General features: G+C 46.7%; 48 protein-coding genes (1 of these 48 running past the window's edge). 18 read left to right on the top strand and 30 right to left on the bottom strand.

Annotated elements, in window-relative coordinates:
- Window positions 1-222: 222 nt before the first annotated feature.
- The 23 genes from IRJ16_RS21305 to IRJ16_RS21415 all read right to left on the bottom strand — a co-directional run bounded on the left by IRJ16_RS21305 (window position 223) and on the right by IRJ16_RS21415 (window position 24,907).
- Window positions 223-2,130 (bottom strand): amidophosphoribosyltransferase, encoded by a 1,908-nt coding sequence (locus IRJ16_RS21305; protein WP_194113704.1) that lies wholly within the window; start codon window positions 2,128-2,130, stop codon window positions 223-225.
- Between the two features lie 323 nt (window positions 2,131-2,453).
- Entirely contained in the window at window positions 2,454-3,305 is an 852-nt protein-coding gene (locus IRJ16_RS21310) for an OmpA family protein (protein ID WP_194113706.1), read from the bottom strand.
- A 16-nt stretch (window positions 3,306-3,321) separates the two neighbouring features.
- Window positions 3,322-3,981, bottom strand: a complete 660-nt coding sequence (locus IRJ16_RS21315) for a DUF2461 domain-containing protein (protein WP_194113708.1) — start codon at window positions 3,979-3,981, stop codon at window positions 3,322-3,324.
- Window positions 3,959-4,366 (bottom strand): DUF983 domain-containing protein, encoded by a 408-nt coding sequence (locus tag IRJ16_RS21320; RefSeq protein WP_194113710.1) that lies wholly within the window; start codon window positions 4,364-4,366, stop codon window positions 3,959-3,961. Before IRJ16_RS21320 ends, IRJ16_RS21315 begins: the two co-directional genes overlap by 23 nt.
- A gap of 57 nt (window positions 4,367-4,423) precedes the next feature.
- Window positions 4,424-4,702 carry a hypothetical protein gene (locus tag IRJ16_RS21325; protein WP_194113711.1) on the bottom strand — a complete coding sequence of 93 codons (279 nt, stop codon included), beginning with the start codon at window positions 4,700-4,702 and terminating at the stop codon, window positions 4,424-4,426.
- A 47-nt stretch (window positions 4,703-4,749) separates the two neighbouring features.
- Window positions 4,750-5,316 (bottom strand): DUF420 domain-containing protein, encoded by a 567-nt coding sequence (locus IRJ16_RS21330; protein ID WP_194113712.1) that lies wholly within the window; start codon window positions 5,314-5,316, stop codon window positions 4,750-4,752.
- Between the two features lie 179 nt (window positions 5,317-5,495).
- Window positions 5,496-6,194 (bottom strand): SCO family protein, encoded by a 699-nt coding sequence (locus IRJ16_RS21335; protein ID WP_194113714.1) that lies wholly within the window; start codon window positions 6,192-6,194, stop codon window positions 5,496-5,498.
- Window position 6,195: 1 nt separating this feature from the next.
- Window positions 6,196-6,543: a cytochrome C oxidase subunit IV family protein gene (locus IRJ16_RS21340; RefSeq protein WP_194113716.1), complete on the bottom strand. Its 348-nt coding sequence runs from the start codon at window positions 6,541-6,543 to the stop codon at window positions 6,196-6,198.
- A 26-nt stretch (window positions 6,544-6,569) separates the two neighbouring features.
- Window positions 6,570-7,289 (bottom strand): cytochrome c oxidase subunit 3, encoded by a 720-nt coding sequence (locus tag IRJ16_RS21345; RefSeq protein WP_194113718.1) that lies wholly within the window; start codon window positions 7,287-7,289, stop codon window positions 6,570-6,572.
- Between the two features lie 21 nt (window positions 7,290-7,310).
- Window positions 7,311-7,895, bottom strand: coding sequence for a cytochrome c oxidase subunit 3 (locus IRJ16_RS21350; protein ID WP_228080401.1), 585 nt, complete (start codon window positions 7,893-7,895; stop codon window positions 7,311-7,313).
- The gene (cyoE, locus tag IRJ16_RS21355) at window positions 7,895-8,764 is read right to left on the bottom strand and encodes a heme o synthase (RefSeq protein WP_194113721.1); all 870 of its coding nucleotides are present in this window, start codon (window positions 8,762-8,764) and stop codon (window positions 7,895-7,897) included. The genes IRJ16_RS21350 and cyoE overlap by 1 nt, the downstream gene beginning before the upstream one ends.
- A complete protein-coding gene (locus tag IRJ16_RS21360; RefSeq protein WP_194113723.1) occupies window positions 8,761-9,822 on the bottom strand; it encodes a COX15/CtaA family protein in 1,062 nt (353 codons plus the stop codon). The genes cyoE and IRJ16_RS21360 overlap by 4 nt, the downstream gene beginning before the upstream one ends.
- A gap of 139 nt (window positions 9,823-9,961) precedes the next feature.
- Window positions 9,962-11,857, bottom strand: coding sequence for a cytochrome c oxidase subunit I (locus IRJ16_RS21365; protein WP_194113725.1), 1,896 nt, complete (start codon window positions 11,855-11,857; stop codon window positions 9,962-9,964).
- A gap of 18 nt (window positions 11,858-11,875) precedes the next feature.
- A complete protein-coding gene (locus IRJ16_RS21370) occupies window positions 11,876-13,060 on the bottom strand; it encodes a cytochrome c oxidase subunit II (protein ID WP_194113726.1) in 1,185 nt (394 codons plus the stop codon).
- 47 nt (window positions 13,061-13,107) lie between these two features.
- Window positions 13,108-14,397 (bottom strand): quinol:cytochrome C oxidoreductase, encoded by a 1,290-nt coding sequence (locus tag IRJ16_RS21375; protein WP_194113728.1) that lies wholly within the window; start codon window positions 14,395-14,397, stop codon window positions 13,108-13,110.
- A gap of 13 nt (window positions 14,398-14,410) precedes the next feature.
- A complete protein-coding gene (locus IRJ16_RS21380; RefSeq protein WP_317174020.1) occupies window positions 14,411-14,989 on the bottom strand; it encodes a c-type cytochrome in 579 nt (192 codons plus the stop codon).
- On the bottom strand, window positions 14,982-15,518 hold the full coding sequence (locus tag IRJ16_RS21385) for a DUF3341 domain-containing protein (protein WP_194113731.1): 537 nt from the start codon (window positions 15,516-15,518) through the stop codon (window positions 14,982-14,984). The genes IRJ16_RS21380 and IRJ16_RS21385 overlap by 8 nt, the downstream gene beginning before the upstream one ends.
- 5 nt (window positions 15,519-15,523) lie before the next feature.
- On the bottom strand, window positions 15,524-16,999 hold the full coding sequence (gene nrfD, locus IRJ16_RS21390; RefSeq protein ID WP_194113733.1) for an NrfD/PsrC family molybdoenzyme membrane anchor subunit: 1,476 nt from the start codon (window positions 16,997-16,999) through the stop codon (window positions 15,524-15,526).
- A gap of 26 nt (window positions 17,000-17,025) precedes the next feature.
- Entirely contained in the window at window positions 17,026-20,145 is a 3,120-nt protein-coding gene (locus tag IRJ16_RS21395; RefSeq protein ID WP_194113742.1) for a TAT-variant-translocated molybdopterin oxidoreductase, read from the bottom strand.
- Between the two features lie 40 nt (window positions 20,146-20,185).
- The gene (locus IRJ16_RS21400) at window positions 20,186-21,448 is read right to left on the bottom strand and encodes a c-type cytochrome (protein ID WP_194113744.1); all 1,263 of its coding nucleotides are present in this window, start codon (window positions 21,446-21,448) and stop codon (window positions 20,186-20,188) included.
- A 594-nt stretch (window positions 21,449-22,042) separates the two neighbouring features.
- Complete coding sequence (locus IRJ16_RS21405) at window positions 22,043-22,714, bottom strand: peptidoglycan-binding protein (RefSeq protein ID WP_194113754.1); 672 nt, start codon at window positions 22,712-22,714, stop codon at window positions 22,043-22,045.
- A 76-nt stretch (window positions 22,715-22,790) separates the two neighbouring features.
- The gene (locus tag IRJ16_RS21410) at window positions 22,791-23,684 is read right to left on the bottom strand and encodes a hypothetical protein (protein ID WP_194113756.1); all 894 of its coding nucleotides are present in this window, start codon (window positions 23,682-23,684) and stop codon (window positions 22,791-22,793) included.
- A 242-nt stretch (window positions 23,685-23,926) separates the two neighbouring features.
- Window positions 23,927-24,907 carry a deoxyhypusine synthase family protein gene (locus tag IRJ16_RS21415; RefSeq protein WP_194113758.1) on the bottom strand — a complete coding sequence of 327 codons (981 nt, stop codon included), beginning with the start codon at window positions 24,905-24,907 and terminating at the stop codon, window positions 23,927-23,929.
- A gap of 127 nt (window positions 24,908-25,034) precedes the next feature.
- Between IRJ16_RS21415 and IRJ16_RS21420 the strand changes: the two genes are divergently transcribed.
- Window positions 25,035-26,171, top strand: a complete 1,137-nt coding sequence (locus IRJ16_RS21420; RefSeq protein WP_194113760.1) for a BamA/TamA family outer membrane protein — start codon at window positions 25,035-25,037, stop codon at window positions 26,169-26,171.
- A 147-nt stretch (window positions 26,172-26,318) separates the two neighbouring features.
- Window positions 26,319-28,217, top strand: coding sequence for a glycoside hydrolase family 172 protein (locus IRJ16_RS21425; protein WP_194113762.1), 1,899 nt, complete (start codon window positions 26,319-26,321; stop codon window positions 28,215-28,217).
- 176 nt (window positions 28,218-28,393) lie between these two features.
- Here IRJ16_RS21425 and IRJ16_RS21430 read toward each other — a convergent pair whose 3' ends face one another.
- From IRJ16_RS21430 to IRJ16_RS21445, 4 genes are all read right to left on the bottom strand, one after another.
- Complete coding sequence (locus IRJ16_RS21430) at window positions 28,394-29,812, bottom strand: efflux transporter outer membrane subunit (protein ID WP_194113764.1); 1,419 nt, start codon at window positions 29,810-29,812, stop codon at window positions 28,394-28,396.
- A gap of 36 nt (window positions 29,813-29,848) precedes the next feature.
- Entirely contained in the window at window positions 29,849-33,055 is a 3,207-nt protein-coding gene (locus IRJ16_RS21435) for an efflux RND transporter permease subunit (protein ID WP_194113766.1), read from the bottom strand.
- Window positions 33,056-33,249: 194 nt separating this feature from the next.
- Window positions 33,250-34,395, bottom strand: a complete 1,146-nt coding sequence (locus IRJ16_RS21440) for an efflux RND transporter periplasmic adaptor subunit (protein WP_194113768.1) — start codon at window positions 34,393-34,395, stop codon at window positions 33,250-33,252.
- Window positions 34,396-34,731: 336 nt separating this feature from the next.
- Window positions 34,732-35,328 carry a TetR/AcrR family transcriptional regulator gene (locus IRJ16_RS21445; protein WP_194113937.1) on the bottom strand — a complete coding sequence of 199 codons (597 nt, stop codon included), beginning with the start codon at window positions 35,326-35,328 and terminating at the stop codon, window positions 34,732-34,734.
- A 102-nt stretch (window positions 35,329-35,430) separates the two neighbouring features.
- Between IRJ16_RS21445 and IRJ16_RS21450 the strand changes: the two genes are divergently transcribed.
- From IRJ16_RS21450 to IRJ16_RS21470, 5 genes are all read left to right on the top strand, one after another.
- On the top strand, window positions 35,431-36,849 hold the full coding sequence (locus IRJ16_RS21450; RefSeq protein ID WP_194113777.1) for an IPT/TIG domain-containing protein: 1,419 nt from the start codon (window positions 35,431-35,433) through the stop codon (window positions 36,847-36,849).
- Between the two features lie 199 nt (window positions 36,850-37,048).
- Window positions 37,049-38,398 carry a Kelch repeat-containing protein gene (locus IRJ16_RS21455; protein WP_194113780.1) on the top strand — a complete coding sequence of 450 codons (1,350 nt, stop codon included), beginning with the start codon at window positions 37,049-37,051 and terminating at the stop codon, window positions 38,396-38,398.
- A gap of 106 nt (window positions 38,399-38,504) precedes the next feature.
- Window positions 38,505-39,638, top strand: coding sequence for a sensor histidine kinase (locus tag IRJ16_RS21460; protein WP_194113782.1), 1,134 nt, complete (start codon window positions 38,505-38,507; stop codon window positions 39,636-39,638).
- Entirely contained in the window at window positions 39,638-40,336 is a 699-nt protein-coding gene (locus tag IRJ16_RS21465) for a LytR/AlgR family response regulator transcription factor (protein WP_194113783.1), read from the top strand. The genes IRJ16_RS21460 and IRJ16_RS21465 overlap by 1 nt, the downstream gene beginning before the upstream one ends.
- A 187-nt stretch (window positions 40,337-40,523) precedes the next feature.
- Complete coding sequence (locus tag IRJ16_RS21470) at window positions 40,524-41,600, top strand: alkaline phosphatase family protein (protein ID WP_194113785.1); 1,077 nt, start codon at window positions 40,524-40,526, stop codon at window positions 41,598-41,600.
- A 449-nt stretch (window positions 41,601-42,049) separates the two neighbouring features.
- Here IRJ16_RS21470 and IRJ16_RS21475 read toward each other — a convergent pair whose 3' ends face one another.
- On the bottom strand, window positions 42,050-44,248 hold the full coding sequence (locus IRJ16_RS21475) for a hypothetical protein (protein WP_194113788.1): 2,199 nt from the start codon (window positions 44,246-44,248) through the stop codon (window positions 42,050-42,052).
- The gene (locus IRJ16_RS21480) at window positions 44,245-44,913 is read right to left on the bottom strand and encodes a metallophosphoesterase (protein ID WP_194113790.1); all 669 of its coding nucleotides are present in this window, start codon (window positions 44,911-44,913) and stop codon (window positions 44,245-44,247) included. The genes IRJ16_RS21475 and IRJ16_RS21480 overlap by 4 nt, the downstream gene beginning before the upstream one ends.
- A gap of 146 nt (window positions 44,914-45,059) precedes the next feature.
- Between IRJ16_RS21480 and IRJ16_RS21485 the strand changes: the two genes are divergently transcribed.
- A complete protein-coding gene (locus tag IRJ16_RS21485) occupies window positions 45,060-46,493 on the top strand; it encodes a S41 family peptidase (RefSeq protein WP_194113792.1) in 1,434 nt (477 codons plus the stop codon).
- On the opposite strand, the gene IRJ16_RS21490 is transcribed toward IRJ16_RS21485, so the two are convergent.
- Window positions 46,486-48,279 carry a hypothetical protein gene (locus IRJ16_RS21490; RefSeq protein ID WP_194113794.1) on the bottom strand — a complete coding sequence of 598 codons (1,794 nt, stop codon included), beginning with the start codon at window positions 48,277-48,279 and terminating at the stop codon, window positions 46,486-46,488. The two genes, IRJ16_RS21485 and IRJ16_RS21490, sit on opposite strands and share 8 nt — an antisense overlap.
- 140 nt (window positions 48,280-48,419) lie before the next feature.
- Here IRJ16_RS21490 and IRJ16_RS21495 point away from each other — a divergent pair, with 140 nt between their 5' ends.
- The 10 genes from IRJ16_RS21495 to IRJ16_RS21540 all read left to right on the top strand — a co-directional run.
- Window positions 48,420-50,807, top strand: a complete 2,388-nt coding sequence (locus IRJ16_RS21495) for a heavy metal translocating P-type ATPase (protein WP_194113796.1) — start codon at window positions 48,420-48,422, stop codon at window positions 50,805-50,807.
- Window positions 50,804-50,974, top strand: coding sequence for a cbb3-type cytochrome oxidase assembly protein CcoS (ccoS, locus tag IRJ16_RS21500; RefSeq protein ID WP_194113798.1), 171 nt, complete (start codon window positions 50,804-50,806; stop codon window positions 50,972-50,974). The genes IRJ16_RS21495 and ccoS overlap by 4 nt, the downstream gene beginning before the upstream one ends.
- Window positions 50,975-51,058: 84 nt before the next feature.
- A complete protein-coding gene (ccoN, locus tag IRJ16_RS21505) occupies window positions 51,059-53,185 on the top strand; it encodes a cytochrome-c oxidase, cbb3-type subunit I (RefSeq protein ID WP_194113800.1) in 2,127 nt (708 codons plus the stop codon).
- An 8-nt stretch (window positions 53,186-53,193) separates the two neighbouring features.
- Window positions 53,194-53,382, top strand: a complete 189-nt coding sequence (locus tag IRJ16_RS21510; RefSeq protein WP_194113802.1) for a hypothetical protein — start codon at window positions 53,194-53,196, stop codon at window positions 53,380-53,382.
- 4 nt (window positions 53,383-53,386) lie between these two features.
- Window positions 53,387-54,286, top strand: a complete 900-nt coding sequence (locus IRJ16_RS21515; protein WP_228080403.1) for a cbb3-type cytochrome c oxidase N-terminal domain-containing protein — start codon at window positions 53,387-53,389, stop codon at window positions 54,284-54,286.
- Window positions 54,287-54,292: 6 nt separating this feature from the next.
- Complete coding sequence (gene ccoG / locus IRJ16_RS21520; RefSeq protein WP_194113804.1) at window positions 54,293-55,666, top strand: cytochrome c oxidase accessory protein CcoG; 1,374 nt, start codon at window positions 54,293-54,295, stop codon at window positions 55,664-55,666.
- 2 nt (window positions 55,667-55,668) lie between these two features.
- Entirely contained in the window at window positions 55,669-56,085 is a 417-nt protein-coding gene (locus tag IRJ16_RS21525; protein WP_194113806.1) for a FixH family protein, read from the top strand.
- The gene (locus IRJ16_RS21530) at window positions 56,082-56,768 is read left to right on the top strand and encodes a sulfite exporter TauE/SafE family protein (RefSeq protein WP_194113808.1); all 687 of its coding nucleotides are present in this window, start codon (window positions 56,082-56,084) and stop codon (window positions 56,766-56,768) included. Before IRJ16_RS21525 ends, IRJ16_RS21530 begins: the two co-directional genes overlap by 4 nt.
- Window positions 56,769-56,988: 220 nt before the next feature.
- Window positions 56,989-57,330, top strand: coding sequence for a hypothetical protein (locus tag IRJ16_RS21535; protein WP_194113809.1), 342 nt, complete (start codon window positions 56,989-56,991; stop codon window positions 57,328-57,330).
- A 164-nt stretch (window positions 57,331-57,494) separates the two neighbouring features.
- Window positions 57,495-57,671, top strand: partial view of a phosphatase PAP2 family protein gene (locus IRJ16_RS21540; RefSeq protein ID WP_194113811.1) — the beginning only. The gene runs 666 nt beyond the window's last position; 177 of the gene's 843 nt are visible here — the first part of the coding sequence; it begins with the start codon at window positions 57,495-57,497; the stop codon falls past the right edge of the window.

Raw genomic sequence — 57,671 nt, forward strand, 5'->3', positions numbered from 1 at the left:
TTGATCAGGAAGCGATACTTACTTAGATAGTTCCGCTTTAGGGTAAGGTCATTATTAATGTTCCGCATAACGTTTTAGCTTAACTCTTTTTAAGCTAATTCTGTTACCGAATTAGTTAACCTTTACAGCAATGACGTAGGTATTTTAAAAGCGAAAGGTCCGTCAAAATTGACAGACCTTTCACTTTTACTTTTCCCTTCCCTTTAGAGGGCCGGGGGACTCTTACATATACGCTCTTTGGTTCTTACCTTCCATCCAGTTGACAAAAGCGCGGTTAACAATCTTGTTACCTCCCGGGGTCGGGTAATCACCGCTGAAATACCAATCACCTAAGTGATCAGGGCATGCGATGTGCAGGTTATCTAAAGTTTGATAAAGTACCTTGATCTCAGCCTTGGTGCCTTTAGGCGTAATGATCTGGGCGATGCGGTCAGATATCTCCTGATCGGTGAAAGGCTCGTAAACGGCTTTCACGTAGTTTACGGCTTGCTCTTTAGGCAGGGCCAAACTCGCTTTGGCTTTTTGATAAACCTCGGTCAGGATATTCTCTTTACCTTGTTCTTTCAGCAAGCTAACAGCAGCTTCAAAAGCAACGAACTCACCCATACGGCTCATATCAATACCATAGCAATCCGGGTAACGGATCTGCGGTGCCGAAGATACGATAACGATCTTTTTAGGACCTAACCTATCCATGATCTTCAGAATACTTTGCTTAAGCGTAGTACCACGTACTATCGAATCATCAATGGCTACCAAAGTGTCCTGATCACGTTTGATCACACCGTAAGTGCTGTCGTAAACGTGGGCTACCATTTCGCCACGATCAGCATCGTTGGTGATGAAGGTACGTAGCTTTACGTCCTTAATTGCCAACTTCTCTACGCGTGGGGCTAAAGACAATACTTCGGTCAACTCCTCGTCGCTGATCTTGTCTTCGCGGTTGAGCAGGCGCTCGCGCTGGTATTGTTTAATGTACTTATGTACTCCTTCAACCATGCCGTAAAACGCAACTTCGGCGGTGTTAGGGATAAAAGAGAATACGGTATTCGGGATATCATGACCGGCAGCCTCTAAGATCTGCGGGCATAATAAACGGCCTAATTGCTTACGCTCACGATAGATAGAAGCATCGCTGCCACGTGAAAAATAGATACGCTCAAAAGAGCAAGATTTCTTCACCAACGGCTCGCTGAACATGTCTTCGCTCACGCGGCCGTCTTTCTTAACGATCAATGCGTGACCGGGCTTTATCTCGCGGATATCTTCCAGATCAACATTAAATGCAGTTTGGATAGCAGGTCGCTCAGATGCGGCTACAACGATCTCGTCGTCATAATAATAATACGCCGGGCGGATACCCACCGGATCGCGCATTACAAAAGCATCACCATGACCAAGGATACCGGCGATAGTGTAGCCACCATCCCAGCTCTTGGCCGATTTACGCAGCACTTTAGCCACATCCAGATCGTTGGCGATCATTTTACTGATCTCGAAATTATCATCTATACCCTCACGTTTGTACTGATCAAACAAGCCCTGAACTTCGGTATCAAGGAAATGGCCTATCTTTTCTAATACGGTAACGGTATCGGCTTTCTCTTTAGGGTGCTGACCAAGATCGTACAGTTGCTGCAATAGCTCATCTACGTTGGTCATGTTAAAGTTACCGGCGATCACCAGGTTACGGGTCTGCCAATTGTTCTGACGCAGGAACGGGTGACAGCTCTCTATGCTATTCTTTCCGTGCGTACCGTAGCGCAGGTGACCTAACAACACCTCGCCGGTAAAGCTAACGTGCTCTTTTAGCCATTCGGCGTCGGCCATTTTTTCGGGTTGCTCTTTTTGTATGTCCGCAAATTTCTTTTGGATATACTCAAAAATGTCGGCAACCGCGCTTGGTGCCATACTGCGGTGACGGCTGATGTACCTTTTGCCCGGTTCTATATCCAATTTAATAGTAGCAACGCCCGCGCCATCCTGGCCGCGGTTATGTTGTTTTTCCATTAAAAGGTACAGCTTGTTAATTCCGTACAGCGCAGTGCCATACTTTTTTTGGTAGTACGAAAGCGGCTTTCTAAGACGGATAAAAGCCACTCCGCATTCATGCTTGATCTGATCGCTCATGCTTTGGTTATGAGCGTGCAAAGTTAAGATAATCGCATTAACTTTCTTAACCGATCGTCATTAAAAAGTACTAAGTTTTACCGTTAAATGTAAAAATTGTAAAGTTAATGTTAAGGGGGTGAGGCGCGGTGCGGAGGGCGTAAAGTTGGGGTAATTCTGGTTGATCGTGAGTTTTATCTGAGCGTTGCCTGCGGCCGGGCTATCCGCTCATACTTCTGCAGGCCTTACGCGCGAGGCTGATTTTCGCTGATTAAAATGATTCCGCTGATTGTGAATAGTCACGTCAATCAGCGAAATCAAAAAAATCATTCCAACCAGCGGTCCTACTTCGTTATCAAATTATACAACTCATCCAACTTCGGCGTGAGTACGATCTCGATACGGCGGTTCTTTGACAGCGACTCAGCAGATGTACCTTCGTCTATCGGTTGGAACTCGCCTTTACCTGTGGCGGTCAATCGTTTAGGGTCTATCTTTTCAACCTCGGTGAGGTAACGGGCTACCGATGTGGCGCGTAGTACACTCAAGTCCCAGTTATCTTTGATCTGCCCTAAGTTCTTGATCTTTTTATTATCGGTATGGCCTTCAACTGCCATGTTAATGTCCAGCTCTTTGTTCATCACCACAGCCAATTGCTTCAAAGCTTGCTGACCTTTATCATCGATAACGATACTGCCAGAAGGGAACAGCAATTTATCCGTCAACGATACATAAACTTTACCGTTACGCACATCAACAGAAAGTCCGTTTTGGGTAAAGCCCAATAAGGCCTTCTGTAGTTTGTCTTTTAGTGCCTGGGTAGCTTCATCGCGTTTTTTAAGTATGCCTTCAACTTCCTTTAGACGGGCTTCACGCTTGGCCAGGTCGCCGGATAGTTGACTAACTTTTGTATTGCTTGCATTGAACTGGTCGTTAAGCGCATTCAATTTTTTGTTGGTGGCATCCAGGTTACCGGTCAGGTCGCCATATTCCTTTTGCAGATTGGCTAATTGGCGGTGCAGGTTGGCGGTATCGCCTTGCAAACGGCGGCGTTCTTCCTCCAAACTCATAGTACGCGCCGACAACGAATCGCGGCTGGCCACAAGAGCATTATACTTTTTGGTTGACATGATAGCGCAAGACTGGAACATCATCGCGCCTAAAAACGGCAGTAATAACAGGTATCTGAATTTCATACTTAAAAGGTAGCTATTAAGCTATAGCGTTCTGTAAAAATAGTAATAATGGTTGTATCTCTTTTAGTATCGATGCTACTTTAGCCGCCGCGTCCTTACTCTTCAACTCAGCATCGCTCACCTTATGACTGGCCGTGAAGCTTTTTAGTTTGATCAGGCTGATATTTTCGTTATCGGCCTCGTAACCGTTAGGGATGGTCTTCAATTGCTCCTGATCACGGAACTCGCCGAAAAGCTTTTTAAACGTCGGTGCGTCGACAATGGCTTTCAGATCATCGGCATTATAATCTATCTCCTGACGGATGGCTTTCAACTGATCGCCTTGCGGCCACCAGCAACCACCCGCTATGAAGGTAGCGCCGGGCTCGATATGCATATAGTAGCCCACCTCCAAATGATATTTTGCACTCAGCTTATGTATGCCGAACCAGTGCTTGTAAGGCGTTTTATCCTTACTGAAACGGATATCGCGATAGATGCGCATCACGCTTTTCTTAGGATCTGAGTTAGCATCAATATAAGGATCTACCTTGCTCAATTCTTTCAGCAACTCGCCGGTAAACGTTACTACGTTCTGCTGGGCGGCATCGTAGGCTTCCTTATGTTTCAGGAACCAATCACGGTCGTTGTTGGCCTTGAGGTCACCAATAAAGTCAAGAGTGCTTTGGTTTATCATCGGTATCTAAATGCGGTTGGTATTTAATTTTCGGCGATAGCCAATATAGCATCAATATGCGGGAGTAACGATAGTTAACAGGGGATAACAGAAAGCATCCGCCCAAGATCACACCCAAATATAACCAGGGCGATTCCAGGTCGCCGGTCAGCAGGTAGGTCAATACGGCAAGGGTGACGGCTTCGGCCACATTCATGGCGTAGCTTACGTACATGGATGCGTAAAAATAGCCCGGCTCTATCTCAAAGGTCAGTCCGCAATGCGGGCAGTGCTCGTACATGTTGTTGGACTTCCAGCCATAGGTACGACCAATGAACATTTCGCCGCGACGGCACCTCGGGCACCTGCCGTTAAGCATAGCCCAGGCTTTTGGTGTTTGAGCCATGTTTTTATAGGTTTGATGCGTATCCATCGTTTCGTTAAAGAACAACGGATATCGGTATTAGTTCAGATTGAACGGCTTGGTGCTGATCAGCAACTCCACGTTCTTTTTACGGTAGTTTTTGTACCAGATATACCCGCCTGTAGCAACCACCAAATACGGCATCGCTAAAAGGAAAAGAATACCTTTGTTAAGCCCTTTTGTAGCGTGTGCACCGCTTTTGTTATTAGATTCAACCACGGCCGAACATTGGGCGCATTGGGCATTAGCCGTGCTGATGCTGCCGAACGACATCATCGAGACCATTAAAACCAGCATGAAAAATTTAAAGCCTTTCATATACTTACAAAGTTAGGGATAGATAACGGTAAAACCATTACCGCCGATCAATAATACGGCGCTATCATCAAATAAACGATCACACCCGTAACCGTTACGTACAACCAGATCGGGAAGGTCCAGCGCACCAGTTTGCGGTGCTTTTCTACCTGCATCTGCAAGCCGCGGTAAAAACTCAATAATATCAACGGCAAAACGCCTGCAGCAAGTATAATATGGGTTACCAGTATCAGGTAATAAACGTAGCGGATACCGCCTATCGCCAGTTTCTCCGCATCGTCTAATTTATGGTTGCCGTTCAGATCACCATAAACGGTTTGTGGGGCCAGGTAATGGAACAGGATATACGATACCAAAAACAACGCCGACAGGATGAAGGCGGTGATATTAAGCTTTTTGTGCAGACCGATATTCTTACGTTTGATCGCGAACAGCGATGCCACTAACAGCACACTGCATGTACCATTAAAAATGGCATTCAACTTCGGCAAAAAATAGGTGAAGGACGGCAATTCCTTAGGCGCCGGTATCACTTTCGATTCCAGTATCACCACCACTACAAACACGAACACGGACAAGCCGGCTACAAAACGAAATATAAATTTATCGGTCATGGTTAGAAGAGATGCAAGAGGGAAGAGTCAAGAATCAAGAGCCGAGACTCAAGACCTTTGCTACTGCCCTTTGCATTTTTTGTTTTTCCTTTATTCTTGACTTTACACTATTGATCCTATGATCTTATCTCTACTCCTAGGAGTGTATTGATTCCTGACTCTTTGCTCTTAATTCTTCCTCAATACAAAGGTTTTTCTTTCTTCCGCAACTCCTCTGTGATCTGCACTTTGATCTCGTCGCCCAAACGGGTAGCGTCGCTTGTGCTGGCCACATCATAGTAACCACGGATGTGGTGGTCACTGTCCAGCAGGATGATCTTGTTGCTGAGGACGAAGTTATCGCCATCCTGCAAAGCATCTACTAACAGTCCATTGCGGGCCAGCGGGTATATGGTGCTGGTATCACCGGTCAAAAAAAGCCATTTATCTGCAGGGCGATTAAAACCAGCCGAGAACTTCTGCAAAGCCGGGACATTATCCCTTTGCGGGTCCACCGTGATCGACGCGAATTGCATCAGATCATTTTTGGCTAATCGCTTTACCAGGCTATCCATCCGGGCGTTGACCTCTTTACAGGCATCGCCGCAATTGGTATAGAAAAAGTTAAGCACCAAGATCTTTTCTCCAATGCTTTTTAACGATACCTGTTTGCCTTGCTGATCGGTCAGCGTAAAATCGGGCACGGTGTGGTAAAGCGTATCCGGAATAATTTTCCCATGGAATTTATGGGAAGTGCCGGATAGTTTTTTGGCGCCGTAGTAAGGCAGGGGTTTATACCTGTTCTTACCCTTTGCGGTCAGTAAATAATATAAAAATCCCGGTACCGCTAATATCAGTACCAGGATCGTTAATTTTTGTAAGCCTTTTGATGCAGCCATTTTATCTCAGTGAGACCCAGTAATGACTCTCGTTGGTCAACACCAAGATCAAACCGATGATAAACAGGATAGGTACTACCATTGAGTAAACCAGTGCAACTTTCTCAAACTTCAAGTGCATAAAGAATGCAACGATGTAGAAAGCTTTTGCAAGCGTTAATATGATATACATCGGGTTAGCGATGTTAGCGCCGAACATGCCTTTAGGTACCATGTAAAGCGCTATGATGAACTCTACTACGGTTATACCCAACAAAATGAAAAACACCTGCCAGATCTTGCCTCTTGATAAACCCGCATGATCGTCGTGACCGTGCTCGGCGTGTGCGTCGTGTGTATGTGATGACATAATAATATCTTTTTAAATGTTTTGGATCAGATCAAGTAGAAGAATGTAAATACGAACACCCAAACAAGGTCTACAAAGTGCCAGTACAGACCAACTTTTTCAACCATTAGGTAACTGCCGCGACGCTCGTAAGTGCCGAACAATACGTTCAATGTGATAACGATGTTGATGATCACACCGCTGAATACGTGGAAACCGTGGAAACCGGTAATGGTGAAGAACAGGTTAGCAAATTGCTGTGTGTATTCGGCATTAACCGGTGTACCTTCTTTAAAAAACTCCTTTAAATGCTCGGCATCAGGTATGCTACCCCACCAAAAACCTTCGTGGTGTAAGTGCGACCATTCTAAAGCCTGGCAACCAAGGAACATGAAACCACCAATAACGGTAGCGATCATCCACCAAACAACTTCTTTTTTAGAGTTACGGTGACCGGCCTCAACAGCTAATACCATCGTTACCGAACTCATGATCAAAATGAACGTCATGATACCCACAAACACCAACGGATAACCATGTGTTAAGCTTGTTAACGGTACGGACTGGAAAACCAGATCGGGTGCAGGCCAGCTTGGTGAGCTGAAACGCAGCGCGCCGTAAGAGATCAATAGCGTTGAAAATGTAAAAGCATCTGAAAGCAGGAAGAACCACATCATCAGCTTACCATACTCTATCTTAAATGGAGAGTGTCCGCCGTCCCAAGGGCCATCCTTTACTTTGTCGATCTGTGATACTGTTGTACTCATCTGTACTTAAATAAAAGGTGTTTAATTTGAATTCAAAAGTAAAAAAACATAAAGATAAATCCATACTATATCTAAGAAATGCCAGAAAATAGCCGACATGTCCATCCGATAAATATTCTTTACCTGTGGTATGCGTTTGATGCTTCCACCCAGCGCGAACAGCAAGAAAATGATCCCGCCAAGGATGTGCAGCAAGTGCATAAATGTGATCACGTAAACAAACGATCTTGAAGCGTTAGGGTCGGTCAAGAACACCTGCATCTGGTAGGTCATCACGTACCAGCCGTAAACCTGCATCCCCAAAAAGCCTAAACCAAGAACGATGGTTAATATGGTATAAAGCTGTTGTTTGGCATGATCCATCGCATTGGCCGCTTTAGAGGCCAGGAACATGGTCACACTGCTCAACGCAATAATAATCGTACTGTATAAGAACGCTTTTGGCAAAGCCACATTTAAGCCGTGCCCTTTGCCCCCGCTGTAAACGATAAAGCCGCTGCTAAAAGCCGCGAAAAGCATGAACGAGCAGAAGATAAAGATCCACATGGCAAATTTCTTTGCGCCAAGGTTCTGCCTATCCGTATCGTGTTGTATTTGAGCCATCATTATGCCTTCTTCCCTATCAGATCTATTAAAAACATTAACTGTACCACCGGCAGATAAAAGAACGAGCCGAACATCAATTGCCTGGCCGACTTAATATCGCATTTGCGCAACAGCACAAAGCCCTGGTACAAGAATATCAGCCCACAAACAAGCGATACCCCAAACAAATACCAACCCGCGTAACCGTAAATTGTTGGCAGCAAACTCACCGGTATCAATATCACGGTGAACAAAAATGTTATCGCCGCGCTTGGTTTATCCCGTGCGCCTGTCGGCAACAAACGGAAACCTGCTAATTTATAATCATCATCCAGCACCCAGGCTATGGCCCAAAAATGCGGGAACTGCCACACAAATTGTATCGCGAACAGCACCAATGCTACCGCGTCTATCCGGCCGTGCGCCTGTGCGGCTACATAACCGATCAGTGGTGGCAATGCGCCTGGTATCGCTCCTACAAATACCGCTATCGGCGACTTCTGTTTCAGCGGTGTGTAAGCGAAAGCGTACAGCAATATCGAGAATACCGATAACAGACCTGTAAGCAGGTTTAAACTACCTAACAGGTATGTACCTGCAATACCCATGGCTAAACCAAGTACCAAACCTTGCCCGGTGGTCATTCGTCCGGCCGGCATTGGGCGGTCCATAGTGCGCTTCATCAGCTTATCCAGGTCAACCTCAATGATCTCGTTAAAACAGTTAGCGGCCGATGTTACCAAAAAGCCCCCAACGATCAGCTTGATCCAGTTGATCCACACAATGTGGCCATTCATATAACTGCCGATCAGGAATGATATCGAGGCCGAAAACACGACCAGGAACGTCAATCTGAATTTGATCAGCTTTGAAAAGTCGCTAAACTTCATACCCCTACTCCCCTTACACTGGCCGACCTTGACAGATTGAGCAGCAGATAATACTGAGCCCCAAATACCAAACTCGCCAATACGATATGTGATGCCTGCGCGAATGGCGGCAGTGCGAAATAACTTAACGCGATGCCTGTGCCTATCTGTGCCAGTATCATTAAAAATGTAAAACTCATCAATTGCTGATGAATGGAATGCCTGTTATAACTCTTGCGGATCAGTACGTACAGCATTACGTTCAGTACCAATACCACCAATGCCATGTCGCGGTGGTTGTTGAATATTTCGCCTGCTTTGGCCACCCAATCCTGACGGTAGTTGCCCTGCATGTGCGTTGATACCTCATCAACCTTCTCCCTTACTGATGTGCCTACACTGATCTGTATAGTACTTAACACCAATACGATCAGCGTCAGCGCATAGATCAATCCCTTTACCGGAAGCTTTGGCCTGCCAATAACCTTGGCTGCGTGATAGCTGTAAATGGATAAAGCTACGATCGCTAAGGCCAACAGCATGTGTACCGTTACTATCCAAGCCACCAAATTAGTGGACACTACGATAGATCCCAACCATGCCTGGAACACCACCAGTATCAAGTTACCGATACTTGCTACAATGATCCAGTTGTTGCTCCGTTTGTAAGCGAACGAGTAGATCGCCGTCAACAGTAAAAATATACCTGATAGCGCGCCTACCAGTCGGTTCACGTACTCCGTCCAGGTCCTGGCAACATTAAAGTCTTCAGGCACCAGTATCGAACGGTCCTCGCGGATACGTGTCGCTAAGTCGTTATAACCGAACAGATCAAGCGTTTTAGCAAAACGTACGTTCTTTTTCATCCGGCCTAACACATATTTCTGCTTATAATCTGCAGGTAATTGTGATGCATCGGTAGGCGGTATATACCTTCCGAAGCATTTCGGCCAATCCGGGCAGCCCATCCCCGAACCTGTAGCCCTTACTACCCCACCTGCTAAGATCACTAAGAATAGCATGATGATGGCACAAAGGTTAAAGAACTGGAATCTGCGCTTCGCCGGGGATATATTCATCTTTATTAAGCAAAAAGTTCTGAGTTTTAAGTCTTGAGTACGAAGCAGTATCTGTATCGGCAGGGCATTTTTTCAGCCATTTACCAACCACGATCCACGACTTACCACTCAGTACTTAAGACTCAGAACTTTAAACTAATTATTTTACTTCTTCGTTCTTTCTATTAGCAGCGATCCACTGTTTGTGTGCTTCTAAACCAATTTCGTTATCTTCAAAATCGTGCTCCTGGTTAGAGCTCATTGTCTCAGACAATGGCACGGTCTGCGGGATAAAGTCCTCTTCGGCACCAGGCTTACTGTAATCATAAGGCCAACGGTAAACAGTTGGGATCTCTCCAGGCCAGTTACCGTGTAAGTGCTCAACAGGTGCTGTCCACTCCATGGTATTCGAGTTCCATGGGTTCATCGGCGCTTTCTTACCAAAGAAGATAGAGTAGATGAAGTTGAACAGGAACGCTACTTGCGCCAATGCTGACATGATAGCTGCCCAGGTGATGAATGTGTTAACAGACAACCAACGGCTCATCGATTCGAACTCGGTAAATGCGTAGTAACGACGTGGCACACCATCCAGACCCATAAAGTGCATCGGGAAAAATACAAGGTATGCTCCGATGAAAGTCAGCCAGAAGTGCAGGTAACCTAAACGATCATCCATCATCTTACCGAACATACGCGGGAACCAGTGGTAAACACCGGCCAACATACCAAATATCGCCGCTGAACCCATTACCAAGTGGAAGTGGGCAACTACGAAATAAGTATCGTGCAGATTGATATCCAAAGCAGCATTACCCAGGAAGATACCTGTTAAACCACCAGAGATAAAGAATGATACCAGGCCGATAGCGAACAACATAGCCGGGGTGAACCGGATGTTACCGCGCCATAGTGTGGCCAGGTAGTTAAATGTTTTTACAGCCGAAGGTACCGCAATGATCAAAGTAGTGATCATGAACACACCGCCCAGGAACGGGTTCATACCCGTAACGAACATGTGGTGACCCCATACGATAAACGATAGCACGGTGATACCGATCAGAGAGTAAACCATCGCGTGGTAACCGAAGATCGGTTTACGTGAGTTGGTAGCGATGATCTCTGAAGAGATACCTAAAGCCGGCATAATTACGATGTAAACCTCAGGGTGACCTAAGAACCAGAACAAGTGCTGGAACAAGATAGGGCTACCACCTTCAAAAGGCATTACTTTACCGTTCAGCACGATCTCTGACAGGTAGAAGCTTGTACCGAAGCTACGGTCGAATATCAATAATACCACACCTGCAACCAGTACCGGGAATGCTAATACACCCAGAATAGCCGTCAGGAAGAACGCCCAGATGGTCAAAGGCATTTTCCAAAGGTCCATACCTTTAGTACGCATGTTCAGGATGGTAGACACGTAGTTGATACCACCTAATAACGATGACGCGATAAAGAACACCATACTGATCAGCCACAGAGTCATACCCAGGTCCGAACCTTTCATTGCTTTTGGCAATGCTGATAGTGGCGGGTATATTGTCCAACCACCGCTGGCTGGCCCTTTCTCGATAAAGAAAGAAGCTAACATGATCACACTGGCTAAAAAGAAGAACCAGTAAGAAAGCATGTTCATGAATGGCGAAGCCATATCACGTGCACCAACCTGCAATGGGATCAGTAAGTTACTGAAGGTACCGCTCAAACCCGCGGTAAGTACAAAGAATACCATGATGGTACCGTGGATGGTAACCAACGACAGGAAGAAACCCGGATCTAAACGACCGTTAGGTGCAAAACGACCCAATAAAGTTTCCATCAAAGGGAATGCCTTGTCAGGATATGCTAATTGGATACGGAATAAGATAGATAAGATCATGGCGATAACGGCCATCGTAATACCTGTGATCAGGAATTGCTTGGCGATCATCTTGTGATCCTGACTGAAAATATATTTGGTCAGGAAAGTATCATGGTGATGCCCGTGGTCATCATGGCCATGGCCGTCATGATGGTGAACTCCGTGATCTTGTACTGATATTGTTGACATAATTGCTATATGAAAATATTAATTATTTAATGCTACCTGGTTTGCTGCTCCGTCATTTGGCAAGATACCTGCCACTTTCAATTCACTTTTAAGAGCGTCGTTCAGGTAAGGCTTTTGCTGTAACAGCCAGTTGTTATACTCGGTCGGGGTTACCACTTTAACGATCTTCTTCATGTTGTAGTGACCGTCGCCGCAAATTTTAGAGCAATACAGCAAGTACTCAAATTTAGCATCGTTGGTTTTAGCTTTCATCTGAGCAGTAGTGATGGTAGGCTCAAATTTAAAGTATGTTGGCAAGCCGGGAACCGCGTTGATCTGCAAACGGAAGTGCGGCATGTAAACCGAATGGATAACGTCCTGTGCAATAATGTTCAACCTGATGGTGCGGCCTACCGGGATAACCAAGGTATCGGCACGCATATCGTCGAATGAGTTCTTGTCTTTGAAGTCGACACCTAGGTTGTTAGAACCACCTACTAATTTGTAGTGTTTTTTACCTAACTTTTGGTCTGCACCAGGGTAACGCAGCTCCCATGCAAATTGGTGACCGGTAACATCGATGTTGATGTCGCCTTTAACGTCAACCGAGTTGGTGATGGTTCTCCAGGTAAAGAAACCGAATACTACCAGTACCGTTAAAACGATAGCCGGGATAATGGTCCAAACTTTCTCGATGGTGTTGTTGTGCGGGTAGAAATATGCGCGGCGGTCTTTTCTTCCACGATAGAAGTAAGAGAAACCGAACAGTAAGATCTGGGTAATGATGAACACTATTACGGTGATTCCGAAAGTAATATTGAACATGTTATCGGTCTTAACACCGTGAACCGAAGCCGACTCAGGCAAGTTCATGCTGCCTTGCACAATGAACGACCAGAAAGCGCCGAACATACCGATCACCAGGAACACCGCGAAACCGATCGCCATAATATTGTTCCAGTTGGTAGCGGTCTTGCCTTGCAGTTGGTTGGTAAGGTCGTACACTTTAACTATACGGCCTACAATGGCTACACCTACGCAAACCAATAAGAACATCAGCACGTAATAACCAACACCTGTCCACATAGCGGCCTGTGCTTCCTCGCTTACTTCGGTAGTAGCAGCTGGTGCGGCCGCGGCCATCAACAACTGGTTACCGCCTAACAGTAACGTGGCAAACAGCACCGTCAGTTTTTTAGAATTTATTAAATTTTTGAATGCCATTATTGTATTCGTTTGGTATTCTTTTTAGTATATACTGTTTACAAATATTAAATGTGGTGGTGCAAGCTCTCTTGCAAGAACGGGTGGTTCTTAGCGATCAGCGACTTGAACTTGGTCAGCGAGGTCAGCATGGTGAAAGTGAACAGACCTGCAAACCCTGCAAATGTACCAATTTCAATCCAAGTGATCTGGGTGTACCAGTGTGCTTCGTGATGCTCAGCACCGTGTCCGCCGTGTAATGCGCCCGGCATGATCATCATGTAATAATCTAACCAGTGACCAACGATCAGGATAATAGCAACGGTTTGCAGGATACCGGTGAAACGTTTACTGTCGCGCATCATTAATACTAACAATGGTGCAACAAAGTTAAGTACGATATTGATCCAGAACCATGGTTTGTATTCAGGCTCCCAACGTTTGTAGAAATAAACGGTCTCCTCTGGTAAGTTGGCGTAGTAGATCAGCAAGAACTGAGCGAACCATACGTAAGTCCAGAAGATAGAGAAAGCGAACATAAAGATACCTAAGTTGTGCAGGTGATCCTCGGTGATCCATGATAAGTAACCGGCTTTACGCAGTTGGATGATGGTCAAGGTCATTACTGCCAAACCGCTCACCCACATGGCAGCGAAGTTATACCAACCGAACATGGTAGAGAACCAGTGTGCCTCGATAGACATGATCACGTCGAAAGCGAAGATCGGAGTTGTAAAACCGAAGATCACTAAGAAGATACATGACATTTTAAAGCTTTTCTCGTAGTTGCTCATACCACCAATCTCGTCCTCGTTAGTTGAGTATTTGATCAGCAGGTTACCGAACCATGCGTAGCATCCTAAAAATAACACTAAACGGATCAGGAAGAAAGGAACGTTCAGGAACGATGATTTACCTGCGATCAGGTGATCATAATTTTCGTTACCTACTTCGGCCACACCTTTTATAGCCCATAACTTGTACAGGTATGGCACGGTAGCCGCGTGGCCTTCTTCGTTAACACCCTCGTGAGTGATGAACAGACCTGCACCAACGATAGCGATCAACACTACAGCCGCTATAGGCAATGTTTTGGCAAAGGCCTGCGGTATACGTAATACCGATGCAGACCAACCTGCCTGTGCTACATACTGCACCGCGCAAAAGAATACGCCTGCCATACAAACACAGGTAAAATAATAGCCCATTAATAATAGGTTAGCAAATGTACGCTCGGCCTGGCCCGTTAAAAAGCCGCCAAGTATCACCACTAAACCCACAACAATACCGATCAGGCTCCAGGTTTTGGCCTTGCCTACAAATTCGTATTGTCCTTCAAAACTTGTATGAGTCTTCATTCAGTTCTAATTCTTATAAAGTTTGTAAATGGTGAACGTACATAATTACTTTCCAACGCTCCTCCGGCGAGAGTTGCGACGCGTACGAACCCATCGAGTTCAACCCGTAAGTGATGGTGTGATAGATCTGACCATCGTTAAGGTCTTTCATTGAGCCGCCGGTACGAGACGAGTTGCCTTTTGAGTATGACGGCGGAGCGCCATAACCATGCTGAACAACTAAGCCATCACCCTGGCCTGTCTCTCCGTGGCACGGAGAGCAGAAGTGCATGTATAGCACCTTACCTTCTTCAAAGTTCTCTTTGCTTTGCGGCAATATAGACTTTACTTCGGCAGCTGCCAGATCGTAGCCATCTCTGTTCTTAGCGTAATCAAATCTTGCAAAACCTACCGGGGTAGTACCGTCCGGTGGTAACTGAGCGGTCTTGCCGTCAGCAAATACTTTATTTTCCTGGTCAGCATCAGGAGCCAAGTGTCTGTACATATTGGGGGCATATTCCCAGCCCGTGCTTCTCTTGTTGTCGCAAGATGATATCATCACCGTTGCGGCCACAACCATAACCGAGGCACCCAATATTCTAAATTTATTCATAGCTAACATATTTTCTGTCGTTATGCTTAATTTCTACTGCGCCCGCTTCTTTCAGTAACGATGTGATATCGTCATGCGGGACATTACCTTTTGCATCTATCGCGATCACGAACATGTCGTCGGTCGCTCTCAGGTCCATTACCCTTGGGGTACGGCCCGGGAACAGGTGCGTGGCATACAAAAAGGTAGCCACCATACCAAATGCTGTGAACAATACGGTCCACTCGAAAGTGATCGGGATAAAATCCGGAACAGCAAAGTAGTTCTTACCACCAATGTTGATCGGCCAATCGTGCACCATGGTATAATAAATGATGCTGAAGATGGTACTGCCACCCAAACAACCGAACATAAAGGCTGCGTAACCTAAACGCGAAGGTTTAACACCAAGCTTAGCCTCTATACCGTGTATAGGCATCGGGGTATATACATCATAGATAGGCACACTGTTCTTTTGCAGTTTATCTATCCCGTGCATCATATCATCGGGATCATCAAAAAGGCCTAATATAAATTTAGTACTGCTCATCTCTCTTAAATAGATTTATCGTATGCCGACAGGTCAACGCTATCGAATTTGGTTAACGACTCTTTGTAGAACGCAACGTGGCTTGGGTCTAAGTGACCTTCCTCGATCAGTTTCTTCTTAGCCTGCTCGCTCGATCCTTTCAGCAACAGTTTCACCTCGGCCATAGCCACTGAAGGTAATACCCTGATGAATAACAGGAACAAGGTAAAGAACACACCGATAGATCCTACGAAGATGGCAACATCCACCCAGGTCGGGTAGAACATAGCCCAGCTTGATGGGATATAATCGCGGTGCAGAGAGGTTACGATGATCACAAAACGCTCGAACCACATACCGATGTTCACTACGATAGACAACACCCAAGAGAAAGCGATATTCTGTCTCCAGCTGGTCTTCCAAAGTAATTGCGGGCTGATCACGTTACAGGTCATCATGCTCCAGTATGCCCACCAGTATGGACCGGTAGCACGGTTGATGAACGCGTATTGCTCATATTCAACACCCGAATACCAGGCGATAAAGAACTCGGTGATGTAAGCCACACCTACGATCGAACCTGTTAAGATGATGATCTTGTTCATTGATTCGATGTGGAACATGGTGATGTAGTTCTCTAAGGCTAACACCTTACGGGCAACTAACAACAGGGTTTGTACCATTGCGAATCCAGAGAAGATCGCACCCGCAACGAAGTATGGAGGGAAGATGGTAGTGTGCCATCCCGGCTCTAACGATGTTGCAAAGTCCATTGATACAATCGTGTGTACCGAAAGTACCAGTGGTGTAGATATACCTGCAAGGATCAACGATACGGTCTCGAAACGTTGCCAGGTCTTTACAGAACCGGTCCAGCCGAAAGAGCATACCGAGTAAATTTTTTGTTTTAAACCTGTAGCACGGTCGCGGATGGTAGCGATATCAGGTAACAGACCTGTGTACCAGAATACTAACGATACCGAGAAGTAAGTCGAGATCGCGAATACGTCCCAGATCAGTGGTGAGTTAAAGTTAACCCAAAGTGATCCGTACTGGTTTGGTAATGGTAAACAGAAGTGAGCTAACCAAGGGCGGCCCATGTGCGCTACGATGTATGTAGCGGCGCAGACTACCGCGAAGATGGTCATCGCCTCGGCCGAACGGTTAATGGAGTTACGCCAATTTTGACGGAACAATAACAACACCGCCGAGATAAGCGTACCGGCGTGACCGATACCTACCCACCATACGAAACCGGTGATATCCCATGCCCAGCCTACGGTCTTGTTCAAGCCCCACTCACCTAAACCGTACCAAAAGGTCCAGCCGGCAGCGAATACCCAAAGCGAAGCGCCAAGCACCGATACAATGAAGCCGATCCACCACGCTTTGGTGGGCTTATTTTCTACAGGGCGCAATACGTCGTCAGTTATCTGGGCATAGGTGATGTCCTTGCCCGTAATTAACGGTTCCCTGATTATTGATTCATGATGAGAAGCCATATATTGATATCTCTGATATTATAAAATTAAGCGCTTAGTTCCTTTTCGTTAATGTTCCTGATCTTGCTTTGGTAACCGATACCAGGTTGGATGTTCAATTCTTCCAACACGTAGTAGGTACGCTCGCTTGCCAATGCTTTAGACACTGCCGAGTTAGGATCATTTTTGTTACCGAATACGATAGCGTTAGCTGTACAAGTTTGCTCGCAAGCCATTTTGATCTCGCCATCTCTCAACGGGCGTTTCTCCATCTTAGCTTTCAACTTGCCCGACTGGATACGTTGGATACACATAGAGCATTTTTCCATCACACCACGGAAACGGGTGGTAACGTCAGGGTTCAATACTAATTGCGTATAATCGTTCTGCAGGTAGTTCTCAAAGCGAGAGTCGTTCCAGTAGTTGAACCAATTAAAGCGACGTACTTTGAAGGGACAGTTGTTAGCGCAATAACGGGTACCCACGCAACGGTTGTAAGCCATGTGGTTCAAACCTTCGCTCGAGTGGATGGTAGCTAATACCGGGCATACGGTCTCGCACGGGGCATGATCGCAATGCTGGCAAAGCATTGGCTGGTGAACAACCGATACGTTGTCCATATCGTGGCCTTCTTCAAAGGCTTTGTTGATCTCTTTCTCTTTGGTCAGGGCACCGTTGCCACCTTCATGACCGTGCTCTGCATTTGCGGTAGCATCTTTATCGTTAAAGCTGTAGTAGCGGTCGATACGGATCCAGTGCATCTCGCGACGGCGACGAACCTCTGCTTTACCAACAACAGGGATATTATTCTCGGCAGTACAAGCAACCACACAAGCACCGCAACCGGTACAAGCGTTAAGGTCGATCGCCATTACCCAATTGTAAACCGGGCGTTCGTGCTCGTCCCAAAGAGACTCTGCGTTGTAGTCTTTTTTGTGTTCGCCTTCGCTTACACCTGCACCAGCATTCTTTTTGTATTCGACAAAAGTAGCCTCGCGGATAACGCTACGGCCTTCATAGCTATGGTGGGTTTGTGTTTGGGCTAATGGGTCTTTCTCGCCGTTAGCTTTAACAGATGCTACGCTTACAGCTTGGAATGTACCGTTAGCATAATTGTAGAACGGATATGCGTTAGCTCCTACCCCATCACCTACTTTACCGCTCTTGGTACGGCCATAACCTAAGGCTAAGGAAACAGTACCCTGAGCCTGACCAGGCTGGAATAATACAGGAACAGCAATGGTATATCCGTTGGCGGTGATCTCTACCACGTCGCCTTCTTCTACTTTTAAGGTCTCTTTACCGAACTTTTCAGCTACGGCAGCGTAGTTAGCCCAGGTAACTTTAGATACCGGATCCGGCATCTCCTGCAACCAAGGGTTGTTAGCGCGTTTACCATCGCCGATGCCGTTGTTTTGGTAAAGCACCAACTCCACCTGATCTGCGCCTGCTTTAATTTTAGCAGATTGGCTAACGATAGTTTGAGCAACCGAAGCAAGATCTTTAGCGAAGGTGTAAACACCCGGCGCTTTAGGGGCAACTTTAACAAAACCGCTTTGCAGCAATGTCTCCCAAGCTTTTTTACCGCTCACACCCACTTTAGGGAAGATGGTATTGGCCCAGGTATTTTGTACGTAAGTGTAATAGTCAGCAACTGCGTTAGCGCTCCACTTCATCAAGCTGGTCTCGGCCTGGCGGGTGTTGTAAACCGGGTTGATGGCCGGCTGGATGATCGAGTAGTAACCTTCAACAACTTCAGCATCACCCCACGACTCTAAGAAGTGGTGGTTTGGCGCAACTGCTGTAGATAAAGAAGCGGTCTCGTCCAACTGATCAGCAAAAGAAACTTTCAGTTTTACTTTAGCTAACGCGTCGGTAAATTCTTTTTGTTTGTAGTAATCGTAAGCAGGGTTAGCGTTCAGGAAGAACAATGCATCAACCTCGCCTGCGTTTATCTCGCGGATAAGATCGGCAAATTCCTGATCGTTACCTGCAAATTTCTTGTTAGGGTTATCCAGATCGATAGTAGTGCCGTAGCTTCCTAATACCGAGTTGATGGCGTTAACCAATATTTGGGTAGCGATATCGTTGCTTCCGCAAACCACCAGGGCTTTACCTTGGGCAGCTTTTAATTCGCCGGCAACTAATTTTATCGCGTTAGCAACACGTTTGTCCTCTACCTCTTTAGTACCAGGCAAAGCAGTACCGGTCAGCTCTTTGTATAAGCTTAACAAAGCAGCGCCCTCATCAGATGCTTTTGTGGCGATACGGGTATCGGCGTTGGTACCGGTCAGGCTCATGCCGCTTTCGAATTGGATGTGGCGTGACATCCTTTTTTCTTCAAGCGATTTTGCGTTACGGTTAGATACGTATTGTAAAGTATGCTCTTCACCTGATATCCAGCTGCCTAAGAAATCGGCACCGAAGCTAACAATGATGTCAGCTTTATCAAATTTATAGCTTGGTACAACGGCTTTACCAAAGCTGTTCTCGTTAGCTTTGATGATACCGGTGTATGATATAGAATCGTAATTAACTAACTTAGCAGTAGGATAAGCAACGATAAAGTCATTAATAACACCCAGGGTAGACGGGCTATAAACCGTAGATGCTACGATGCGGATCTTTTTACCACCTGCCTTAATAGCATTCAGTTGGTTGGTAACGTAAGTATCCAAAGCATCCCAGCTGGCTTCTGATAATGAACCATCACCACCAAGCATCGGCTGCTGTAAACGACCTGAGTTGTACAGATCCAATACTGCCGCCTGGCCTTGCGCGCTGATACCACCTTTGGTCAACACATCGTTAGGGTTACCTTCGATCTTGATCGGGCGGCCTTCGCGGGTCTTCACTAAAATAGGCTGACCTTCAAAGCTTGATACGTAAAAGTTAGCGATACCCGGGGTAACCTCTTCTGGCTTGATCAGGTACGGGATAGATTTGTGCACAGGCACCGGCGTACAAGCGGCCAGCGTAACTGCACCCACACCAAAACCAAGCGCCTTTAAGAAATCACGACGAGGGGTTTTAGCTGACAGACCCGATCCGCTCAACACATCCTCAATAGGGATAGGCTCGGCAAATTCGTGTCTACTTTTCTCAACAAATTCCGGCGTATTGTTTAGTTCTTCTAAACCTTTCCAGTATTTTTTATTGCTGTCCATTTAAGCTATATAAACTGTAATTGCTAAGTTCTTGTTATTATTAATAGTGGCACTTACCGCACTCCAGACCGCCCATGGCAGCTGCAGTAACTTTCTCGCCCTTCTTGATCATCTCGTGCACGGCGAACATCTTATCGTAGTAAGCGTTACCTTTAGTGTTAACCTCGGTACGTCTGTGGCACTGGATACACCATTTCATGGTCAGCGGCGAGTATTGGTAAACCTCTTTCATGGTCTGTACCGGGCCGTGGCAATCCTGGCAAATGATCTTACCAACTTTAACGTGCTGTGAGTGGTTAAAGTAAACCAGATCCGGCAGGTTGTGGATACGTACCCACTGGATAGGGCGTGCTTTAGATGCATCGTATGTACGTTTCTCGGGATCGTAACCCAAAGCATCGTAGATCTTATGTATCTCCGGCGACTCTGTCTTAACCGCGTTGTGGCAGTTCATACAAACGTTAAGCGACGGGATAGAAGCATTTTTAGATTTGTAAGCACCCGAGTGACAGTACTGGCAATCGATCTTCATTACACCGGCGTGTAACTCGTGCGAGTATTTGATCGGCTGTACCGGCTGGTAACCCTGGTGAACGTTAGTTCTCCATAAAGCGATCCACATCCAGATGAACGATACGATGAAACCTACCAGCGCAACAAAGAATACGAATTTCTTGTTCATCACCAGCGCCATCACCTTAGCTTTACGCTCGGCTTTAACCACCTCGGCAGCTAATTCATCTTGCTCTGTATATGTACCGTCTTTTTTTGATACTAATTTTTCTAAAGATCCAACAACCCTGTTCAGTACAAGGATGATCACGAAAGCCAATACAACTACCAATGCCAAACCTAACACCATCATTGTGCTTGGGCCCTTTTCTTCGACCACTGGAGGTTGAGCATTATCTGGTTTCTGCAATTCAGCGTAACCCGTACGGATGTAAGCCAACACGTCGGCTACATCAGCATCGCTATACTGCGGGAACGGAGGCATCGGGGTTTCGTTATACTGCTTGTAAATAGCTACAGCTTTAGGATCGCCGGCAGCAACCAAAGCCTGGCTATTGTGGATCCACGAGGTAAGCCATTTGTCATTAGTATCCGAAGTAACGATAGGACCTAAGGCAGGACCGATGCCATTCTTGTCGAGTTTGTGACAGCTGGCGCAGCTAGTGGTAAATATACCCTTACCCTTTGCCGCATCTCCTTGTGCATGGGCAGCAGACCCCATCATCGCCAATCCGGCGATCAGTAAAACCGACCTCGAAAATTGTTTAAGAATCAATGAGATACTTCTCATAAAGTGTATTTGTGCTTAATAATTTCTATTTTATGTTTGAAAACACGGGCAGATGTGAGATTACCCACTTATTTCAGTCCACAAAAGTATAATTTATTACAGTACCGCTGACAAATTAATGACACGAAACATTAATTTATAATTGTTCTAAATAACTTGCAAAAACAGCCTTTACAGTATCAAAAACAACGATTTTAAAGAAATTAACATCCCTGAAATTTTATCAACACTACCCTTGTTTTTGCAAAATTTGTTAATATCAGTTGTAACGCTTTCATCAAAGCGTCCATTTCACACTTTGAGCGGGAGGGCAAATGGCATCATCGTAAAAAAACAGCCTTTTAACTGCAAAGAACACAATTTATGAAGCTTTAACGGATGTAATTATGTAATTATCTGAACTACAGATACGCTTCGATATTTGAACCTGCAGAACTATCGTTTCAGTTAAGATCACCGCCTCCCTTAACACCATTCTGTCGAATATCTGGACTTGATCGATAGCGAGATGATCAACAATACAAGATCAGTTAAAACAAAAAGACCCACGAAGTTCCCATCGTAGGTCTTTGCATTGTATTGGGTAGGTAACCCCTACTCTCTTGCCGCCATAAAATTATCGTACCAGCTTTTATCGCCGCCCGCCGGGTAAACGCCCTGCCTTAACGCGTTAGAACTTGTGCCGGCCAGTTGCAGGTGCGGCACTTCAAAATCCAGGCGCATTAAGCCTTCCTGCGTACCGATCTGGTTCATTCGCGCCCACCAGGCGGCTTTAGATCCACTGGTATTCCAGCTCCATTCGCCATCCAGCATCAACACAAGATCTACCGCCAGGCCATATTGATGGTACGATGACCAAGGCTTGGCATAAGTTACTATCGAGCCCGGCTTAGTGCGCCCTTGTGCATAAAGTTCGCTTTGTCGTTCGGGATGCCTGAAAGCTTCGAACACTTTGAATGGGATACCCTCGGCCTGTAGTTGTACATAAGTTTTCACTACCGCCGCGCGTACCGTTGGATGCAGGTGACGGATGTTGTTATGCCTGTCGGCTTTGGACTTTGCTGTGCGCGGTGTCTCGGTAGCCAGATAGATCTGGGTCCAGGTATTGCCACCGACAATGCCATCGGCTACTAAACCTTTCTTTGTTTGAAATTTTAATACGGCGGCGTTAGTGACCGCATCGAAAGTGCCAGTGGTATCGACACCTAATTTTTTTTGAAGGTAGGTAACCAGCTTGCCTGTGCTACCAGTTTTTAATACTTGCATGTCTAAGGTAATTTTAATGTGATCACTTATTAACGGTCGTTCAACGCCGACCTCATTATGTCTTCAAAGGAAATTGCTACAAGGGTGGCCTTTCATCGCCCTGTTCCGGATCTGTGCCATCATCATCACTAACAGGCGCAGGATTATCACCCGGTGCAGCCGGCGCCGGCGGTGGGGTTAACGGCTCTTCGGTTTGGGTGGCGGCATCGGTCGGTTGATGGTTTACCGGCAAAGCGGCGCCCGCTTGCGCGTTACCGTCACCTGCCGGGGCAAGGTTCGCAGTTGGCGCCTGGGGTGGCGGAGGTGGAGCAAATTCAGGGTTCTCGTTAGTGGTCGCCGCGTTTACCGGGGCATTCTTGTTTTCGTTAAGTTTTAACCCAAGGTAGGCACCGGTGCTTAGGCCCATCAGTGACAGTAGTTCGGTAGTGATGATCTTATCGTCGGGCAGGGCGATGGTATCCTGTAAGCCAACATAAGAAATGTATATCCCCCCTACCACTACCGTCCAAATCACATTTTGCAGGCGATGTATACTGACACCTTTCTCGTCAGAGATAATATCCGTCAGGAAACCGGCAGACGGATAGTCTTGCTGTGGTACGGCCTGCCCTTGTGTATCTTTCTGGCCGTTATCGATAGTTTTACTGATCAGCGTAGTGCCGACCGCTATGCCTAACAGACCAAGGTTGACGGCATCCAGCTTAGGGATCTTAAAGCCAACAAATGGCCCGGCACCGATAACGCCGGAGTTTTTGAGGAAAAGATAAATGAAGGAACTGATAATGATGACCGTCCAAAAAGCCAGTTGCGCCCGGCCAAGACTGAATGATGGCCTGGGGTTTTTGATCTTTTCGGCGGCGGCCAGTTTGCAAAAATTCTCTTCGTTGAATAACTCATTGCGCAGCATGGAGGACTGCCTGGAAACTATCACTATGATAGCCCCCAAAATGGTGAGGATGAGGTAATACATGTGGTGTAAGGTTAAATGAATTAGCATAAGCCGTTTTTTACCAGCGACTTAGTATTAACAATTATAACCAATAGGAGTAAGCACTGCAACCCGTGAAAACACCCTATCTGCGGCCGACTTTTGCGCAAAACTCCTTCACTAACAAACCCTTACAACAACAAAAGCCCGAAGTTTCATCAACTCCGGGCTTTCAGTATAAGTTCAAGGCAAACCTTTTACCTTTCGCCTTTAACCTTAAAAAATTATTGCTTCAGTATCCACGCAAATATCAGCGGAACTACGATAGTAGCATCGCTCTCTACAATAAACTTTGGTGTATCGATATCCAGCTTACCCCAGGTGATCTTCTCGTTAGGGACAGCGCCTGAATACGAACCGTATGACGTGGTAGAATCAGATATCTGGCAGAAATAACTCCAGAACGGGATGTTCTCCATCTCCATATCCTGATAAAGCATCGGTACCACACAGATAGGGAAATCGCCGGCTATACCGCCACCGATCTGGAAGAAACCTAAACCCTTACCTGTAGAGTTTTCAGGATACCAACCGGCTAACCAAGCCATGTATTCGATACCGCTTTTCATGGTCGACGCCTTGATCTCGCCTTTGATCACGTATGATGCAAAGATGTTACCCATGGTGCTATCTTCCCATCCCGGTACAACGATCGGTAAGTTTGCCTCAGCAGCGGCCAACATCCACGAGTTCTTTGGATCTATCTCGTAGTACTGCTCCAGCTCGCCGCTCAGCAATATTTTGTACATGTATTCATGCGGGAAATAACGCTCGCCGGCATCGTCAGCATCTTTCCAGATCTTGTGGATGTGCTTTTGCAAACGACGGAAAGCTTCTTCCTCAGGGATACAAGTATCAGTAACACGGTTGTAGTGGTTCTCTAACAGGTCCCACTCATCCTGCGGACTCAGGTCGCGGTAGTTAGGCACGCGCTTGTAGTGCGAGTGCGCTACCAAGTTCATGATATCCTCTTCCAGATTGGCGCCTGTACAGCTAATGATATCGATCTTACCCTGGCGGATCATTTCGGCCAGCGAAATACCCAACTCGGCAGTACTCATGGCACCGGCAAGGGTCACCATCATTTTACCGCCTTCAAGCAGGTGTGTTTCGTAACCTTTGGCAGCGTCAACCAAAGCGGCAGCGTTAAAGTGCAGGTAGTTGCGCTCAATAAACTGAGATATAGGGCCTCTTGTAGTGCTCATGTCTTGTGTTATTTTTTCAGGGGGCAAAGGTAAGTATTTAGGATCAACCGATCACCATATTCGCAAAAAACGCGCAACCCGCTGTCCCAAACAATTTTAGCCCTACCTTTGTCAATACATCACCTACATGAAAAAAATATTACTCTTAGCAGTTGCATTACTGATAAGCCCTGCCCTTTTCGCGCAGATGAAATTCTTGCCCAAATTCGTTCGCAAGATGCTGTTCGAGCAGGATTCGGGCAAACATAGCAGCTTTTTCTTACTACCTGTATTCGGCTCCGCGCCCGAAACAGGCCTTGAACTGGGCGGATCGGCACTTTACTCCTTCTATACAGATAGCGTCCCCAGTGATACCCGTGTATCCAACATTTTCGGTTACGGTACGGTAACCGCCAAGGGCCAAAGCCGCGTAAGCCTGAGCACCAGCTACTGGACGCCGCACAACACCTGGCATTTCATCGGTTCGGCCAGCTATATCGATTTCCCTTTTGATTTTTATGGAATTGGCCCCGACACTTATAAAGCCAATAAAGATCCGCTGGAACAACGCCGTTTTAGGATGACCGTACAAGCAGACAAAAGGGTAGGCAAAAACTTCTATATAGGCTTGATGGCAGGTGGTTTCGACTACAAATATGCAAATAAAAAACCAGGCGGTATATTTGACACAAGCCCCGAGGTACAAGACCGAAGCGGTGGCGCGGGTTTGCTGATAGGCCCATCGATAGATTTCGATAGCCGCAATAACAACACCTACACTACCAAGGGGCTTTTCATCAACTCGTACCTGCACTTTTATCAGGGCATTTTTGGCAATAACAGCTATCGTGGCGGGTTTTACAACATCGAGGTGATGCAGTATAACCCCATAGGTAAGCGCTGGATGCTGGGTTTTGATATCCAGCATCAACTAATGATCGGCGGCAGATCCCCTTTTTACCTGTTACCCGCACTTGGCAGCGACGAGATGATGCGCGGCTACTACAACGGCCGCTACCGCGATCGCGACATGCTGGCGGGACAAGCCGAACTACGCTACCGCATAAGCGACAGGTTCGCGCTTGCCGGATTTGCCGGTGCCGGAACCGTTTATCAGCTAAACATTTTTGAGCCACGCTTAAAACCCAATGCAGGGGGCGGTGTACGCTATTTCTTCGATGTGCAAAAAGGATTGACCCTGCGTGCAGATTACGGCATTGGCCAACGCGTGGCTGGTGAAGTTAGGCAGAGTGGATTTTATTTTGCATTGGGGGAATCGTTTTAAACCCCTCCGGCATCTGAAGGGAGTCAACCTTGCAAAACATTTATCAGGCAGACTCTTATCAAGTATACGTCAAAGTCTTTTGCTCGCCTTAGCATTCTTTAAGGTTATTCATTAAGTTTGGGTTCTGCAACCACCTATAAACTTGATATGAATAAATTTTACAGCCTTGTTGTGTATGGCCTGCTGACGGTATGTGCCGCCCAAGCCCAAAAACGCGAGATCAATACCCTGACCGAATTGGATAAGTTGGGTAATATTGCCGACCTGCCCAAATATTGGGACCGCACAACGGTTCACCAATTTTCTTCCTATGACCGCACTGATAATAACGACGATGGTTTTAGTGGTAAGTATTCCTTCATCCGCAAAGAAACTGACGGCTCGCTGGTAATATTTGAAGCCGAAGGTAACGGCGTGATCAACCGGATCTGGACACCCACCCCAACCAATGATACGCTGGATCTTTACTTTAGCGGAGCAACAAAACCACAATATTCCATTCGTTTTTCCGACCTGTATAATGGCAAAGTATCCCCATTCGTATCTCCGCTTGCCGGAAATGAGTTAGGCGGATTTTACAGCTACATGCCCATCCCGTACAAAGATGGTTGCAAAGTGGTATTTCGTGGTAAAAAGCTGGAGTTTTATCAGATACAATACCGTACCTATCAGACAGATGATCAGGTGGTCAATTTCGACCCGAAACTACCCGGCTTAGGCGCTGCTTTGGCTAAATTGGACGGGGCATGGAAAGACCCGATGACTGCGCCGGGAGTATCGCTAAAGGTATCCACCAAACTTACACCGGGCAAAACATTTGTACTGGCCGACCTTAAAAAACCGGGCAGGATCACCGGTATTAAACTGCACCATTCCGACCTTTACCGCGGTCTGAACAAGAACATCCTCATCAAAATGACCTGGGATGGCGAACGCCCGGCCGTGTATATGCCCGTCGCCGACTTTTTCGGCTACGCGTTCGGGAAAGAGTCGATGCAAAGTGTATTGCTTGGCTCGGCAAATAATATCAACTACTGTTACTTCCCGATGCCTTTTGCGCGTAGCGCTAAGATAGAACTCATCTATCGACAACAGTCTGGGATCGACCAAAAACCTATCGATGTTGAAGCCGAGCTATTTGTGGCTGGTCAGCCTTATAACGCCAAAACCGAAGGCAAATTTTACGCCCAGTGGAACCCTGAAAAGCATACCACCGCAGGTAAGCCGCATGTGTTTTTAGAGGGCAACGGCAAAGGCCACTATGTAGGCACCATTTTGCAAGCGCAAGGTTTGGAACCCGGCATGACGCTGTTTTTTGAGGGCGATGACGTGACCCGCATTGATGGTGAACTGAGGATGCACGGTACCGGATCTGAAGATTATTTTAACGGCGGATGGTATGCCTTATTAGACAGGTGGGATACCAAAATGAGTTTGCCGCTGCACGGCTCGTTAGACTACTCGTTGCCATTTGCCCGCACCGGTGGTTACCGCCTGTTCATTGCTGATAAAATGCCTTTTGAGAAGAGCATCATCCACACCATTGAACATGGCCCGGAGCAAAACAACAAACCCGGCGACTATACTTCAGTAGCGTTCTATTATGCCCCTAAAGCGATCACTACCGATCAGCCCGTACCTACGGACGATCTTGTGAGGGTGCGCATCCCTGATACGCTGATGGTCTATCCGCAACTGATAAAATACAGCGTTGGGGGCGGCGTGAAGATTGAAGGCCACATTTTGCATTCCACCAATGGCGGACAGGTGAAAATTGACCTGAGCGATCTGCCAAAAGGCAGTTACAAGCTTTATGCCGATATAGAAAAGACACCTGACGGCGCAACCGTATCCATTTGGCAACGTCAAAAAATGATCAACGGATCATTCTCTTTCTACGCCGATAAACGCGAGAACGCACCTAATACTTTGCTATGCGATATCGATCTGGATGATTTTAAAGATGCGATCACCTTACAGTTTAAGCGGGATGATAAAAAGTCTATCGTGAGTATGCACCGGCTGATATTGGTTAGGCAGAAATAGAAACACGGAATGTTGATCGAAGCTTTTACTTTCGACAAAAAAATAGCGGCGGATAAATATCCACCGCTACCACACACACATCAATTCCCATCGTATCGACGGAAGCTTCTGGTTTGTTCGCAAGCAGGATGCTTGCTATGTTTTAGGTCGAAGCTGAAAGCTTCGACCTGTATTTATTATTTCCAACCGCCGCCTAACGAGCGGTACAGATCGGCCACAGCGGCTAACTCACCACGTTTAATAGCAGCTAATTCTAATTCGCTTTGCAATACATTGCTTTGGGCAGTGATCACCTCCAGGTAATTGGCCATACCATTCTTGAACAGCATATTGGCATTGCCTGTGGCTTGCTGTAAAGTATTCACCCGTTTGATGGCTATCTCTTGGCGTTCCTTCAGTTTTTCGATACTCGCCAAAGCGTCAGACACCTCTCCTACTGCGGTCAGTACTTGCTGACGGAACACCAATACCACCTTCTCACGTTCCACTTGTGCTACTTTGTATTTAGTGCTTAACTCTTTACGATTTAGCAAAGGCTGTATCACACTACCCGATACCACACCGAATAACGATGCCGGCACATTGAACCAGTTACTGGCTTTGAACGAGTTAACACCGCCCGAAGCTGTGATCCTTAAAGCAGGATACATGTCGGCTTTGCTGATACCCACATTGGCGTTGGCAATATTCAGTTGCAGTTCGGCGCTACGCACATCTGGCCTGCGGCTGACAATTTCTGACGATACACCGGTATTGATATCAGATGGAATAGTCAGTTGATCCAAACCCGTATTACGTTCAATGCTGCTTGGCAGTGCACCGGTCAGAATACGTAACGCATTTTCCTGTATCAGCACATTTTGCTCGAACTGTGGCACCAACCCTGCTACCGCCTGCCGTTGCGCCTCGGCTTGCTGCACAGCTAACAAGGTTACCTGCCCCGCTGTGTATTGCAGTTTAATGATCTGCAGAGTACTATCGTTCAGCCGCACGTTCTTTTGGGCAATGCTTAATTGCTTATCTAACATCAGCAGGTTATAATAACCTTGCGATACACCGGCAACGATATTGGTCTGCACCAGTTTTTTAGCCTCGTTAGTTTGCAGGTAGGTAGCTAAAGCGCTTTTTTGGCGACTTTTGATCTTACCCCAAATATCGGCCTCCCAAGATAGGGCCAGATTAGCTGAGTAATCTTCAATGTGGTTAGTCCCTACACCGAACTGTTTAAGACTTAAACCATTTAAGCTATTGTCAGAAGGACGACTTGTGCTGGCAGTTACGTTGGCGCTTACTGTTGGCACATAGTTCCATTTTACTTGTTTGAACTGCAATTGCGCCTGCTCGATGTTCTTGATAGCGATCTGCATATCATAGTTCTTAGCAATGGCGCTATCGATCAGTTTTTGCAATACCGGATCGGTGAAAAATTGTTTCCATTGGATATCGGCAATACTGCTGCTATCGGCTGTGGTCTTGATCTCCGCGTTGCGGAAGGTCGCCGGCAGATCTGGTTTGGGCGACTGTATGTCTTTGGATACCGAGCAGGCACTTAGTAGCACTGCTACTAAGGCCAACTCGCTGATATATTTTTTCATTGTATTTATCTTTTTATGTTGATGGGCTGTGGATGCTTAAGCACTATAAGCCTCTTCTAATTGTGGAACGGCGTGTCCGTTCTTTGGCTGATGATCCTCTGTCTCTTCAGATTCGTTTGTGGGTACGCCTGTGATGCGTTCCTGCAATCCCTGGAAGATCACGAACAATACCGGGATTATGAACAGACCCAAAATTACACCCGAAACCATACCACCAGCGGCACCGATACTGATAGAGTGGTTACCCTGTGCCGACGGACCGGTAGCGATACTCATTGGGAACAGACCGAATACGAAGGCTAACGACGTCATGATGATCGGGCGTAACCTTAATTTGGATGCTTCTATAGCGGCTGCAACTAATGACAGGCCTGCTTTACGACGTTGCACTGCGAACTCGATGATCAGGATGGCGTTCTTAGCCAACAGACCAATTAACATGATCAGTGCTACCTGTACGTAGATGTTGTTTACGATACCGGTAAAACCCAACACCGCGAACGTTCCGAAAATACCGGTCGGTATAGATAAAATTACCGCTAATGGCAAGATATAGCTTTCGTACTGTGCAGCTAATAAGAAGTACACAAATACCAGACACAGTACAAAGATCACGGTCGATTGTCCGCCTGAAGAAATCTCCTCGCGGGTCTGTCCTGAGAACTCATAAGCAAAGCCCGATGGCAATTCTTCTTTAGCGGTCTCTTCGATCGCCTTGATGGCATCGCCCGAGCTGAAGCCCGGTTTAGGGATAGCATTTACCGAGATAGAGTTGAACAGGTTATAACGCGACGCGGTCTCTGAACCGTAAACCCTTGTCAGTTTAACTAACGTATTGATCGGCACCATCTCCCCCGCTTTGTTCTTCACAAATACACGGTCGATAGAAGCAGGGTCGGTACGGTCGGCAATATCAGCCTGAACAACTACACGGTAATATTTACCAAAGCGGTTAAAGTCTGATGCTTGCGCGCTACCGAAGTAGGCCTGCATGGTTTGCAAGATGTCCTTCACGCTAACACCGATCTGGTTGGCTTTGTCATCATCAACCTCTAATTGTAATTGAGGATAATCTGCCTTAAAGGTGGTGAACGCGTAAGCGATAGCCGGTTTAGCCATTAGCTTGCCAATAAAGTTATTGGCCACGCCGCTAAAGTTCTCCAGCTTACCGCCGGTCTTATCTTGCAGTACCATATCCAAAGCTTCCACATTACTAAAGCCCGGTACGGTTGGGAAACTGAACACGAAGAAAGTACCCGCTGTTACCGCGGCTAATTTGCCACGCAGCTGGTTCTGGATATCATCGATATTCTTCACGTCGCCACGCTCCTCGTTCGGTTTTAAAAGTACGAAGAATACGGCTGATGACGGACTGGTAGAGTTGGTCAGCAAGTTGAAACCTGAGATAGCGGTCACGAACCTTGCTGATGGTAAGCTACGTGCAGCGGCCTCCGCGTCTTTCAAAATGGTCGACGTACGATCTAAAGATGTACCCGATTGTGTAGATACCGACACCGCGATGAAACCCTGATCCTCGGTAGGGATGAAGCCTGACGGCGTAGTGCGCATTAAGATGACAGTAGCCACGGTCACCAATGCCAAGCCGGCAATGCCTACCCATTTATTTTTGATGAGGAATTTAACACCGCCGATGTACCTGTCGGTCATACCGTTGAACGCGCCGTTAAAACCGTTGTAGAATTTCTGTACGAAACCTTGTTTCGGCTCGCCTGGTTTAGCATGGTTGCTCTTTAAGAACAAGGCCGCCAAAGCCGGAGATAAAGTCAAAGCGTTCACAGCAGATATCACGATCGCGATAGACATGGTAAAGGCGAACTGACGATAGAAGATACCGGTTGACCCTGTCATGAAACCAACAGGCAAGAACACAGCAGCCATTACCAATGTGATAGATACGATAGCGCCGGTGATCTCGTGCATGGCTTTTTTGGTAGCAACTTTTGGCTCCAGATGCTCGTGCTCCATCTTGGCGTGCACCGCCTCGACGACCACGATCGCGTCATCCACAACGATACCGATAGCCAACACGAGTGCGAACAAGGTCAGCAAGTTTATCGAGAACCCGAACAGGCTCATGAAGAAGAACGTACCCAAGATCGCCACCGGAACGGCGATAGCCGGGATCAATGTTGAACGGAAATCCTGTAAGAAAATGAATACCACTAAGAATACCAGTATGAATGCCTCTATCAGTGTATGCTGAACTTGCGAGATAGATTCATCAAGCGCTGTTTTGGTACGATAGAACTGATTCCATTTGATACCTGCCGGAAAATCCTTAGCAGCTTTCTCCATTACCTTGTCAACAGCTAACTGTATCTCGTTAGCGTTAGATCCGGCTAACTGGATCAAACCGATAGCCACACCATCACGACCGTTTAAGTGGGTCATACTGGTGTATGAGTAGGTGCCTAATTCGACCCTCGCCACATCTTTCAGGTGCAGTACCGAACCATCGGCGTTAGCACGCAGGGCGATGTTCTGATATTCTTCGGGTTTAGATAATTTACCCTTGTACTTGATCACGTACTCAAAGGTCTCTTTACTACGCTCACCCAATTTACCGGGAGCGGCCTCTAAGTTCTTATCTTGTATAGCAGCCATAACTTCGGCCGGGGTGATTTTGTAGGCAGCCATTTGGCTTGGGTTAAGCCAAACACGCATAGAATAATCTTTAACACCACCAAATATCGTGGCCTGACCAATGCCCGGTATACGTTTGATCTCGGGGATAATATTGATCTGCGCGTAGTTGGCCACAAAGGTCTGATCATATTTGGTCGAGTCCTCGGTGTACATACCTACTGCACCGATCAAACTGTTCTGCTGTTTGGTGGTGGTGATACCTTGTTGAACAACTTCCGCAGGTAGTTGAGCGGTAGCCTGGGCTACACGGTTCTGCACGTTCACCGCCGCCTGATCAGGGTTGGTACCTTGTTTAAAGTAAACGGTAATGGCAAGGGAACCGTCGTTACTCGCGGTCGAGCTCATATAGCTCATATTCTCCACACCGTTAATAGATTCTTCTAAAGATGGCGCTACCGACCGTAACACGGTCTCGGCATTAGCACCCGGATAAATTGCTGTTACCAATACCGCCGGTGGAGCGATATCCGGGAACATTTGCAAGGGCAACTTGTATAAGCCAAGCACCCCCAATATCACCAACAGAATGGAGATAACCGTAGAGAGCACGGGCCTTTGTATGAATTTCTGGAACATTTTTTTACTTTTTGATGTGTTGAGTTTAGAGTCAAGAATCAAGATTTTAGGAGCAAGGGTCACCCCGTAATTGAGATATTTCTCAATTTTACTTCGTCTTAAAAATGACCTGATTATTTTTCTGTCTTGATTCTTGAATCTATATTCTTGTGTCTTTTCTTGATTCTTGACTCTTTATTCTTGACTCTAAAAACTTATTTTTTAACAACGGCAGCCAATTTCTCAGCCGGTTTTGCCGGAGCTTGTGGTGCTATAACGGTACCTTCTTGCAAGTGGTCGATGCCGGTCAGGACTATCCTGTCGCCCGGTTTAACACCGCTGGTCACTAAGTAATTGGCGCCGCTTTTACCTTCGATAGCGATCGGGGTCTTTTTCACTTTATTGCTATCTGCAACGGTGAATACGAATACCTTATCCTGCATCTCTATAGTGGCCGATTCCGGGATCACTAAGGCGTCTTTGTGCAACAGACCTAAGCGAACCTTACCGGTGTTACCTGCACGTAGCAGACCATCCGGGTTGTTGAAGGTGGCACGCACGGTGATAGCCGCGGTGGTTTTATCGAATTGACCATCGATCATATCGATCTTACCTTGCTTGGCATAAGTAGAGTTATCTGATAACAACAGGCTCACTTTTGGCAAGTGCTTCAATTTGTCGCTGATGGTAGTGCCTTCGTACTGACCTTTAAAGTTCACAAAGTCTTTCTCACTTAGCGAGAAGTAAACGTGAACATCGTGTACGTCAGATAAGCGGGTCAACTCCTGAACGTCGGTCGGGCTTACTAAGCTACCTTGCTTTTTGATCAGGCGGCCAATGTAACCGCTAACCGGAGCAGTGATCACGGTGTAACCTAAGTTGATCTTGGCGGTTGACACGTTAGCTTTAGCTTGCTCGATATTTGCTTTGGCGATATCCTGAGCGGCTTTGGCTGTTTTTAACTGATATTCAGAGATAACCTTGTTTTGCACTAAGGGGGTCAATTTGTCAACCTCTAAACTTGCGTTAGCATAAGCGCCTTCGGCAGCATGTTGACTTGCCAAAGCGTTATTTAAAGCAGCGCGGAATGGCTGTTCGTTGATCTTAAAGATCGGCTGACCTGCGTTTACGTAAGCACCTTCGTCAACAAATACTTTGTCTAACGAGCCGCTGATCTGCGGGCGAACTTCTACGTTAACGGTACCTTCTATAGATGCAGGGTATTCCTGGTAAGTGGTATCGGTAGTAGTGCTGATGGTGGCTACCGGCAATGATGGCGCGGGTGGGGCCTGTGCTGCCTGCGGCTTAGGCGAGCAACTGAATAGAGCTAAAGCGATGATAGCTAAAATGATGGCTTTCATGATGGTGGTTTTTGAATTTGAATTGATGGAATTTAAGGCCTTACGGATGCTGTCAACGTAAATAGTGTCGCTCCTTTTCGGCTGGTTATTAACAACGATAAATTTTCTAACGCTATTATATTCATTGTATGTGTTGCAGTTACTTAGCATTGTTTTGTGTTGTTTAAAATTTTAAGGGCTTTGGTAAATGTTAGGCCAATATTATTACTTAGTTAATTTATCTAACAGTGTTAAATAAATCAGAGAAATTAGAGTGATGTGTTTCATAAGCAGATGTGTTTAAATTAATAATGTGTTTTTATCTAACAGTGTTAAGTTACAGCGAAAAAAAGAGAGCTATCCCTTTATCGCGTGTATAATGCCGCCTATGGCATCCTTTAACACTTGCTCGTTCATACCGTCGGGTACACCCTGGCGTACCAGGTTAATAGATATCAGTCCGTGTACTACCGACCAAAATGTGTAATAGCGTTTGCAGATCAGGTCCTCGGTAGCGGCATCGCCCATCAGGTTACCGATCACTTCCCAGATCATGTTGGCAGGTACCTCGGCCTCGGGGATAGAGTTATCCCACACACAACAGTTAACCTCAATACCGAACATCAGCTGGTAAAGTTCCTTTTGTGTAAAGGCAAAGTTCCAGTAGGTCAACCACATATCCTCTAATTGCTTCTCGGGCGAGGTATGTTTATCGCGAGCTTCCCTCATGTCTTTGGCCAACATGCAGTAACCTAATTTGGTCAGCTGCAGCATCAGCGCTTCTTTGTTAGCAAAGTACTCGTAGATCACCGGCGGGGTATATTCAATTATGTCCGCGATCTTACGCATACTTAAGGCCTGCCACCCTTCATCCTTCCCAATACGCAAAGCCGCGTCCAGGATATTCCTCCTGGTATCGTCTTTTAAGCGTTGTTTTCTATCCTTGCTGGCCATTGTTTTCACTGTATTAATTTATCTAACAGTGTTAGGCAAATATACGGGTGTTATTTTTAATGCAGTATAATTTATTTGTCATTTAAGGGTAGATGAAATGTCATGAAGACGTTGTCATTATTAAACTTTTCTCTTATCTTTAAGTTTAAAGACCCGGTGTTGGCCGGATCAATACTTTTTACCCGCAAGTTCCTGAACCTCATGCCTATCTCTACCAAACTATCCCGAGTTAATTTTATAGCGCTCACCATCGCGATCACTTTATTTATTTCTTGCAGAAAAAAAACGGAAGTGCCGTCACCATTTGCACCCAAATTTACGGTGACCAACTTTGGCCCGGGCGCTGATGTTGTAGGTGGCATGATCACCATCACGGGGACCGAATTTGGTACAGATACCGCTGCCATACGTGTTAGATTTGGCGGCACCAAACTTACCGCGCCGCTTACTGTCGAAAATGACAGAATAACTGTACACGTACCAACCTATGCCGTCACCGGCAAAATAGATGTTATTAAAGGCGGCATAACCATGAGCACCATTGTAGCTTTCGAAGTGCTACCGGACCGTAATAGCTATGCCGAATACGGTCAGATATATTTTGCCGGAAATGAAATGTTACCGGGCGGGAAACATTTTGCCACCTCGGGAGCAGCAGCAGGCAATATTATCGCTTTCTCGGCCAGGGTAAGCAACGTCGAACCCGGTTTTCCATCCCCATCAACCGTAGTAGATATTTATAACGTGGTTACCCGCCGATGGAAAACCGTTAATAAAAACATCAGCGAATATGTATGCGTTGCCGCCGCCGGTAATAAAATAGCTTTTGCAGGCATCAGTAATGTTGAGATCTACGACGCCAAAGAGGACGAGTGGACCACTGCCAAGCTTAGTGTGCCACGCTACGGAGTGGCTGCCGCCGGTGCCGGCAATAAGATCGTTTTTGCAGGCGGCAACTTGTATTCGTCTCAAGGTCCTACTTCGGACGTGGTGGATATTTATGACGTAAGCACTAACACATGGTCGACCGCTAAATTAAGTATAGGCCGCACCAACATAGCCGGCGCGGCGGCGGGCAATAAAATATTATTTGCGGGCGGCTTAACTGGCACGTCCAATTCCCGTATAGATATTTATAATGTGAGCAATAACCAGTGGACCACCAAAGAGCTATCGCGTAGCTATAGCCGGTTAACCGGCGCCGGGATAGGCAACAGGGCCATATTTTATGGCGGCGGAAGCCCCAACGACCGCTATTTAGAGGTATATGATGATAACGTTGGCATCACCGGTAAATTGAACGTTCCTGATAACATGGTGGGCAATGCCACCGGCGCGGCAGGCACCAAGATACTATTCACAGCAAGTGGGTTTAGGAATGTTAATTGCTATGATGTCTCGCTCGACGCGTTCACAACCTTGACCGGGTCGGCCGGCGGACGTAACGGGGCCGGTGTAAAAAACAAGATCATCGTCAATACCGATAATGGATCCTATGATATTTACACGCTGACCCAATAACCATTTTTAAGTACTGATCGGCACCCGGACCGTTTTTTGTCTGTTGAATTTCGCTAAAAGCTTTGCTTAAAACATCAGATCAGCACAACTCTTATAAATATTTTGATAACAAACTGATATTTAATATATTTACAGCACCAATTACATCCTTTACCGATTGCTTTAACGACGCGCATTGCCGTCGCAAAAAACCTGGACTATGAAAAACTTATACCTAAAAACCACCGGCGTTTATTTATTCGCTATCGCAGTGTTATTGTCGGCCTGTTCAAAAAGCACCCAGCAACCCGGACCCGAAGTACTTACCGAGCTTACCATCAAAAGTGTTTCGCCCAAAGAGGCCAAAATAGGGGCGTTAATAACCATTAGGGGTACTGGCTTTGGCAGCGAGCAGTCGTTGATAAAGGTCTCTTTCGGTTCATCCGGAATGGTCAGGCCCACTCATTTTAGCGATACGGTAATGACCGCCGTTGTGCCTGCCGATGCAACTGCAGGCCGTGTTACGGTATCACTACTAATGGGTCCTCTTGTACAGAGCGACGATATTTTTAACCCAATTTTCGATGGATCCGATCTATCGAGCCTAAATAAGATCCAATACACCGGATCGGGAACATTAACTGCAACTAAAGGGCATTTGGCTGCAGCCGCAGTAGGCGATAAAATATTGATAGCCGGCGGTGAGCATACCGGTGGTTTGATCACCGATTATGATATTTATAATATCACTAACGGCACTTGGCAAAGTGGCAGGCTAAGTCAGTCGCGTACCGGTATGTCTGTAGCCGGTATTACCAATAAAATTTTGGTGGCCGGCGGGCGTGTAGGTACCAGCGTTGTTAATACGGTAGATATTTATGATGTGAACAGCAACACCTGGACTACTTCTCAGCTAAGCGTAGCCCGCACCAACATGGCCGCCGTAGGTTGCGGATCTGAAGTGTTTTTTGCCGGTGGACTGGATGAAACAGGTAAGCCGTCTAAGCATATTGATATTTACAATGTAGTTACCGGCAAATGGCGCATTGCTGCATTAAGCGTTGCACGTGACGGCATGGTGGCGGCTACAGCAAGTAATAAGGTTGTTTTTGCAGGTGGCAACGTACCTACAAACCCTGCATTACATGGCCGTGTAGTTGACATTTATAATGCTGATCAGGATAAGCTATCGTGGAGCACAGCCACATTGACCGTACCACGCTTTATAGCTGACGGTTTTGCCGGCGCGGGTAATGGTCGCCTGATCTTGTTTGCAGGGGGCGCGTCTAACGATCAGGATCCGTTTATAGAAGTGTATAATGCGGTCGATAACGCTTGGGGTACTTTACGTATCAACGAAGAGATACGGGTTGCAGCAGCAGCGGCAGCGGGTACCAAAATTGTCTTCTCTCAGGGTAAAGGCCGATCTTACGTTTACGATATCTTGACCGCCACCGGTGTATCTGTGACCCATGCCGGGCAAACCGTCCCTACTGTAGCGGCGGGTATCCGTAACAAGATCATATTTGCGGGTGGACCAAATTTTGACCAATACACCTTATTCAAATAATTTAACCACCAATTAATTGCCCTATAAAACGTCCCGTTCAAATAGTATTTCATGCTGTCTACCCATATCCCTTTGCCCGGGTTATAGCCAAACTTAGCTTTGGGATATGGAAAATAAAATTTACAAAACAAAAATTTTTGTACTTGAAGCATTGGCTCACGCGGCATGTTGGGCTATCTTGTTAATGGGGCTTTACAACGGATCGCAACAACGTTTTGTGATCCAACACAACGGATGGAGATCGTATGAATTTTCATCAGCGAATGCTTTTTGGAACTGCATTTTTGTGATAGTTGTTAGTACGCTGTTTTATATACTGGTATATTTTATTCTGCCTCATATAAACAAAACACGCCCTGTACGTTCTGCATTTACGATCCTTGGAGTGGTGGTTTCACACATGATCATTGTGATCATTGCCGATGCTGTTAAAGAGGCAATGGACTTTTCCAGTTTAACACCTGCCGAAATGGCGCTGGATAGCGAGCAATATTCAAATTATTCCCGAAAGATCGAGGTCACTCCAGATACTGAACACCTTAAAGCGGCGATACAGCTCGACCTGATCATTTTAACATTAGCCACTTTATACTACCTCATCCGCCAATGGGTGCTCAAAAAAATGGGGCTATCTGCCCAACTACAAAAAACATCGGCCGAGCTGACTTTGCTGAAGAGCCAGCTTAACCCTCATTTTCTGTTCAACACGCTGAACAACCTTTATGCCATGGCCCTTGAGCAACAGAACCAGGTTTTGGCCGATAGCATCAGCCAGCTTACCCAACTGATGCGCTATAATATTTACGAGAGCAGTGCCGGTGATGTAACTTTGGAGCAAGAGACCGGTTTCATCAACAACTATATCCAACTGCAAAAGTTAAGATTTGAAACGGGCGATCCTATAGATATTAAATTTGATCACGAGCAAGCTGACCCTGAATATAGGTTAGCGCCCATGCTCCTGATCAGCTTTGTGGAGAATGCTTTTAAGCATGGTATCAGCTTAAAGCAAGCATCGTTCATCCATATCGATATCAAGACAAATGGTAATGGCTTACAGTTCAACATCAGTAATAGCATCCATCGCCAGCAACAACAGCAGCATACCCAATATGCGGGCTTCGGCCTTTTGCACGTAAAGAATATGCTTTACCTGCAATATGCAGATCGCCACAGGCTAAACATCACCGAAAAGGACGGAGTGTACACCGTATCTCTAAAATTAGATAAATTAGCCTGATGCAGATCAAATGTATCGCTATTGACGACGAACCCCGGGCGCTGAGCGTAATAACAGAGCTTGCATCGAAAGTCCCTTTCTTAGAGATGAAGGGGGCTTTCCGAAGCGGTATAGATGCGCTTACCTATCTATCGCCCACACGTATCGATCTGATATTTCTGGACATCCACATGCCCGACCTGACCGGTCTGCAAGTGTTAGAAGCCCTACCCTATCAACCGATCATCATTTTCACTACGGCTTATGCCGAATACGCGCTACAAAGCTATGATTGGAACACAGCCGACTACCTGTTAAAACCCATCGACCAACAACGCTTTTTAAAAGCGGTAAATAAAGCGGCAGGAATGCTGAGGGCAGCAGCGACTGATAATACAGCAAAGGCCGCACAGGCAGACGATATCCTGATCAAAAGTGGAGTGCAAACCCACAGGGTACTGTTAAACGATATCCTTTACGTTGAGGCATCGGGCAATTACGTGGTGGTTGTTACCAACAACAAAAGGATAGTAAGCTTGAGCAGCCTGACGGATATTGAAGCAAGGTTGCCCAAAGCCAATTTTGTGAGGGTGCACCGCTCGTTCATCATAGCACTGAAACATCTGTCGCTGATAGAGAACCATCAGGTTAAAATAGGTGATCATGATGTGCCGGTCGGCCGCTCTTACCGTGATGCTTTAAAGTTAATTTCGGGGTGAGATATCCCATTGGGATTCCCCGATCCGGGGAGCGTTATACCCGACCCAATGTTACTAACCCATTAATAGTTAATAATTTCTTAACATTTTATTAAATTTCTAAGCAGGATTTTTGGATTTGTAGTTTTTTTGTTACATTGGCATTTGAATTGCCACTTGTATACACAAGAAACCGTTTTTCCCCTTGATGAAATTGAACTTTCGACCGCTTGCCATCTTAACCGTAGTATTGCTATGGACGTTATCGGCTTGCCAAAAGGATAAGGAACTACCCGACGTTAACAAAACGGCAGATAAACCATTGGTGGTAGAGACCACCGAGCCTACAAAACCCACTACACCAACCACACCCACTACCCCAACTACCCCAACTACGCCTACTACCCCATCAGGACCGGGCGTTGATTGCTGCCGCACCAAAAACGTGATCATTGTTATTGTTGACGGTGCCCGCTATAGCGAAACCTGGGGCGATTACAGTCGCGAAAATGTGGCTAACCAATACAAGCTATACCCCGAAGCTGTTTTGTTAGGTAACTTTAAAAACAATGGCGTAACTAATACCGAACCCGGCCACGCTGCCATCACCACCGGTGTTTACGAGGAGTTGGATAACTTTGGGCAACAAACGCCAACCTATCCATCCCTGTTCCAGCAGTTTTTGAAAAGCACCGGCCTGCCTGCCGAAAAGGCCTGGCTGATCGCATCTAAAGACAAGCTTGAAGTTTTAGGCAATGCTACTAAAGACGAATGGGCCGGCAAATATCTGCCACGCACTGATTGCGGACCAAGTGGTATATACAGCGGTCACCGTTCGGACAGGATGACCGTGGGCAAAGCCAAATTTGTGATGGATCAGTACCACCCCAACCTGATGCTGATCAACCTGAAAGACCCCGACTCCTACGGACACAGTAACCTGTGGGACAGCTACATACAGGCCCTAAAAAATAGCGACGCTCACATTAAAGATATTTACGATCATATACAGGACGACCCGATCTATAAAGACCAGACAACGCTGATCGTGACCAACGATCATGGCCGCCATCTGGATCACATAGCTAACGGTTTTATTGACCATGGCGACGGTTGTGAAGGTTGCCGCCACATACAATTTTTTGCCATTGGCCCCGACTTTAAAAAAGGCCTGGGTTTCCAAACCCCTTACGAGCAGATAGACATTGCCCCTACCATTGCCCGCATGTTAGGCTTTAAAATGGACTATAGCAAAGGCCGCGTAATGAACGACCTTTTTAAATAAGCCCACAACTAATTAACTATTGATATTTTGAACTATGACCCCTCGGTTTTTTTACTGAGGGGTTTTGTTTTTATAAAGATTTTTCTTTATATTTGTAATTTCGTGCAAACTTAGCCTATCATAAAATTTCTTAGAGTTACAGATCCGAACAGAAAATGGCACCAGATCATACTATGGTGGGAGTTGCGTAGTATCCTTTATAACGTGTTAATGTTGCTTGCGGGCTGGGCCAGTTTCTTTATCGGCTTTGTAACCATTCCGTTGCTGTATCTGGTTGTCGGCTTTGCACTCAACGTGATCTACACTTTTGGTTGGATCGTAGAATTATTATTTATTGCAAGATCAAGGGATGATGCAAAAAGGATCGGCTACCCTCTAAAAGCGTTTATCTGTTATTGATCTTTTCGGTGGCCATGGTCATAGGCTTTCCTATTTATCTCGTGTTGCGTCTATCGTTCTAACAAAATATACATCGCATCCTTCGGCAACTCCAACCCTATCCCGTCAGCACTGCTGATCAGCTTTAGTTCTTTAACCGCGTAACCCGCCGCATCTAACTGGATAGCCTTGCGGATCTGTTTGTTCTTGATAGTAATAGTCCCCAAAGCAGGCATACCCAACCAAGGCATTTTGCCGGTGTTGGTGATCTTGTAGCCCTTGAGTTGTTGTTTGTCGTCTGCAATGGTAGCCGGTTCTTCCTGCCAACCGGTGGGCCTAAAGATGGTGCCGATCTGTAGCAGTATCTTAGCAGATCTGTCAATATCCTGCCCGTCCATGCTCACCAGTTCGATAGTGGCATATTCGTTTTGTGAGGTGATGGTGACGGTGCCGAGATCAAATTTCTTTTGCGTATTCAGAAAACCGCTGACCGCTTTGGCTTTTGGTGTATTGAGGGTGAAGATCCCTTTACGATGATCTAATTGTAGCTGGCCGGTCGCCGAGGTTACTTTGCCGGCTTTAGTATCTATCAGCTGTGTCAGGTCATTACCTACGGCAACTTCATCCGCCTTAGCCTCGTAGCTTGAAGACACGCCGCCTGTGAGGAAAGTCATCGGACCGAACTGACCTTGGTCGGCATTTTTGCTGGTCACAAAGTCGCGGTTAGGGTCGAAGGCCTGCTCTTCAAATATCGGCGGGATGGTGCGGTCGAGCATACTTTTCATGGTACGATGTTCTTGCAAGATCTTGACCTCTTTTACATAACCTAAACGCTGGATAAGCGCGTTAGCGGGGAACATGCCCAACTCGCCCGGTGTCGAACTCGTCCAACGGTTCATCGGGTGCTGTCCGTCGGGTAGATGAAGAAAACTGAGATGCGGTTGGCGCATATAGTCCATCGCTGTAGGTGTGAACCAAAAGTAAGCGTCTAAGCCGGTCAGTCCGCCATAAGCTGCTACCAGTAATGGGCCTTCGGTCTGGTAACGGTTAGGTAAATTCCAGCCGCTTTCGGTGATCATCATTGGTCTGCCGTCCACATGTTTAACGTTGGTAGGCAGATCGGCAGGGTTCTTTAATGCCGATGGCGAAGTATAAAAGTCGCCGGGATCTATCCGCCAGCCCGAGTTGGACCCTCGGTGCCCCGGGTCAAAGTATTTGTTAGTGGCAATGACATCTACCCCGGCGTTGGCCCAACGCTCCAGATCCAGCAGGCGGCTTTGCGATGCCGTGCGCCAGTTATTTCCGTTGATGAGTTGTTTGCAGCCCAATTCATTGCGATAAAATCGGGCCATATCATCGTAGAACTTACGCAGGGTTTGCGCGTAAAACTCCACCTGATCGTGCAGGCGGCTTTTATCGTTCAGGCGTGGTGCTTGGGTCATGTCCCAAATGGGGATCAGATCCATGGTATCCTTGATATCCTTAGCGGCAGGATATTTAGCCTTTAGCCATTTGGAGAATTGCGAGCCAACCAGCTTTTTCACTTCGGGCTTTACATTGCTCATCGTCCAAAAAAATGGCGAATCCTCATTCTCTATTTGGACCATGCCTACGGCGGGTTCATCTTTCAAGGGCACTTTGGTATAAGGGTTCGAGGTAGTGTACAGGTATTTTACCCAAGCTTTGTAACCCTTTTGCAGTTGCGGGTCAAAGAAAAGTACGCCCCACATATCGTCCTTACCCGAGTAGCCGTTGATGCCCCACTCCTTAGGCACCCACTCGCCCATGTGCCCATTGTGCGGCCAAAACGGCGATATGACAGTGTAGATACCCTGCTTTTTCATAGCGGCCACGCATCGCCAAATGTTACGGGCTTCGGCAGTGTCAACATCGGTAAGTTTAGAGGTCTTCCCCTTAGGGTTGATAGAACCATGGTAGCGCACCATATTCACGCCCATTTTAGCCAAAAAACGGGCCAGACTATCTAACTGCGCATCCTTTAGATCGCGCGCCAAACTACCGCCATTGGTAGCCCAAAAACGCATCGGCTTGCCTTGCCCATCGGTAAGGGAGTTGCCGTCTTTACTCATTTTGATAAAGCCATGCTCGCCGGCCACGCGCTCGTTCAGGTAACGCAGGTCGAGCAAACTGGTATCGCTGGAGCGGTATTTGGGGAATTGGAATGTCCACCAGGTTTGGTCGGGTACCTGGGCGTTGGCCGCTACCGACAGTATTAGCAGGATCGCTATACAAACGTTCTTTCTCATCATGAAAATTCGATCAGATCAGGCAAAATATCCCGTGGATCAACTTTAACAAATATCTTTTCGGTCACGCTGCCATTATTGTCCACCTTCAAACCAGTCAAGCCGTAGCCGTAGACAGCGCCGGTATCGATGTTCCAGGAGTTGGAGGTATCGTTATAATGCGGATGATCGCTTTTGAGCGGCGTGTGGCCGTGTACTTGCAGTTTGCCAATATTCATCAGCGGCGCGCGGTTCCATACTACACCAAGATCGCTATTCTCGTTATAAGGCTCGGGGACATCTGCTAAACCGGCATGCGTCACCAACAGGCGGTCGGCCTCAAATTTAAGTGGCATCGCCTCTACCCAATTTAGGAGTTTATCAATATCGACATTGCTCAACTCAAAGTCTTCCAGCGTTTCCAGTCCGCAATAGTCTACCCACATTTTATTGTAGCCGATGCGGAAGTGTCTGATCATCTCCACCTCGTGGTTACCTTTTAAAAACAGCGTGTTAGGATAGTTCTCAGATAGCTCCATACACTTCTGCACAACCTTTGCACTGTAATTGCCGCGATCGATCAGGTCACCTACAGATATTAGTATCTCCGTAGTGCTGTCCCAGTGCTGCAGCATCTGCTCGAAGGTGTAGTAACAGCCATGAATATCGCCAATGATAAAGTAGCTCATTTACTGCGGGTGTTTCTCAAAAAATAGTCTTTGTTAAGATAGGATTTTCCTGATCAAAAGGAAAGTGCTGATCTGAATATCTGCAGAGCGGATCCATTTAACCTTTTTTAACTTTTGGATAAATGACTGAAACCTAACTTAGCAGCATGAAACCTATCGTGTTAGCTTACTGCCTGTTGCAATTATTAGCCGCTCCACTATTCGCCCAAAAGCAAAAAAAAATCGACCCGAATGAGACCATCAGCGCCGATTCGGCCCGGAACGCTATCACCAGCATTGTTAAGGAGTTAAAGCGTCAGCACCCGGGTTTCTTCCGTTACCATGACGAGGCTGATACGGACCGCTATATTGATTCTGTAAAGGCAAGTATCAGCGCCCCGCCAGATCAGCTTGCTTACTTCCGTAAGTTGAAACCTATCATCAGCCGTATCGGTTGCCTGCATACCGACCTGACACTCTCCGAAGAGTATAGCGCTTACCTGAACAGTAAACCTAACTTGTTACCGCTCAGACTATTCTTCTCCGGTGATAAAGCCTTCATCACAGCAAATTATAGCGGTGATAACGCCATCCCGATCGGCGCGGAAGTGACCTGCATCAACGGCAAAAGCATTAAAGAGTTGCACGACAAGATACTACCGAATATCCCATCCGACGGGTACAACCAAACCCTAAAATATCAATTGCTGAACAACCGGACGGCGCATTGGTATCGCTCGATCATCGAGGTAACAGATCAATTTAAGGTGATGATCAACACCGTCAACGGCCCAAAAGAATTCACCTTGAAAGGTGTATTGGATAAAGATATCCCCAAACCTGAGGCGATGGACTTTGGTACAAAGCCCCGGCTCAATTTCATGGTCGATGGTTCCCTGGCGACGCTTAGGATCTTGTCCTTTGCTAATTCGGGGATCAAGCGAGGGAAACAGGACTTTAAAAAGTTTATTGACGATGCCTTTAAACAACTAAAGGCCAACGGCACCAAAGACCTGATCCTGGACCTGCGCGATAACACCGGCGGCACCGACGCCAATGCCGCCTATCTATGTACTTACCTGATGGATAAACCTTACCGATACTGGGACCACATAGAGGTGACCGAAGGCGTTGCCCAAGAAGTTAAGGGTGTGGCAACATGGTTCTACAAAAAACCTGTTAAGCAGGACTCGCTGTACCTATGGCAAAAGTCGTGGATGACCAAAGAGTTCGATTTTTATCAGCCGCAAAAGCCTCATAAGAATGCCTACACGGGTAAACTCTACGTACTGATCAACGGCTTGTGCATGTCGTCTTGCGCGGATATTGCCGCTGTGCTGCATCACAATAAACGCGCGATCTTTATTGGCGAAGAGACCGGCGGCGGCTACCATGGCAACACCAGTGGCATGATGCCTCATGCTGAACTGACCTTCGGTATTACGCTAAGTGTTCCTTTGCAAAAGTACGTGAACGCCGTTGATCCTAAACTGAACATAGCCCACGGCACGCCTCCCGACGTACTGATCACCAGAACCGTTAACGATATCATCAACCCTAAAGATCTGGAGATGGAGGCGGCTTTGCGGTTGATCAAATAGCCGCACTGATCCGTATCTGATCCAGTTTATTTTCTGATAATGTCAGATCATTAAAAAACTCGGTCGTCAGTTCGGTAGCCTGATCGGTGAGGTTGCTGAATAGTTCTTTGTAGTAATTGATACCAACCCGTATTTGCGCGCTGAACTTTTCTAACTGTTTAGCTTTCTTATCGCTCAGATGTTTAAGGTTATTTTGCAGATCGGTTTGCAAATGCTCGATGTATAAGTTCAACTCTTTAATGAAAGCGTGTGGGCGTTTGATGTTTTGCAGCAGATCTATCTTACCATAGATATGGGCCACCATCTCATCCAGCGAGTACAGGTGATTAAAGTAAGCCAAATTAGGCCCCGGGCAGATGGCTACGGCGGTATTCTCGCGGGGTTTAACAATATCGTACTTAAGGTAGGTTGATGAGCATAAGCCTTCGCACAGGCACAGTTTCTCGGTTACGGTCTGGTATTGTTGTTGATATTCGTCCTCGGATAAGCCCGCAGCTTGCAATTCGGCTATTTTTAAGGATTGATATTGACGGGACGCTGTGCAGATGGGTTGCTCGGTAAACTCCGTATTGCTGCACAGATATTTTTTGGTGCAGGGGCTGCCCGGGCGGCGTTTTTTAATACGGTCAATGCGTTGTTGCTCGATGGTAGAACCGCGGAAATTATTGAACAGGATACCTAATGGCGATGAGTTGCTCACATAGTAATCGCCCTCTTTGGCGTGGATGAGTTTGTGCAGTGTATCCTCATCCACATTGGTCGCCTCGGGGACGAGCAGGAACGGACTCCCCCAACCGGTGGCATCCAGTTGGTAGTGATCCATCAAAAAGGTGTTCTCTTCGGCTGTACCGATGCCGCCTTGAACGCTCAGCTTTTGGATAGGTATATTATTGCATTCGACGCCTTTAGCCAGCAATGCGCCAAGATATAGGGCATATAATTCCTCCTGCATTTCGGTACGTTTTTGTTTAAACTCTTCCAGTATCGGGCCTAACAAAAAACCCTCGGTAGCGAAAGCGTGGCCTCCGCAATTTAAGCCTGACTCGACACGGAACTCGGATACCCATATCCCCTTTTTAGCTAAGAATTTAGCCTGAATGAACGCTGAACGGAAATCGCTCACCTTTAAAATGATCTTCTTTTTAAAGCGACCATCTCTGTCAGGCAGAAAAGCCTCAAAGCTTTCCAGGTAACTATACAACTTTGGGTTCATTCCGGCGGATAATACCACTGATGAGTAAATATCACTATTCACAAAGCCACGCAGACCAGCCAAAGCATCGGTGTTTTCATCTCCAAGATAGTCGCCATTGCCGGTAAAGTTCATCTTATCAACCTTGGCCATCAGGTTCACATCCATCGCACCAATAGTCATGTGTTGGCGCAGGACATTTTGGAAGATGGTCTTACGTTCGCAATCCGGATAATCCATCATCAGATCATAGCCTTGCTTAAGCTGGCTGCAATCGGGCAGCATCTCAAAGTAGCGGCAGATGTCGCTGCCGGGTTCAAAGGGCTGTTGTTTTAGTTCGATGAATTGTTGCTGTACCAGCTTGTTCACCAAGTTTAGATAAGCCTCTACCCTACGCGCCCGAGCATCGGGATCGGCCTTATTGATGGGGCTATACGGTTCGTCGTTCTGCAGGCTGTGGTATTCGCGCATCCGCTCGGTCAGCTCGTCATCAACAATAGACATGGTGGATGTGATGCCGTAACGGGCAACTTTCAGCGGCGTATCTACCGAGTATCCTAAACCTAAAACGGGGATGTGGAATGTGTGGCTCATGCAAAAATTCGTTTCGACAAAGCTATCGGGCAACGCCTCGTCAAAAACTGACGGCGGTCACATTTAGCAGATGTACTCGTCATTATTTAGGTGCCGCCGATCCGTGAGTTTTGTAACGGAAAAAGAATGGACCCCATAAAATGACAGCGCACACTTTACTCGAAAAAGAGACCTGCTACCATTGCGGCGACGAACGCCATACCGACGAGTACCAGATCGATGACAAGCACTTTTGCTGTCAGGGTTGCCAAACCGTTTACCAGGTTTTGGCGCAAAATCAGTTGTGCAGTTACTATAACTTTAATGCCCACCCCGGAGAAACCCGCAAGCGTAGCGACAAGCGTTTTGAATACCTGAGCGAGCCAACCATCATTAAAGACCTGATCGATTACAGAGATGAGCAGATCACCGTCGTCAGCTTTTATATCCCGCATATCCATTGCAGCTCTTGCCTTTGGTTATTAGAGCAACTGAACAAGCTGAACCCGGCAGTGCACTATTGCCGGGTCGACTTTTTAAAAAAGCAACTCAGCATGCGCTTTGATCATCGTAAGCTCAGCCTACAAGGCCTGGTAGAATTGCTGTACGATATCGGGTACGAACCATTGATCAGCCTGCAGGATGTTATCAAAAAAAACAATTCATCGCCTAAAGATAACCTGGTGCAAAAGATAGCCGTGGCAGGTTTTTGCTTTGGCAATGTGATGCTACTCAGCTTTCCCGAGTACTTTGGGTTGACGGCATTTGAGCAGAACTTTAAACACTTTTTCGGCTGGTTGAATGTGGCTTTTGGAGTGCCTGTAGTCGTTTACAGCGGCTGGGGTTACTTTACTTCGGCTTATCAAAACCTCCGCAATAAGGTCTTAAATATCGACTTCCCATTAGCCCTGGGGATAGCGGTCTTGTTCATCCGTACGGCAGTTGAAGTTGCCACAGGTACCGGCGCAGGTTTTGCCGATACGCTTTGTGGATTAGTTTTCTTTCTGCTAGTAGGCAAATTTGTTCAGCAAAAGACCTATCACCACATTTCCTTTGAACGGGATTACCGTTCGTTCTTCCCGGTAGCGGTGCAGGTAGTGAAGAACGGCGTGGAGAAGCCCCTGCCCTTGGCGCAATTACAGACCGGTCACCGCATGGTAGTGCGCAATAACGAGATCATCCCCGCGGACGCCATCCTGCTGAAAGGTGAAGCTATGATAGACCTGAGTTTTGTGACCGGCGAGGCAATCCCCGTACACAAAACTCTTGGCGAGGTGATCTACGCCGGCGGCAGGCAGACCGGCCAAGCGATCGAACTGGAGGTGATCAAACCCGTATCGCAAAGCTATCTTACCCAACTGTGGAATAACGAGGCCTTTACCGCCAAACAGGATAACCGCGTGCGCACCTTTAACGAGGAGGTGAGCAAACATTTTACGATCATACTGCTGGCCATCGCCATAGGCTCTTTATTATTCTGGGCTTTGGAGGACCTGCCCCGCGGCATAGCAGCCTTTACTGCCGTGCTGATCGTGGCTTGCCCTTGCGCGTTGGCATTGAGTACGCCTTTCACCATGTCGGCGGCTTTGAGTGTATTCGATAAAAACCTCTTTTACCTGAAGAATACCGCTGTAGTAGAGCAAATGGCCCGGATAGACACCATTGTGATGGACAAGACGGGCACGATCACCATCGGCAATAGCAGTAACATTCAGTTCAACGGAGTGCTAAGCGCGCATCAACAGCAATTGATCTGGAATACTTGTTCTAATTCCAACCATCCGTTGAGTCGCATGATATGCTCTTATCTCGGCAACCAAAAACCTTTACCTATAAGCAACTATAATGAATTGGCAGGAAAGGGTATCGAAGCGAATGTTGATGATGACCAAATGATCATTGGCAGCGCTGATATGATATTCGGTTATTCTACTAAGATCACAGGTGCTACACGTGTGCATGTATCACAAAACGGTTTGTATCTGGGCTACTTCGCCTTCCATCACCAGTATCGCGAAGGGATGGATAATATTCCAAAACTGAGCGATAACTATGATATGTACCTGCTATCGGGCGACCAGGACCACGAGGCAACCGAGTTAGTAAAGTACTTCAGGCCCGACGCTATGCATTTCGAGCAACTGCCGCAGCAAAAGATGGACCTGATCAGCGACCTGCAGCATCAACAAAAAAAAGTGATGATGCTGGGCGACGGCCTTAACGATGCGGGCGCGCTAAAACAAAGCGACCTGGGCGTAGCTGTTACCGACAACGTGAACAACTTTACCCCCGGCAGCGATGCTATTTTAGACGGACGGTCTTTCAGTAAACTACCGCAGTTTTTACGTTTTGCCAAGGATACCGTAAAGATCATCCATATCTCGTTCCTGATATCGCTTACTTATAACGTTATTGGGCTTACTTATGCCGTTACCGGGCAATTATCACCATTAACAGCAGCTGTCCTGATGCCGCTGAGCACGGCTACCATCATATCATTCACCAGTTTAGCAACGCACTTTGCGGCGCGGAAAAGGAGGTTGGCATGAGTATCATTTATTTCCTGATAGGATGCAGCGTACTGATGGCGCTGGTATTCCTTGGTGCGTTCTTTTGGGCGCAAAAAAGCGGGCAGAACGATGATCTGTATACCCCATCCATGCGCATCCTGTTAGATGATGAGGACGAACTGCCATCACGTACGGATAAAAAGTGACCTCCATCACTTGATAGCCGGATACATATCATTCTGCACCCAACGCTTCCGCAATAATTTTACCACCATAAAAGCAAACACTTTATGCAGCCCGAAAATTTTTATTACGATAACAAGATCGTCCGCAACTTTGGTATAGCTACCATCGTTTGGGGCATTATCGGCATGACGGTCGGCCTTCTGGTAGCCATCCAGATGTATGCACCCGGAGCCAACCTTCACAACCAATTTACCACCTTTGGCCGTATCCGCCCACTGCATACCAACGCGGTGATATTCGCTTTTGTGGGCAACGCCATTTTTATGGGCGTTTACTACTCGCTGCAAAGGCTATTAAAGGCCCGCATGTTTAGCGATGCGTTGAGCAAGATCCATTTTTGGGGATGGCAGCTGATCATCGTATCGGCAGTAATTACCCTTCCGCTGGGACTGACCACCTCACACGAATACGCCGAACTGGAATGGCCCATAGATATCGCCATCACCATCATTTGGGTGGTATTTGGTATCAATATGTTCGGTACTATATTTAAACGCCGCGAGCGTCACCTGTATGTAGCTATCTGGTTCTACATTGCCACTTTTGTTACCATTGCGGTGCTGCATATCGTTAACTCAGTAGAGCTGCCTGTAGGTGCTTTTAAAAGCTATATGGTTTATGCCGGCGTGCAGGATGCACTGGTACAATGGTGGTACGGCCACAACGCGGTCGCGTTCTTTTTGACAACACCTTACCTGGGCATGATGTATTACTTTTTGCCTAAGATGGCCAACCGCCCGGTGTACTCTTACAAACTGAGTATCCTGCACTTTTGGGCATTGATCTTCATTTACATCTGGGCCGGTCCGCACCATTTATTGTATACCTCTTTACCGGGTTGGGCGCAATCGTTGGGGGTTGCTTTCTCGATCATGCTTATCGCGCCAAGTTGGGGCGGTATGATCAATGGTTTGCTGACACTGCGCGGTGCCTGGGATAAAGTGCGTGATGATGTGAACCTGAAATTTATGGTGGTGGCTTTAACTGCCTATGGTATGGCCACTTTTGAGGGACCGATGTTATCCCTGAAACAGATCAACGGCATAGCACACTTTAGCGATTGGATAGTTGCGCACGTACACGTTGGCGCTTTGGGCTGGAACGGTTTCCTGACCTTCGCTATCTTGTATTGGATCATCCCTCGCATTTACAAAACCGAATTGTTCTCTAAAAAACTGGCATCGTTCCACTTTTGGGCAGGCACTTTAGGTATCATCTTTTACGCCGTGCCAATGTACTGGGCAGGTTTTACCCAAAGCCTGATGCTGAAGGAATTCAACCCCGACGGCATGCTTAAGTACCCTAACTTTTTAGAGAGCACACTTCAGATATTACCGATGCACATGATGCGTTCGGTAGGTGGTGCCATCTATCTGTTAGGTGTGATCGTGATGGGTTATAACCTGTACCGCACTATGCGCCAGGGTAGCCTGGTGGCTAATGAGGGTGCGCAAGCGATGCCTTTAGAACCGGCACATACGTTGGCTAAAGAATCTACTTTTCACCGCACGTTAGAGCGCCGCCCTATCCAATTGATGGTTTTGGCGCTGATAACCATCCTGGTAGGATCGGTGATAGAACTAATGCCGACGATGACCATATCATCTAACGTACCGACCATTGCAAGTGTGAAACCATATACTCCATTGGAGTTACAAGGCCGTGATATTTACATCCGTGAGGGTTGCTCTAACTGCCACTCACAAACTATCAGACCGTTCCGATCAGAGACCGAGCGTTATGGTGAATACAGCAAAGCGGGCGAATTTGTGTATGATCACCCTTTTCTTTGGGGATCTAAGCGTACCGGTCCGGATCTGGCAAGGATAGGCGGCAAGTACGGTAACGCCTGGCACTATAACCACATGATGGACCCACGACTAATGTCGCCGGGAAGTATCATGCCCGAGTATAGCTGGCTGTTGACCCAAAAGCTGGATACGACCACCACTATCGCCAAGATCAACGGTATGCGCAAATTGGGTGTGCCCTATGCCGCCGGTTATGAAAATATTGCCAATCAGGATCTGGATAAGCAAGCCAAAGAGATAGCCGCCAACCTGTATGCCGATAAGATCGAAGTGAAGAGCGATAAAGAGATCGTCGCCATCATAGCCTATTTGCAACGCCTGGGTACCGACATAAAAGCAAACAAAACCGCCACTAAATAACCAAAGCCATGTTTAAACAATTCACCGAAAATATTAACAGCCACCAGATATACCTGCTTACCTCCCTGGGGATATTCTTTGTCTTTTTTGTGGTGGTGGCCGTGATGCTGATACGCATCCGCAAGCAACATATCGAGCATATGCAAGGCTTGCCATTACAAGATACTATCGACCCTAAACCTTTAAACCACGCATAGCAACATGAAAAAGCTTTTATTGATACCGATGCTGGCTTTTGTGCTGCCTGCAATGGCCGAGGCCGAAGAGAAGCCTATATCCACAGGCGATCTACAAAACTATGTTGCCTATGCTGCTATCATGGGTATGCTACTGCTTTTCATCATTGCCTTATTGGTGGTGTTGAGAGCTCTCAAAGTAATGACCAAAGTAATGCTCCGTCAGCAACAAGGCTATACCCATGCTGAGATCGCAGCCGAGCTGAACCCGGAGCAACCGAAGAAAGTAAAGAACGAGCTATGGCTGAAAGCGCTATCGTTAAAGCCAATGTCGCAAGAGAAAAGTCTGCTGATCGAACACGATTACGACGGCATTCAGGAATTGGATAACCCTACCCCGGCCTGGTTCATGTGGTTGTTTTACGGCACGATAGGTTTTGGCTTAGCTTATCTGGCGGTTTACCATGTGTTTGGCGTCGGCCAACTGCAGGATGCCGAATATGTGACCGAGGTGGCTCAAGCTGATAGCGCCAAAAAAGTATATCTGGCAAGAGCTGGTGAGCAGGTAGACGAGAATACCGTAAAGTTGGTAGCCGATGCTGGTGTGATCGATGCAGGTAAAGGCATATTCACGCAACATTGCGCGGCCTGCCATGGTGCGGAAGGACAAGGAGTAGTAGGCCCTAACCTGACCGACGTCTACTGGCTGCACGGTGGCAATATCAACGATGTTTTTAAGACGATCAAGTACGGTGTAGCGGCCAAAGGCATGCCTACCTGGGAGAAACAGCTATCGCCTAAACAGATCTCGGATGTATCTAATTACATCCTCTCTTTAAAAGGTACTAACCCGCCAAACCCGAAAGCGCCACAGGGCGACGAATTGAAAGACGACACCAGTGCGGGCAGAACGGCATCAAACTAATTTACAATGAGCGCGATATTAGCAGCTGAAGGAACGGGAAAACGGAAATGGATATATCCGCTCATTCGTAAAGGTAAGTACTACAAATGGCGCTCGGCCATCAGTTATGTGTACCTGCTGTTCTTTTTTGCAGGGCCTTTTATACGCATAGGCGGCGAGCCATTATTGCTGCTCAATTTCCCCGAGCGCCACTTTGTGATCTTTGGGCAAAGCTTTTGGCCGCAGGATATCTTCTTGTTCATGCTGGCATCGCTGGTGGCATTGGTGTGCATTGTATTGTTCACGCTGGCTTTCGGACGTCTATTTTGCGGCTGGATCTGTCCGCAGACCATCTTTATGGAGATGGTGTTCCGCAAGATTGAAGAATGGATAGAGGGCGATGCCAACAAACGCAAAAAGCTGGATGCCGGGCCGTGGACGCAGGATAAGATCATCAAGAAGACCGTAAAGCATGTGATCTTTTTGGTGGTGTCCTTCCTCATCGCCCATACCTTTTTGGCTTACGTCATTGGCAGTGATAATTTGTTCAAGATCGTTACCGAGCCGCTGAGTTTGCATATCGTCGGGTTCATCAGCATCTGGGTTTTTACCATTGTATTCTATTTGGTATATAGCCAGGTGCGCGAAATAGTTTGTACGGTTATCTGCCCTTACGGGCGCTTACAAAGCGTACTCATAGACCAGGACACATTGGTTATTGCGTATAACGATGTGCGTGGTGAACCGCGAGGCAAACTATCTAAAAACGCTGACCCATTTAATTTAAAAGGCGATTGTGTGGATTGTGGCCTTTGCGTTTCTGTATGCCCTACGGGTATAGACATTCGCAAGGGTACACAGATAGAGTGTGTGAACTGCACTGCCTGTATTGACGTGTGCAACGATGTGATGGTAAAGATCAATAAGCCATTAGATCTGATCGGTTACTATTCCGAGAACATGATCCACAAAAAGGAGAAACCATCTTTCACCTTGCGAATGAAAGCTTATGCCGGGGTGATCACCATACTCACTTGCGTGTTAGGCTACTTCATCTTCAGTCGCAGCGATATGGATATGACCGTAATGCGCGGTGCTGGCATGCTGTACCAGGAGCAGCCGGGCGGCTACATCAGCAATATTTACAATGCCGAGATCATTAATAAGACCAATACTGATATGTCGGTGAACATTCGACCGGTAGACCCTGCCGTGAAGATCAGGTATATTCAATCTTCATCCCAAGTAAGTAAAGGGGCTATGGTTAAAACAGTGTTTTTCGTGATGATGCCTGCATCGCACATACACAGCACTAAAACGGATATCAAATTAAGGCTATATAACGGCGATCAGTTAAAACAAACGGTAAGTACCAGTTTTGTGGGGCCAATAAACGAATAATTATGAATTGGGGAAGAGGTATCGTAGGCGGCATGGCCGTGTTCATGGTGTTTATACTGAGTTTGTGTTTCCAGATGTTCAGAGCTCCGGCCGATGAATATGATCACCAGTATTACGAGAAAGGCTTGGGTTATGACAAGGATTACAAGCGCGAGCGGCAAGTAGTGATAGATAAAGCCCAACCGACTATTGAGCATGCCGACGGGCAACTGCTTATTCTGTTCACCGATACGGTTAATGGAAAAGCGAGGTTCATCCGTCCATCAAGCACGGCATTGGATAAAACCGTAATAATAAACAGTGGCCAAACAGCGGCCATTCCACTCGGCCATTTCAGCAAGGGCCGATGGACATTAGTGCTGGAGTGGCAAAGCCATAACAAAGATTATTTGTACCAGAAAGAGATCTACATCAAATGAGTACCGCGCAGATCGCCTTTTTTATTGGCCTTTTCGGCAGCGTGCATTGCGTGGGCATGTGCGGTCCGCTGGCCTTTGCCGTGCCGGTATCAAAGCGCGTTTGGTGGTATATTGTTAGCGATAAGATCTTATATAATCTTGGGCGGGTGATATCTTACACGCTATTAGGTTTCCTTATAGGTTTTGTTGGGCGGCAATTATGGATATCCGGTATGCAGCAAGGCGTAAGTTTGCTAAGTGGTCTGCTGATCATTTTTGCGGGGCTATCCCGAATATTCAAATTCAAGTTGTCGCGCAGCAACAGATCTATGTATGATATACTACCGATAAACAAAGCGTTAAACTATGTGCTAAAACACCGCGCGGGGCACTTGATCATCGGTATTATCAACGGTTTTTTGCCTTGCGGATTTGTTTACATCGCACTGGTGGGAGCTATTAATACCAATGCCCCAATAGCCGCAGCGGAATATATGTTTTGGTTCGGTTTGGGTACTTTTCCGTTGATGCTGATCGCTACGGTCAGTGCAGCATCATTAGGGCCGCTCGTTCGTACGCGCATCAATAAAGCCATGCCTTATCTAATGGTGTGTTTGGGGCTTTGGTTCATTGTGCGGGGATCGGGGTTGAATGTGCCTTATTTGAGTGTAGCGAAGATGGGGAATGGGGTGGTTTGTGAATAGCATTTTCGAAATCTCCGTCATCGCGAGCGCAGCGATCTCCGATCCTTAGGTCAGCCTTGCATATCCGCTCTGTTTATAGGGGATCGTCACGTCGCTGATAGAAGCGACTCACGATGAAGATGGGGCGAAAAAGTGACAACCCTCACTTTTTCAACTGCCCGCCATCATCCCCTACCCACCGCCGACCAGCCATCTTTGTAGTATCAAAACAACATCAATTATGGCAACTATAACAAGCGCCCCTGCAACATGGGCCAAACCCGAAACTCAAAAAACCGCCAACCTTTGGAATAAATTTATGGCCTTTGCCGATACGCAAAACAAGAACCGTACGCTGTGGTTCCTGGTATCTTTGGTGTCTCAGGGCGTGCTATTCCTTCCGATACCTGCTGTATTGATCTTCTACTTTGACGCGCCTGAATTGATTTTGGCCGTAACGCTCATCCTGTTCTTTTTGAACGTAGTGGCCGGGATGGGTGGCAGCAGTATACGTACTATGCTTACACTGTTTGCGACCAGTGCGATCATTAATACGCTAATGATCCTGATCTTTACGATATAACATCTAAAGCTTTTCTCCCTGATCAATAATTATTGAGAGCTGTTAGCGTGTGTCCGCTAACAGTTTTTTTGCTTTATTAGCATCACTATTTTAACGTGGGCAAAACCATTCCATAACATTTATGTAATGATATCGTTAGATTTACGATACCAAAACACTTCTTCTTGAGAAAGATATTAACCGCCGCCGTCTTTTGCTTTTCATTTCAGTTCGCCAACGCGCAGGTTACCGATACCCCAAAGGTAAATGTAGTAGATACTTTAAGAAAAGACCTATTCACCGCACCTGACACCGTTCCGCACCTACGCAGCAGATTAGCATCCATGATAGCTCCGACAATT

Origin of the sequence: Mucilaginibacter myungsuensis, assembly GCF_015222005.1 — a bacterium.
Classification (GTDB): Bacteria; Bacteroidota; Bacteroidia; order Sphingobacteriales; family Sphingobacteriaceae; genus Mucilaginibacter; species Mucilaginibacter myungsuensis.

Bases quoted from the DNA above. Each gene is read 5' to 3' on its own strand.
- IRJ16_RS21460 (WP_194113782.1), top strand. From the start codon at position 38,505: ATGGAAAATAAAATTTACAAAACAAAAATTTTTGTACTTGAAGCATTG.
- IRJ16_RS21335 (WP_194113714.1), bottom strand. From the start codon at position 6,194: ATGGCTGCATCAAAAGGCTTACAAAAATTAACGATCCTGGTACTGATA.
- IRJ16_RS21385 (WP_194113731.1), bottom strand. From the start codon at position 15,518: ATGAGCAGTACTAAATTTATATTAGGCCTTTTTGATGATCCCGATGAT.
- ccoN (WP_194113800.1), top strand. From the start codon at position 51,059: ATGCAGCCCGAAAATTTTTATTACGATAACAAGATCGTCCGCAACTTT.
- IRJ16_RS21490 (WP_194113794.1), bottom strand. From the start codon at position 48,279: ATGAGCCACACATTCCACATCCCCGTTTTAGGTTTAGGATACTCGGTA.
- IRJ16_RS21475 (WP_194113788.1), bottom strand. From the start codon at position 44,248: ATGATGAGAAAGAACGTTTGTATAGCGATCCTGCTAATACTGTCGGTA.
- IRJ16_RS21465 (WP_194113783.1), top strand. From the start codon at position 39,638: ATGCAGATCAAATGTATCGCTATTGACGACGAACCCCGGGCGCTGAGC.
- IRJ16_RS21325 (WP_194113711.1), bottom strand. From the start codon at position 4,702: ATGAAAGGCTTTAAATTTTTCATGCTGGTTTTAATGGTCTCGATGATG.
- IRJ16_RS21435 (WP_194113766.1), bottom strand. From the start codon at position 33,055: ATGTTCCAGAAATTCATACAAAGGCCCGTGCTCTCTACGGTTATCTCC.
- ccoS (WP_194113798.1), top strand. From the start codon at position 50,804: ATGAGTATCATTTATTTCCTGATAGGATGCAGCGTACTGATGGCGCTG.
- IRJ16_RS21315 (WP_194113708.1), bottom strand. From the start codon at position 3,981: ATGATAAACCAAAGCACTCTTGACTTTATTGGTGACCTCAAGGCCAAC.
- IRJ16_RS21445 (WP_194113937.1), bottom strand. From the start codon at position 35,328: ATGGCCAGCAAGGATAGAAAACAACGCTTAAAAGACGATACCAGGAGG.
- ccoG (WP_194113804.1), top strand. From the start codon at position 54,293: ATGAGCGCGATATTAGCAGCTGAAGGAACGGGAAAACGGAAATGGATA.
- IRJ16_RS21470 (WP_194113785.1), top strand. From the start codon at position 40,524: ATGAAATTGAACTTTCGACCGCTTGCCATCTTAACCGTAGTATTGCTA.
- IRJ16_RS21340 (WP_194113716.1), bottom strand. From the start codon at position 6,543: ATGTCATCACATACACACGACGCACACGCCGAGCACGGTCACGACGAT.
- IRJ16_RS21480 (WP_194113790.1), bottom strand. From the start codon at position 44,913: ATGAGCTACTTTATCATTGGCGATATTCATGGCTGTTACTACACCTTC.
- IRJ16_RS21350 (WP_228080401.1), bottom strand. From the start codon at position 7,895: ATGATGGCTCAAATACAACACGATACGGATAGGCAGAACCTTGGCGCA.
- IRJ16_RS21510 (WP_194113802.1), top strand. From the start codon at position 53,194: ATGTTTAAACAATTCACCGAAAATATTAACAGCCACCAGATATACCTG.
- IRJ16_RS21345 (WP_194113718.1), bottom strand. From the start codon at position 7,289: ATGAGTACAACAGTATCACAGATCGACAAAGTAAAGGATGGCCCTTGG.
- IRJ16_RS21370 (WP_194113726.1), bottom strand. From the start codon at position 13,060: ATGGCATTCAAAAATTTAATAAATTCTAAAAAACTGACGGTGCTGTTT.
- IRJ16_RS21360 (WP_194113723.1), bottom strand. From the start codon at position 9,822: ATGAATATATCCCCGGCGAAGCGCAGATTCCAGTTCTTTAACCTTTGT.
- IRJ16_RS21420 (WP_194113760.1), top strand. From the start codon at position 25,035: ATGAAAAAAATATTACTCTTAGCAGTTGCATTACTGATAAGCCCTGCC.
- IRJ16_RS21310 (WP_194113706.1), bottom strand. From the start codon at position 3,305: ATGAAATTCAGATACCTGTTATTACTGCCGTTTTTAGGCGCGATGATG.
- IRJ16_RS21455 (WP_194113780.1), top strand. From the start codon at position 37,049: ATGAAAAACTTATACCTAAAAACCACCGGCGTTTATTTATTCGCTATC.
- IRJ16_RS21535 (WP_194113809.1), top strand. From the start codon at position 56,989: ATGGCAACTATAACAAGCGCCCCTGCAACATGGGCCAAACCCGAAACT.
- IRJ16_RS21485 (WP_194113792.1), top strand. From the start codon at position 45,060: ATGAAACCTATCGTGTTAGCTTACTGCCTGTTGCAATTATTAGCCGCT.
- IRJ16_RS21415 (WP_194113758.1), bottom strand. From the start codon at position 24,907: ATGAGCACTACAAGAGGCCCTATATCTCAGTTTATTGAGCGCAACTAC.
- IRJ16_RS21395 (WP_194113742.1), bottom strand. From the start codon at position 20,145: ATGGACAGCAATAAAAAATACTGGAAAGGTTTAGAAGAACTAAACAAT.
- IRJ16_RS21440 (WP_194113768.1), bottom strand. From the start codon at position 34,395: ATGAAAGCCATCATTTTAGCTATCATCGCTTTAGCTCTATTCAGTTGC.
- IRJ16_RS21380 (WP_317174020.1), bottom strand. From the start codon at position 14,989: ATGAATAAATTTAGAATATTGGGTGCCTCGGTTATGGTTGTGGCCGCA.
- IRJ16_RS21410 (WP_194113756.1), bottom strand. From the start codon at position 23,684: ATGTATTACCTCATCCTCACCATTTTGGGGGCTATCATAGTGATAGTT.
- IRJ16_RS21305 (WP_194113704.1), bottom strand. From the start codon at position 2,130: ATGAGCGATCAGATCAAGCATGAATGCGGAGTGGCTTTTATCCGTCTT.
- IRJ16_RS21450 (WP_194113777.1), top strand. From the start codon at position 35,431: ATGAAGACGTTGTCATTATTAAACTTTTCTCTTATCTTTAAGTTTAAA.
- IRJ16_RS21515 (WP_228080403.1), top strand. From the start codon at position 53,387: ATGAAAAAGCTTTTATTGATACCGATGCTGGCTTTTGTGCTGCCTGCA.
- IRJ16_RS21525 (WP_194113806.1), top strand. From the start codon at position 55,669: ATGAATTGGGGAAGAGGTATCGTAGGCGGCATGGCCGTGTTCATGGTG.
- IRJ16_RS21330 (WP_194113712.1), bottom strand. From the start codon at position 5,316: ATGACCGATAAATTTATATTTCGTTTTGTAGCCGGCTTGTCCGTGTTC.
- IRJ16_RS21495 (WP_194113796.1), top strand. From the start codon at position 48,420: ATGACAGCGCACACTTTACTCGAAAAAGAGACCTGCTACCATTGCGGC.
- nrfD (WP_194113733.1), bottom strand. From the start codon at position 16,999: ATGGCTTCTCATCATGAATCAATAATCAGGGAACCGTTAATTACGGGC.
- IRJ16_RS21405 (WP_194113754.1), bottom strand. From the start codon at position 22,714: ATGCAAGTATTAAAAACTGGTAGCACAGGCAAGCTGGTTACCTACCTT.
- IRJ16_RS21400 (WP_194113744.1), bottom strand. From the start codon at position 21,448: ATGAGAAGTATCTCATTGATTCTTAAACAATTTTCGAGGTCGGTTTTA.
- IRJ16_RS21430 (WP_194113764.1), bottom strand. From the start codon at position 29,812: ATGAAAAAATATATCAGCGAGTTGGCCTTAGTAGCAGTGCTACTAAGT.
- cyoE (WP_194113721.1), bottom strand. From the start codon at position 8,764: ATGAAGTTTAGCGACTTTTCAAAGCTGATCAAATTCAGATTGACGTTC.
- IRJ16_RS21365 (WP_194113725.1), bottom strand. From the start codon at position 11,857: ATGTCAACAATATCAGTACAAGATCACGGAGTTCACCATCATGACGGC.
- IRJ16_RS21530 (WP_194113808.1), top strand. From the start codon at position 56,082: ATGAGTACCGCGCAGATCGCCTTTTTTATTGGCCTTTTCGGCAGCGTG.
- IRJ16_RS21375 (WP_194113728.1), bottom strand. From the start codon at position 14,397: ATGAAGACTCATACAAGTTTTGAAGGACAATACGAATTTGTAGGCAAG.
- IRJ16_RS21425 (WP_194113762.1), top strand. From the start codon at position 26,319: ATGAATAAATTTTACAGCCTTGTTGTGTATGGCCTGCTGACGGTATGT.
- IRJ16_RS21320 (WP_194113710.1), bottom strand. From the start codon at position 4,366: ATGGCTCAAACACCAAAAGCCTGGGCTATGCTTAACGGCAGGTGCCCG.